This is a genomic window from Pseudomonas sp. UBA6323 (assembly GCF_002439135.1).
GTDB lineage: Bacteria > Pseudomonadota > Gammaproteobacteria > Pseudomonadales > Pseudomonadaceae > Aquipseudomonas.
In genome coordinates this window covers 55,074-96,108 of the sequence record NZ_DJSX01000041.1, presented here as the reverse complement: position 1 = coordinate 96,108, position 41,035 = coordinate 55,074, and the positions used below count along the sequence as shown (strand labels likewise).

The window sequence follows — 41,035 nt, the reverse complement described above, 5'->3', positions numbered from 1 at the left end:
GGTGCGCGAGCGCATGGCCGAGCTCAAGCAGAGCTTCCCGCAGGGCATGGACTACGAAGTCGTCTATGACCCGACCATCTTCGTCCGTGGCTCCATCGAAGCGGTGGTGCATACCCTGCTCGAAGCCGTGGTGCTGGTGGTACTGGTGGTCGTGCTGTTCCTGCAAACATGGCGCGCCTCGATCATCCCGCTGGCCGCCGTACCGGTATCGCTGATCGGCACCTTCGCGGTCATGCATATGTTCGGCTTCTCGCTCAACGCCCTGTCGCTGTTCGGCCTGGTGCTGGCCATCGGCATCGTGGTGGACGACGCCATCGTCGTGGTGGAGAACGTCGAGCGCAACATCGCCCTGGGTAAAACACCGGTAGAAGCCACACGCCAGGCCATGAAGGAAGTGACCGGCCCCATCGTCGCCACTGCCCTGGTGCTGTGCGCGGTGTTCGTACCGACGGCCTTCATCTCCGGTCTCTCGGGCCAGTTCTATCAGCAGTTCGCCCTGACCATTGCCATTTCCACGGTGATCTCGGCAATCAACTCGCTGACCCTGTCGCCGGCACTCGCGGCCATCCTGCTCAAGGACCATCACGCGCCGAAGGATGGCTTCTCGCGTGTGCTCGACAAGCTGCTCGGTGGCTGGCTGTTCAGCCCGTTCAACCGCCTGTTCGACCGCGCCAGCAATGGTTACGTCGGTACCGTGCGCCGCGTTCTGCGTGGCAGCAGCATCGCCATGCTGATCTACGGTGGCCTGCTGGTGCTCGGCTATCTGGGTTTTTCCAGCACCCCGACCGGCTTCGTGCCGCAGCAGGACAAGCAGTACCTGGTGGCCTTCGCCCAATTGCCGGACGCCGCGACACTCGATCGTACCGAGTCAGTGATCAAGCGCATGAGCGAGATCGCCGGCAAATATCCGGGCGTGGAAAACACCGTGGCGTTCCCGGGCCTGTCGATCAATGGTTTCACCAACAGCCCCAACAGCGGCATCGTGTTCGTTGCACTGAAGGACTTCGACTTGCGCAAGGACGATCACCTGTCCGCCAACGCCATTGCCGCGGAACTGAACGGCCAGTTCGGAGAGATTCAGGACGCCTACATCGCCATCTTCCCGCCACCACCGGTACAAGGCCTGGGCACCATCGGCGGCTTCCGCCTGCAGATCCAGGACCGTGGCAACCTGGGCTATGAGGAGCTGTATACGCAGACCCAGAACATCCTTAATAAGGCCCGCCAGTTGCCGGAGCTGAACCCGATGTCGGTGTTCACCAGCTACCAGGTCAACGTGCCGCAGGTCGATGCCGCCATCGACCGTGAGAAGGCCAAGACCCATGGTGTGGCCATCAGCGACATCTTCGACACCCTGCAGGTGTACCTGGGCTCGCTGTACGCCAACGACTTCAACCGCTTCGGCCGCACCTACCAGGTCAACGTACAGGCCGACCAGCAGTTCCGCCTGGAGCCGGAGCAGATCGGCCAACTGAAGGTGCGCAACAACCGTGGCGAGATGGTGCCGCTGTCGACCTTCGTCAAGGTCGATGACAGCGCCGGCCCGGATCGGGTGATGCACTACAACGGCTTCCTCACCGCCGAGATCAACGGTGCCGCCGCACCGGGCTACAGCTCGGGCCAGGCTGAAGCAGCCATCGCCAAGCTGCTCAATGAGGAACTGCCGATCGGCATGACCTTCGAGTGGACCGATCTGACCTATCAGCAGATCCTCGCCGGCAATACCGCGATCTTCATCTTCCCGCTCTGCGTGCTGCTGGCCTTCCTGGTGCTAGCTGCCCAGTACGAGAGCTGGAGCCTGCCACTGGCGGTGATTCTGATTGTGCCGATCGTGCTCTTCACCGCCATCACCGGGGTGATCATCGCGGGGCTCGATAACAACATCTTCACCCAGATCGGCCTGATCGTGCTGGTGGGTCTGGCGTGCAAGAACGCCATCCTGATCGTCGAGTTCGCCAAGGAGAAACAGGAAGAGGGTCTCGATCGTGTCGCAGCGGTTCTGGAAGCCTGCCGCCTGCGTCTGCGCCCGATCCTGATGACCTCCATCGCCTTCATCATGGCCGTGGTGCCGCTGGTGCTGTCCAGCGGTGCGGGCGCCGAGATGCGCCATGCCATGGGTGTGGCGGTGTTCTCCGGGATGATCGGCGTGACCTTCTTCGGTCTGCTGTTGACGCCGGTGTTCTATGTCCTGATCCGTGGCTTCGTGGAAAAACGCGAAGCCCGCAAAGCCGCCCGCCTGCAGGAGTCGCATGCATGAAAGCCTTTGCCCCCGCCCTCCTGACCCTGGCGCTGTCGGCCTGCGCCGTCGGCCCGGACTACCGAGCGCCCGTGACCGAGCCAGCGCGCATTGCCGCGCTGGAAGCGGCCGACTACGACCGCAGCCGTTTCGAAGCGGCCTGGTGGCAGCAGTTCGACGACCCGACGCTGAACCAGTTGGTGCAGCGCTCGCTGCAGGACAACCGCGAGCTGCGCGTGGCGTTCAACCGCCTGCGTGCGGCACGTGCCATTCGCGATGACGTGGCCAACGACCGCCTGCCCACCGTCACCAGCCGCGCCAGCGGCGAGTTCGGCAAGGCTCAGCAGCCCCCGACCACGGACGAACGTGTTCGTCAGGAGCGCTACGACCTGGGCCTGGACATGGCCTGGGAGCTGGACCTGTTCGGTCGCATCCAGCGCCAACTGGAAGCCAGCGAGGCGCGCATCGAAGTGGCCGAGGCCGACTACTACCAGCTGCAGGTCAGCCTGATTGCCGAACTGGTCGATGCCTACGGCACCCTGCGCGGCGCGCAACTGCGCGAAAGCATCGCCCGCGAGAACCTGAAGAACCAGCAGGACTCGCGCGCCATCACCGAGCAGCTGCGCGATGCCGGAGTCGGCACCGAACTCGACGTGCTACGCGCCGATGCCCGCCTTGCGGCCACCGAAGCCAGCCTGCCGCAACTGCAGGCGCAGCAGGTGCGCGCGCAGAACCGCATCGCCACCCTGCTCGGCCAGCGCCCGGAACAACTGCAGATCGACCTGTCGCCCAAACCCCTGCCGGTGATCGCCAAGGCGCTGCCGATCGGCAATCCGGGCGAACTGCTGCGCCGTCGCCCGGATATCCAGGCGGCCGAGCGGCAGTTGGCGGCAGCCACTGCGGACGTTGGCGTGGCGACGGCGGATCTGTTCCCGCGAGTCAGCCTCTCCGGTTTTCTCGGCTTCACCGCTGGTCGTGGCTCGCAACTGGGCGCCTCGGCAGCCCGCGCCTGGGGCGTAGCACCGAGCATCAGCTGGGCGGCCTTCGACCTGGGTAGCGTGCGCGCCCGTCTGCGCGGCGCCGAAGCCGAGGCCAACGGCGCCCTGGCACAGTACGAACAGCAAGTGCTGCTGGCGCTGGAAGAGTCGGAAAACGCCTTCAGCGATTACGCCAAGCGCCAGCAGCGCCTGGTTTCCCTGGTACGCCAGGCCGAAGCCAGCCGCGCTGCTGCCGATCAGGCCGCGATTCGCTATCGCGAGGGCACGGTGGACTTTCTCGTCCTGCTCGATGCCGAGCGCGAACGCCTGGCCGCCGAAGATGCGCAAGCGTCCGCCGAGACAGAGCTATACAGCGGCATTGTCGCGATCTACAAGGCGCTCGGCGGTGGTTGGCAACCGCAGGCCTGAAACGTCTCTCCCCGGTCGGCAGCCTTGCCGACCTTTCCTCAGCCCCAGGGTGGATGCTCTGGGGCTTTTTTATGCCTGCCCGTCACACACCACGCGATTGCGGCCTTGGCTCTTGGCCCGATACAGCGCCGCATCGGCCCGTTGCAGCAGCGTCTGCGCCGCACTGCCGGCATCGCCCTGCATCGAAGCAATGCCGACGCTGATGCTGACGTGGCCCAACGGCGAACGCTCGTGCGGCAACGCCAGTGCTTCGACGGCCCTCACCAGTTTCTCCGCCATGCTCTGCGCCCCGGCAAGCCCGGTCGAGGGCGCGAGAAAGACGAACTCCTCACCGCCATAACGCGCCACCAGGTCGGTGGAGCGGCTGATGGTCGCAGCCAGGGTTTGCGCAACGTACTGCAGACAGCTATCGCCAGCGGGATGGCCGTAATGGTCGTTGTAGGCCTTGAACCAGTCGACATCCAGCACGGCCAGGGCCAGCGGCTCGCCGACACGCTGAGCGCGCTTGCACTCCCTGGCCAGCACCTCGTCGAAGTGCCGGCGGTTGGCGATGCCGGTCAGTGCGTCGGTCAGGCTGAGGGTTTCCAGGCGGCTATTGAGCACCTGCAGCGCTTCGGTGCGCTCGGCCACGCGGTGTTCCAGTTCGCGCTCGGAGCGCTGCAGGGTTTCCACCAGGTGTTCCTGGGCCTGCAGCAACGCCGCCTGCGCCTGCAGTTTTTCCTGACGCATGACATTGATACGGTCGGCCAGGGCGAAGGCCAGCAATAGCATCTCCAGCGACGAGCCGAGCTGCAGGCCGTCCACCGTGAAGGCGTTGGTCGGCAACAGGCCCATGGCACGCAGGCTGGTGGTGGCGCCCCCGAAAATCAGCAGGCCGAAGGCCGCGAGAAAGAAGTAGGCGCTGCGCTGACGTTTGAGGGCGCAGGCCACGCCTACGCCGAGCATCACGAAGGCAGTGAGTAGATTGACCACGATCGCCACACGTGAAACCTGCGCCAAGGCAATGGCGTAGATCAATGGCGAAACCAGATATAGCGCCACCAACGCCAGCAACCAGCGGTCCATCCGCGGCAACAGGCGTGCGGTCTGCAACATGCTGCGCATGAACAGCAACATCCCGCTCAGCGCCAGCGATGCGCCCGAGTAGTACGCCACGTTGGAGTTGAGCGGCAGGCCGAACAACGTCCAGTCAGGCGCCATGCCATTCTTGATCGTCAAGGCGCAGACGGCGCACAACACGAAGGTCACGTAGAGCAGATAGATGCGCTCACGTAAGGCAATGAACAGCATCAGGTTGAACAGGATCATCGCAACGGCGATGCCCATATAACCGGCACGCGCCATGTAGTCTTCGCGCTCGTAGGCATGGAACGCCTGCGCCGACCAGAGCTGCAACGGCACCAGTAGACCGATGCTCGACACGACCCGCAGGTACACCACCTGCTGCGAGTGCGCCGACAGGTGCAGCGGGAAGACGAAGTTGCGATTGTCGTAGGCCTTGCCGCTCTGCGGGCGATCAGCCCCGGTGAACCAGGCCCGATAGCCACCCTGCCCGTCCGGTACGTAGGCATCGACCAGGGAGATACGCGGGTTGTCGACCACCAACAGGCGCGTCAGCGACTGGTCGCTGGAGTTGCCGACTTCAAGACGAAACCAGTAGGCCGAACGGGTAAAGCCCAGCGCAAACGAGGCGCTGTCGACCGGCTGATGATGAAAGTGCTCAGCCATATCGACAGAGCTAATGACATCGAAAGTTAGGGTGCGAGTAGAATCTTCCAGCATTGCCACATGAGCGGTCAGTGATACGGGATCCTGCTCCAGCTGCGCAGCGTCGATAGAGCCAGCCGCGGCCCCTGCTTGCAGCGGGAGCAACAACAAGCCCAGCATGAGCCAGAAATAGAACCGGAAGCGGCGATGGCGATTCATGGAAAGGTATCGGCTGGGACGCGGACGAGCCCCAGCTCAGGCGATGACAGGGAGCCAGAGTCTACAAGACAATGGCCGAACAGCGACAACCAAGTCGCGATCCATGGTGCCAATATCATGCACTCACAGATCAACAACGCCCTCGCCCTCCTGCGCCACCACCTGGGCGATACGCTATTGGCCGCGCACCTGTTCGGCTCCGCTGTCGCTGACGGCCTGAGGCCAGGAAGCGATATCGACCTGCTGGTCACCGTCAGCACGTCGCTGAGCGACGAGACGCGCCAGGCCCTGATGACGGACCTGCTGCGGTTGTCGGCCTGGCCGGCCACCGTTCACCTGCGCCCTCTGGAGGTGACGGTACTGGTACACGACGCCGTGCGCCCCTGGCGCTACCGACCGATGCGCGAACTGCAGTTCGGCGAATGGCTGCGCGACGATCTGCAGGCGGGTCGCTTTGAGCCCGTCATGGCCGATCATGACCTGGCCATCCTCCTGAGCCAGGTGCGCCTGCACGGTATCAGCCTGCTCGGCCCACCGGCTGCCGAACTGTTCGAACCGGTGCCCGAGGCGGACATGTTTCGCGCACTGCACGACACCGCCGCGCAATGGAACGGGCAGAGCGACTGGCTGGGCGATGAGTGCAACGTCATACTGGCCCTGGCGCGCATCTGGCTGACGCTGAGCAGCGGCGAGATCGCCGCCAAGGACGTTGCCGCCAACTGGCTGCTCGAGCGCTTACCTCTGGCACACCGGCCGCTGCTGGAAACTGCGCGAGACGTTTATCTGGGGCAGGCCCGGGATGACCTGGCACAGCGACCGCAGGCGCTGGCCGACTTCATCGGTCATGCGCGGCGCCAAATCGAACGGCTGCACGGTCAGTCGCCCGGTCGACGGACTTGCTCATGATGGAGAAGCCAATGACAGCCGACCAGATCGCCGCTTTCTGTCTCGCCCTGCCCGGTGCTCGCGAAGACCTCAAGTGGGGCAGCAACCGGGTGTTCTCGGTGGCGGGCAACAAGATGTTCGCCATCCTCGATTTCCTCGGCGAAGACCTGGCCTTCAAGGTCGATGATGACCTGTTTCTTGGCTATGTAGACCGCCCAGGCATCCGCCCTGCGCCCTATCTGGCCCGCGCGCGCTGGATCAGCATGAGCGCCCGGCAGTTGCCGCTGGGCGACGACGAGCTGCGCCAGTTGCTGACTCGCTCGCATCAACTGGTGGTACGCAGGCTGCCCAAACGCCTGCGACCCGGCCTGCTACTGGACGAATAAGGGGATGTGGCGAGCGATGTAGGCGCCATCGAGCAACAGCAGGTCGATCCAGAATATCTGATGTGCAGCGACGATCAGCCAAAAAACTTTCTGATAGGACGCCTTGCGCGTCTTGTGCCTGAAGGCCTGTTGGGCAATCAGAGCGCCCGGCCAACCACCGGCCAGCTCCACCAGATGCAAGGTGTTTTCCGCTGTGCGGCGGCCACCGTTTTGGGCGCTGCGTTTGTCCAGCCAGTACTGCACGAAGCTCAGCAGACTGGCCACCAGATAAAGCGGCAATATCCACCAGTGGCCCTTGCCTGACAGTTGCAGCGCGCCCAGCAGTGGCAAGACGCACAGCAAAGCGAGCATCACCGCCTTGCCGGAGAAATTCTGGATAGAACCTTTAGCCACTGCCTTGTGCGCGGATCTGGCGGGCGTCTTTCGCGCTACCGAAGCGGCCGAGCTGGGACTTTTCGGCTTGCGCCGGATCGCCTGGCGGTCGAGGCTCAACTCGCCGGCCAGGCGCAGGTGTTCGGCGCGCGGCCGGCCATGCGGGTCGCGCCCTTCGATGAACAGTACGTCATCCCCCGGCTGCGGGCGCCGGTCGCCACGCATCACCGAAATATGGGCGAAAACCTCTGCCCCGCCGTTTTCCGGCTGAATGAAACCGAAGCCCTTGGCGTCGTCCCAGCTTTTCAGGCGCCCCTTGCGCTCGTTGCCGATCACGGCTGCGCCGTGCTCCAGTCGATCAGGTGCAGCTGCCAGGTGGCGAGAATCACCAGGCCGAAAGCGATGCGATACCAGGCGAACACGGCATAGCTGTGGCTGGTGATGAACTTGAGCAGCGCACGCACGGTGATCATCGCCACGATAAAGGTGCTGACGAAGCCGATGGCGAAGATCGGCAGGTCGCTCATCTGCAGAATGTCGCGGTACTTGAACAGCGAATAGACCGTGGCTGCGACCATGGTCGGCATCGCCAGGAAGAACGAAAACTCCGTCGCTGCCTTGCGCGACAGACCGAACACCAGACCGCCGATAATGGTCGCCCCCGAGCGCGATGTCCCCGGAATCAGCGCCAGGCACTGAGCGAAGCCCACCTTCAAAGCCAGTTTCCAGTTCATGTCGTCGACCGTCTCGGCCTGGATCTTGTGATCACGCTTCTCCGCCCAGAGCATGATGATGCCGCCGATGATCAGCGCCATGGCGACGGTGATCGGATTGAACAGCCAGTGCTCGATCAGGTCGGCGAAGGCCAGACCGAAGATCACCGCCGGAATGAACGCCAGAAACAGATTGAAGCTGAAGCGTTGGGCCTTCGGGTCGTTGGGTAAGCCGACCACCACGGCCAGCACCTTCGCCCGGAACTCCCATATGACCGCCAGAATGGCGCCGAGCTGGATGATGATCTTGAACGCTGTCGCGGTTTCGCCGTTGAAGCCAAGCAGATCACCCACCACGATCAGGTGCCCGGTGCTGGAAATCGGCAAGAACTCGGTCAGGCCTTCCACAATGCCCAGAATCAGGGCCTGAAAGGCCGCCCAAATATCCATCAAATCCCCCAAAGCGCGGCGACTCACCTGCGCGTAAAACTAGAACGTGGAACATAGATCCCGCCGTGGGACACAAACCCGCCGCGGAGGTTCCTCGCGTAGGTCTAGCTCGGTGCTTGCTCAGGTTCTGTACCGAACGGCCGAAATGCTATCAGACAACTAGAGTGAATAATGCGGCGATGTGACAGTATTGCCTCGCGCACTCTAGAGTTGCCCTGAAGCCGACAATTACAACAATCAGGTATTCGTCCATGAACAGCTTACGTAGTCTTCCCATCAGCCGCCGCCTATGGCTGATCCTGGCGCTGGCCATCCTGACGCTGATCCTGCAGGGAGCCTATATGCTGCGCCAGATTCACACTGACCTGTACTTCGGCAAGTCGGAAAAGACCGAACACGTGGTGCAGAGCGCCGCCGGCATCCTCAAGCACTTCCATAGCCTGGAAAGCGCCGGCAGCATGAGCCGCGACCAGGCGCAGAAGCAGGCTATGGAAGTGATTCGCGGCTTACGCTACGACGGCCAGGAGTATTTCTGGATCAACGACCAGACGCCGGTCATGCTCATGCACCCGATGAATGCCAAGCTCGAGGGCCAGAACCTTTCCGGCTTCAAGGACCCTGACGGCAAGGCACTGTTCAACGAGATGGTCGCCATCACCCGCAGCCAGGGCGCCGGCCAGGTCGACTACCGCTGGCCGAAACCAGGCGCCAGCGACCCTGTTCCGAAGATTTCCTACGTCGAGCTGTTTCAGCCCTGGGGCTGGATCATCGGCTCCGGCGTATATGTCGACGATGTGCAGGCGGAATTCAGGACCCAGGCGCTGAAGGCCATGAGCATCGGCCTGTTGATCGCCCTCCTCCTCGCCGCTCTGGTGGTACTGATCACCCGCAGCATCGTGCGGCCGCTACAAGCTGCGGTTGAGGCGATGGCCAACATCGCCAGCGGCGAAGGCGATTTGACCCGCAACCTCGACACCCACGGCCGCGACGAGCTCACCTCGCTGGCAACCTATTTCAATGCCTTTACCGACAGGCTGCGTCACGTCATACGGCAGATGCTCGACTCGGCAGGTTCGCTGGACCAGGCCGCACGCACCCTCGACGATATCTCCAGCGAAGCGCAGCGCCACAGCCAGCAGCAGGCGCAGCAGATGGAACTGGTGGCTACCGCTGTCAACCAGGTGACTTACGGCGTGCAGGACGTGGCGAAGAACGCCGAACACGCCTCCGGTGAAATGCACACGGCCGAGGAACAGGCCAGCCAGGGGCAGCGGAACATCGAAGCGAGCCTGCGTCAGATCGATCAACTCTCGGGCACCATCGACAAGGCCGTCGAGGTGATCCAGTCGCTGGCCAGCGAGAGCACGCAGATCGGCAGCGTACTGGAAGTGATCCGATCCATCGCCGAGCAGACCAACCTGCTTGCCCTCAACGCCGCCATCGAGGCGGCACGCGCAGGCGAACAGGGCCGCGGGTTCGCCGTAGTCGCCGATGAGGTGCGGCTGCTGGCGCAACGTACCCAGCAGTCCACAGCCGAAATCCAGGGCATGATCGAACGCCTGCAAGGCAACTCGGAGGCCGCGGTCAAGGTGATCCATGACAGCAGCCGCGCTTCCCAGTTGACCGTGGAACAGGCCAGCCAGGCCGGTGAAAGCCTTGCCCAGATCGCCCAGTCGCTGCGCAACCTGACCGGGCTCAACGCCTCGATCGCCAGTGCCACTCTGGAGCAGTCGCACGTGGTGGAAGACATCAATCAGAACGTCACGCAGACGGCGGCGCTGGCTCACAAAACCGCCGAAGCCGCCGAACAGTCGAGCGCGGCCAGCCAGCACCTCAAGCAACTGGCCGACCAGCTCAACCGCCTGCTCGGGCAGTTCCGCGTATGAGGCAGGCATGAGCAGCATGCAACATCAGGAGGTCGATTTCAGTCGGCCGCAGAACCAGGACCTGATCTGGGACCTGGACAGCATGGCCCGCCGCGAGCTGGCCGAGCGCTTCATCAAGCTGTTCGAGAACCGCCTGTGCGTCTATTCCGAGTCGGTGGGGCAGCTGTACACCAACTACAGCTTGCATTTCCCCAGCGATCTCGGGCGCAAGATGGTGGTGCTGCCTAACCCTTATGCGTTCCACGACACCCTGCACGGCATCGACAGCCAGGCCATTCGCAAGACAGGCCTGTGTGTCTTGCCCGGCCGGGTGATCGGCAAACCCGGGCTGTTGCTCAGCACCCAGATCAGGGACGGCGGCCCGGCACCCAAGACCATGGCGTTCAAACCAGCACTGGCGCAGATCATCAGCAACCAGAAGAAAATCGGTGACTTGTTCCTGCCGGTACTGATGAAAGGCGATCTGCGCGAGTTCGACCAGCAAATGCCCTACATTCACCTGCACCGCCTGCAACTGGCGCGTCTGGAACGATTGTCGAGCTTCGAACGCGACGACATCCAGCAGACCATCACGCGCAAGCTGCTGATGCTCTACCGGCAGGCCGACAGCCTGGTGTGCTGAGCCCTCCACATCAGTACAATCGCCACCCTTTCCCCGCTTGAGGACGCCGCATGTCCTGGCTCGAACTCATTGCTGCCGGGCTCGGCATCGTCGCGGTATGGCTGACCGTCCGACAGAACCCCTGGTGCTGGCCCATCGGCTTGATCATGGTGCTGCTCTACGCCTGGCTGTTCTACGACTGGCGGCTGTATTCCAACCTGCTTCTGCAATTGCTGTTCGCAGCACTGCAACTCTACGGCTGGTGGCAATGGACCCGAGGCGGCGAGCGTCATGATGGGCGCAAGGTCAGCCGCCTGGGACTCCCCGCGGTCGCCGCCGGCCTGCTGATCGGCGTGCTCGGCGCCTGGCTGCTCGGCTATCTGATGGCCACCTACACAGACGCCAGCTCGCCTTGGCTGGATTCGGCACTGACCGCCTTCAGCCTGGTCGCGCAGTTATGGATGGCGCAAAAACTCCTGCAATGCTGGATGCTGTGGGTGGTCGTGGACCTCTGCTACGTGGCGTTCTTCCTGTATAACGAGCTGTATCTCACCGCTGCTCTCTACGCCGCCTTCACCGCCCTGGCCGTCAGCGGCTGGCTGAGCTGGCGCCGCGATCCGGCCCTGCAGTACGCATCATGAAAGTACTGGTGCTGACGGGGCCGGAGTCCAGCGGCAAGAGCTGGCTGGCAGAAGAAATACAGACGCGCTTCGGTGGCGTGGTGGTCGGCGAATACGTGCGCCACTTCATCGACGAGCAGCAGCGCGATACCTGCTATGCCGATATCGCCGAGATCGCCCGCGGGCAATTGGCTTGGGAGGATGCCGCGCGGGCAGCCAGACCCGCGCTGCTGATTCTCGACACGCACCTGTTGAGCAACATGCTGTGGAGCCAGTTTCTGTTCGGCGATTGCCCAGGTTGGCTGGAAACCGAGCTGCTTGCACGTCACTACGATCAGCATCTGCTGCTCGACCCAGCGGGCGTGCCCTGGGTCGAGGATGGCCAGCGCTGCCAGCCGCAACTGGCTGAGCGCCAGGCTTTTCATCAGGCCTGTCGGGACAGGCTGCTGAAACACGAGCTGCCCTTCAGCGAGCTGTCCGGCAGTTGGCGCGAACGGCGCGAGGCAGCGCTTGAGCAGGTCGCAGCGCTGCTCGGTTCAACTGACCAGCACGCTGGCCCAGGCCACTAGCAGGCTCAGGCACACCACCAGCGTCAACGGCGTACGCAGTGCCGGATACCATTGCGGTGCCAGCCCGACGCGTACTGCGTGCATATCGGCCAGGTACAGGCCGATGAAGGCGAACAGGAAGATCAGCAGCGACACTCCCATCGGCAGTCCGCCAGCCAGCGCGGCCCACCCCAGCATAGGCGGAATCACCGAGAGCCCCAGCTGCAGTTTGGCATTCTCGTCGGTCTCTTCCGCGCGCATCGCCAAGCCCCAGTGAATGGCGCCCATGAAAGCCAGGATCACTGCCGAGAAATCCAGCAAGGCATCCAGCACGAAGGGTCGCCAGCCCAAGGGAATCACCCAGATGCCCAGCGCGCCGCCGACGAATGGCAGCAGCCCGGCATAACCCAGCAACACGGCCAGTTTCGGCGGCTTAGCGGCGTCGAACGGGTGCATGGAAATCTCCTTGGCGATAGGTTTGCCAAGCACCTTAGCAGTGTTTCTGGGGCGTTACAGCATGCGCTTCAGCGCAGACGATGCTTGTGCAGCAGGCGATAGAAAGTCGGCCGCGAGATCCCCAGCGTGCGCGCCGCCTGACTCATGTTGTGCGTGTAACGCCCCAACACGTCGCTCAGCGCCTGGCGCTCGGCCCGCAGGATGTAGTCCTCGAGTGTCACCGGGCAGGCGGTGTCGGCCTGTGCCGACTGCAAGCCCAGGTCTTTGGCCTGAATCTGCCGCCCCTGCGCCAGTACCACGGCGCGAATCACGCGATTGCGCAGTTCGCTTACGTTGCCGGGCCAGCCGTGACAGAGCATGGCATCGATCGCATCCTCGCTGAAACGCCGCTTCTGGTGGCCAACCAACTCGCCATGCTTTTTGGCGAAATGCTCGGCCAGCAGCAACAGATCGCCAGGCTGCTCACGCAGATTCGGCGTGTGCAGTCGCTGCGTCGCCAGCAGATGAAACAGGTCACGGCTGAAGCGTCTTTGCTGCACAGCCTGCATCAGCTCTCCACCATCGAGGGTCACCAGCGAGGCCCGAGGATGGACCAGCAGGTAACCCAGCAAGCGCTGCTGCGCGGCATCAGGCAATTGTGCGGCGTGTTCGATCAGGACGGTGGTAGTACTCGATGCAGCCACGACGGCCTCATCGAAGCACTCGGCGCAATTCACCAGGCGCACTGCCTGTGCCCGGCGGGCGCTGCGCTGATGGAGCAAGTGCGCCAGCAGATGTTTGCCGCTGCCCCGCTCGCCGCTGACGAGCAACGGGCCGTCGACACGACTCAGGCACTCCATGTGCTTGCGCAGGCTTCGCGCCGTGCCGCTATTGCCCAGAAACTGCGATGATTGCCGCCCGGCTGTAAGCCTGCGCAAGCGCGTGGCTGCCTGCGCCTGCTGCAAAACCTCAATCAGACGTGGAATTTCCACCGGTAGCGACAACACGGCGAAACACCAGTCCCCGACGAGCACTTCGCTATCGATTGGCTTCAGGCGCTGGGCATTCAGCAGTGCCACGCACGACAGCCCCGTTCGTTGCAGGTGTTGGAGCAATGCGTATTCAGGTTGCTGGTCGAGGTGAAGCAGAAGCGCATCACCTCCATCGGCTGTAAAGGTATCTGCCGGACAAAGCTGCAAGGTCCAGCCAGAGGCCCGCAGAGGCTCAAGCAACGTCTCGCATGCAGCGAAAGGCTCCAGCACCAGTAAACGCCGGGATACTACGGATACAGCCTGCATACTCCATCCTTGGCGCCATTATTTTGTATCCCAATAAAAACAATGCTTTGGCGCACACAAATGTAACGCTAGCAAGAACTTTGACGCTTAATGGATCATTTCTCTATAAGCCTTGTTCCTGTGGGTTATTGCGCAGTTTTCATGATCATCGCGATGGCACCTTGCCAATAGCCTGCAGTATTGGCATAACGAGCCAATTAATAAGAACGCCACAAGGATGTTCCGATGCGTCTGCTCCGCCGTGTTTTCAAACTCGTTATCTTGCTGGCGTTGATCGGCCTGGCGGTGGTGTTGTACTACGTGGCCAACCCCAACCTGCCGACCTACCAGCAGCCAGACAAGTTGCATTATCTGCAGCAGTGGAGCGAGGAGCAGCGCCAGACTTACTACTACACACCGCAAGGCACCACGGTCAAAGGCCTGCACTACGACTGGTTCACTGCGCTGGAAATGCCCTTCAGCACGGAAAAGTTCGCCCGTCTCGATTACCTGGCCCGCTTCGGCTTTCTCACCGATCCCAGGCAGCAGCCAAGCGCACTCAACCCCGGCAACCTGCCCGTCGGCTTCGCCAGGCATCAGGACAGCGAGAGCGGCGAGCACTTTCTCGATATCAGCTGCGCTGCCTGCCATACCGGTGAGCTGCGCTACCAGGGCCATGCCGTGCGCATCGATGGCGGCGCCGCCCTGCATTCGCTGGCATCCACCGTACCCACCCTGCGCGGCGGTGGCTTCGGCCAGGCGCTGGGCATGAGCATGGCCTTCACTTACTACAACCCGCTGAAATTCCGTCGCTTCGCCCAGCAAGTGCTGGGCGACCAGTACGAGCAAGGCCGTGATCAGTTGCGCGAGGAATTCAAACAGGTGCTCGACCGCCTGCTGGCGACTGCATTCAACGACTGGCATCGCGGCCTTTACCCGACCGAGGAAGGATTTGGTCGTACCGATGCATTCGGCCGTATCGCCAACACCGTATTCGGCGACGACCTTGACGACAGCAATTACCGCATCGCCAATGCCCCGGTGAGCTACCCACATCTCTGGGACATCTGGACGTTCGACTGGGTGCAATGGAATGGCTCGGCCATGCAACCGATGGCGCGCAACGTCGGCGAGGCCCTTGGCGTCGGCGCCAGCCTGCATCTGCTCGACGAACACGGCAAAGGCGTCACCGAGGCCGATCGCTACGCCTCCAGCGTGCGCCTGCACGATCTGTACACCCTCGAGGAAACCCTGAAACAGCTGCAGCCACCAAAATGGCCGCAAGCCATATTCGGCGCGGTGGATTTGCCCCTGGCCAGTCGCGGCAAGGCCCTCTACAGCGAAAACTGCGCTTACTGCCACGCTGCCGATCCCAAACCGCGGGACGAGCGTCTGGCGCCATCACGCGATCCCGAGTGGAAAATGCGCGTGGTGCCGGTCAGCATCGTCGGTACCGATCCGACCACTGCCGACAATATCGCCGATCATCGTTTCGACATCAGCCGCCTGGGCTGGACCAAGGCCGAACTGTCGAAGCTGGATGTAAGGTTGTACGGCGCCAGCCTCGATGATGTGGATTTCAAGAGCCTTTCCAGTGCCAAGGCCCTTGCCTACATCACTGCCTATGTGGAAAACCGCGCCTATCAGGACGCCGGCATCGGGCCGCGCCAACGCCAGGAAATGGACGGCTACGGCCTGCCCATCGGTGTTCAGGAGAAGCGCGGCTACAAGGCCCGCCCGCTGGACGGCATCTGGGCCACCCCGCCCTTTCTACATAACGGCTCGGTGCCCAATCTGTTCGAGCTGCTCTCCCCCATTTACGAGCGACAAGCCAAGTTCTGGGTCGGCAACTTCGAATACGACCCGGTACGCGTGGGCTATCGCAGCGAAGAGTTCGAGGGCGGCTTCCTGCTCGACACCCGGGTCACCGGCAATGGCAACGGCGGTCATGAATTCCGCGACGGCTGCCGCCAGGAAGGCGTGATCGGCCGCGCCCTGTCGCCGGACGAGCGTCTGGCGCTGATCGAATACCTCAAGGTGCTCGGCAATGCCGAACTGGAAACCCAGCTCAGCGATGTGCCGGTACGCCCCTGGACGCCCGGCCCGAGCTGCGAAGGCTGATTTCAACCGATACCTAGAACAAGGATTGCAACGATGTTGAAACGCTTCTGGCTCTGGCTCGGTCGCCTGCTCGGCAAACTGCTGCTCACCGTCGCGCTGCTCGGCCTGGTTGGCTGGGGACTGGGCGAGGCCTATTACGCCTGGAAATTCTCCGGCCCGGTTTCCACTGAAGAAGAAATCGCTCCGGATGAAGCCGCACTGAGCCGGTTGATCATCGAAGATGCGGTGCGCATCGTCGAGCAGCACCGTGACAATACCCGCGTGTTGCGCGATGCCCATGCCAAGGCACACGGCTGTGTCCGGGCAGAGATGCAGGTGCTGGATACGCTGGACGAATCATTGCGCCAAGGCGTGTTCAGTGAGCCAGGGCATACCTGGCAAGCATGGATGCGCCTGTCCAACGGCAACGCCTATCCGCAATTCGACCGCGCCCGCGATGCCCGCGGCATGGCCATCAAGCTGCTCGACGTACCGGGTGAGAAACTCATGAAGAGCCCGGCACATGCTGGCGAGCAGGATTTCGTGATGTTCAATCACCCGGCCTTCTTCGTGCGAGACGTGGCTGAATACCGCAGCAACTTCGCCGCCCAGGCCGACGGCAAGAAGGCCCTGGCGTTCTTTCCCAGCTGGGATCCGCGCACCTGGGAAGTACGCCACCTGATCATCGCCCTGAAAACCCTGGCGCCTGCACCGGAAAGCCCGGTGGCTACCACCTACAATTCCATTGCACCGTTCAAGCTCGGTGAGCTGAACATCAAGTACCGAGTCATACCGGCTGCGCAGAACTGCCCACCCTATGAACTGCCGGAACAGAACACCGACTTGCCCAACTTCCTGCGCAATGCGCTTTACCAGCAACTGTCACTGGATCGCGCACCGGCGTGCTTCGAACTTCAGGTGCAAAAACAGAACGCGCAGCACTACATGCCCATCGAAGATCCGACAGTGGAATGGAACGAAAAGATATCGCCCTTTGAAAGCGTCGCGCGTATTACCGTGCAGCCGCAGGACTTCGACAGCCGCGAACAAAATCTCTTCTGCGACAATTTGTCCTTCAACCCCTGGCATGCGTTACCCGAACACCGTCCTATCGGCGGCATAAACCGTTTGCGCAAGTCGGTATATGAAGCAGTAAGCGCCTACCGCCATCAGCGCAACGCCCCAGCCCCCGCTGCGCCTGAGCCGCAGCCGATCGCAGAGGAAGCGCAGAAGGAACTTTCACAGTAGAAAGTTGTAATCGCCGAGACGCCAGAAGTTTTTACCGAGGCACTTCGCACAGCAATAAAACTTTTTTCAGCGATGTGTGACTTATGGGTTCGCTCAGTTCATCAACAGCAATGTAAGGCCAACAAGCTGGCCGCAATTAATTGTTGGGATCAACTCGGAGAAACCGAACCCATGAACACACCGCTGCGTTTCAACGAAGCCTTGCTGATTGCCGATCGTGCCTTTCGCCCGTTCCAGTGCGTGGCTTGGGCTCCGCAGGACGGCACCGGCATCGTCAACATCAGCGTCGTCGACCGCACCAGCACCCGCCTGCTAGGTCGCCAGCTGTCCTGCGCCACCTACAGCGACCCGCAACAGCTGGAAGATGCGCTGCAGCACTCCCGTGATGAGCTGCGCAGCCAGGGTTTCGACTTGGCACCGTGGAGCATGCCGGAGTAAGTCTTTTCGGGGCGCCTTGTGCGCCCCGTGCTCTTTACGGAAAGCACGCTTTACCCCGTTGCGCTTGGCCCTGGAGGGACTGCAGACTGCTGCAATCACCCACTGTGCCGAGCCTAGCGCCATGCTTGAACTACGCCCCAACTGCGAGAACTGCGACTGCGATCTGCCGGCAGCCAGTTCCGACGCATTGATCTGCTCCTTCGAGTGCACGTTCTGTCGTTCCTGCGCCGAGACGGCCCTTGGGCTGCGCTGCCCGAACTGCGGCGGCGAACTGGTGAAGCGGCCGATCCGCCCTGCGGAAAAACTCGAGCGCTTTCCTGCTTCCAGCAAACGCGTACGCAAGGCCTGAAATGAAAAAGGGGCGACCTCTCGGTCGCCCCTTTTCATGTGCAAAGCGCCTATCAGTAGTAGGCGTTTTCGCGATTGCTGTGGTCGGTCACGTCACGCACACCCTTGAGTTCGGGAATACGCTCGAGAAGGGTTTTCTCGATGCCTTCCTTGAGGGTGTAGTCGGCCTGACCACAACCCTGGCAACCACCACCGAACTGCAGCACGGCGATACCTTCGTCGACCACGTCGATCAACGTCACCTGACCACCGTGACTGGCCAGACCAGGATTGATCTCGGTCTGCAGGTAGTAGTTGATACGTTCGTTCAGTGGGCTGTCCTCATTGACCATCGGCACCTTGGCGTTCGGCGCCTTGATGGTCAGTTGGCCGCCCATGCGATCGGTGGCGTAGTCGACGACAGCGTCTTCCAGGAAAGGCTCGCTGATACCATCGATCCAGGCAGTGAAACTGGCCAGACCCACGGCGGTGTCTTCAGGCTTCTGCTCACCCGGCTTGCAGTAAGCGATGCAGGTTTCCGCATAAGGCGTACCTGGCTGGGTGATGAAAACGCGGATGCCGATACCCGGGGTGTCCTGCTTGCTCAGCAGCTCGGCCAGGTAGTCTTCGGCAGCTTGGGTAATGGTGATGGCACTCATGGCAACTCCTCACGGTCATGCAGCGGATTGTACGCCAAGTGGCGACCCGAATAAAGTCCTACTAATTTACTCAGGATAAGACTGCAGCCTTCCCCGCTCTGCTCGCTGCCCGCCCCAGACTTTGGCGTGAACGACGAAACGCTTTTCGATCAGCTCATAACTGGCCCAGGCCGCCAGGGCGATCACCGGTACGCAGGCCGCGATGACGACCGCAGGCGAGAGATCGAGGCGGGCCTGCAGGTACCAGCCCAGCGACAGTACGATCACGTGCAGCAGGTAGACCGAGTAGGAATAGTCGCCTAGTTGGCTCAACAGCCGATTGCCCTTTAACCAGGGCTCCATGGCGATACAGGCAGCGACGATCAACGCGCTCGGCAGCCCCCAATGCAGCAGGCGCACGGAGCTGTCGAAGTGATAGATGGTCAGCAGCGAAGCCGCGATTACCAGCAGCGGCAGCCAAAATCCCTGGCGAATCCAGCCGCGCTTGTAAAGTACACCCAGGAGCATGCCGAAGATGAACTCGTAGACGATGCTGTTGCGGTAGAAATCGCTCATCCACGGCTGGGTCGCCAGCAGACTGAAAGCGGCCAGGGCCAGGACGATGAACAGTAGGCGCAGACGCTCAGTGACGATGAAGGCCAGTGCGAACAGCAGGTAGAAGAACATCTCGTAATTCAGCGTCCAACCGACGTTGAGCGTCGGATAGAGGCCAAAGCCGCCAGGATTCTCCGCTGGGATGAAGAGCAGCGAGAGCAATAGATGATGCAGATCGAACTCCTGCACCGGCATCACCGGATTGGCGAAGGCGATGATCAGCGCCGCTATCAACGAGTAGAGCCAGTAGGCCGGGACGATGCGCAGCACACGATTGAGCATGAAGCGCCAGGGCGTGATCGTCTTGCCCCGGGTGGACAGATAGATCACCAACCCGCTGATGACGAAGAAGATGTCGACACCAACCGCGCCCCTTTCGGCGAACAGCCGACCGACGAAACTGTCCGCCTTGAAATTGAAGAACACCTGCATGACGTGATGAAACACCACAACCCAGGCCGCCAACGCCCGTAAAGCCTGCACTGAAACCAGCATGAAACCGCCATCGCCCCCTTTCGCTGTTCGAGCCGGGCTGCCTGAATCTGGCAACCAAAGGGTCCGACCGCAGCGGCAGAGGAAAGGTCGGCGGAAGCAACAGTGAGCGACAGGCTGCAGGCGGCGCGCAGGCATCGGTCAGCCGCGCGCTGCTTCCAGCGCTTCGTTAGAGGTTCTGGTAGCGGTTCATATCCAGCACCCCGGCCTCCTGCGGCTGGGTTTCACGGATATGCTCGGCCAGATCGTGGAAATAGCGCCAGAACTCGGGATGGCTGCGGCGCACGCCCCAGCGCTCGACGACGCGCTCGAAGGATTTTGCGTCGCGCACGCCCTCCATCTGTTTGACGAAGTCATCCACCTCACCGGCTTTCACGTTGAACATGAAGTTCGGATAGCTGCTCAGCACTTCCGGATAGATGGTCAGGGTGTCGAGGCGAGGCTGATAACGCAGCTCCTCACCCAGCATGAAGGCCACGTTGCTGTGCGCGCGGTTGCGCAGCAGGCTGTAGATCTCGCGCGAACCATCGCTCAGCTCCACCCGCAGCATGGTCGCTTCCGGCAACTGGTCGATCACTCGCAAGCCCCCTGCCGGACGACTGGCCAGGCGCGACAGTGACTGCTCGGCATGCTGCAGTTCCTTGGGCAGACCATCGCGATAACAGTGCGCGCCCAAGCAGCGGTTGATCGGATCGGGCCGCGCATTGAGCTTGGCATGGCGCTGCAGCAGTTGCTCGGCGAACTGCTTCTTCGGGTCCTTGCCGGTCAGGCCGAGGGCGCTCGGCGAGCGGTGATCGACCGAGGTGTAGTCCAGCAGCATCTTCAGCTTGCCGCTGTTCTGGTACCAGTCGTCCAAGTAGGCCTCACGCGAGCCTGCCGGCAACAGGCGCAGAAAGTTCACCTCGGCACCGTTGCGGATCAGGTCGAAGTACAAGCGCGTCTGCGCCTGATGCGAGACGTTGCCGAACACATCGAAGTTGACCACCAGTTGGTAGTAGGTGCGCTCCAGCAGCGGATAGTCCAGCCACCAGAGGGTTTGCGGCACCTCGCCGAGCAAGCCTTTGCGCACCGAGGCACTGTCGTGCTGGCGGAAGATCGACAGCAACGCATTGTCGTTGCCGCTCCAGATATGCGCCCAGTCAGCCGGCGGCGCATCGGCGTAGGCGTCCTTGCGCAGATTCTCGTAATCGTTGCGCTTGTCTCGGTAGTTACGCCACAGACCCAGCAGATCGCCGATCTCATCGACCTGGCCGGGCATGGCCAAAAGCGGCGTGGCTTCACGCTGATATTCGGCATCGGTGATGTAGAGATCGTGCTCCGGCGCCTGGAACAACGCCCAGAAGTTGTCACGAATCACGTCGGTGGCAATCTGCCCGCGGCACACCGGGCCTCGGATAAAGGTGCGCACGAAGTATTCGGCGTTATCCAGCATGAACTGATAACGCGCCTGCGCCGGAATCGCAGCGAAGGTTTCGAACGGATTGGCGCGGCGCTGCGCGCCATAGCCCGGCACCGCGTCGAGCGTCCAGTCTTCGCCGAAGAACAGGGCTTTGACCCGCGCCAGTTTGTCTTCGCTCAGCGGATAGGTGATGTGGGTCTTGTGCACGATCACGCCCTGGATCGGCCACAGACGATAGTAGAACTCGGTACCCGGATCATCGTTCGGGCGACGCGTGGCGATGGGGTCGATGGGTTTGCCGCTCGGGGTGCGCGAGCGAACCATCTGGAAAAAGTGCCCGGGCTCGCCATCCTCGAAGTGCAGATGCGCCAGAAACAGGTGTTCATACAGCCAGCGTGAGACCAGGTCCTGTCGCGCACCGGGAGCGTTGAGGAAATTTTCCCACTGCTGCACCTGGCGCAACTCGACAGCGCTGGGCTTGAGCGCTTGCTCAGCCACTGGCGCGCCCTGCGCCAGCCACTGCTCCAGCGTGGCGTACTCGTCATCGTTCAGGCCGGTTACGGCGAACGGCATGCCGCCATGGGGATTTTTCTGCGCATAGGCGGCGAACTCGCCCGGCAGTGGGCAACTGTTGCTGCGGGTGATGGCGATATCGAGGTCGTCAGGGAGCTTGGCGTTGGGTTCGACTGGCTCGCTACGGCCCAGCTCCAGCATGTGTTTGATCAGCGCGACCTGGCCGTTTTCACCGTCGAGCACCGAATGGAAATCGCGCTGCCGCCAGGCCGCCTCGCCTTGCGCGTCCAGATACAACCGTGTGGTGGCTTGCGCCTTGGTCCGCGTGCCGTCGTAGACCAGCTGTTTGCTGGCGCCACGCAGGACGCCCTCGCCGCTGCCGAGGTTGAGCTGACAAGGTGCGTCGTAGCAGGTATGGCACGCCACGCACTTGTGGGTAAGGATGGGCTGGACGTCATCGATATAGGAAACGGCTTCGGCACGGGCCAGACCGGCTGCGAAGGAAAGAAACAACAGTGCAGCGGGCTTGAACATGACCACGTCCTTTATTGCGAAGCGGCAATTCTAACGAGACGGCGCCCTCCGCAACATGAATGAAATTCATGGGAATGCTCGCGGCGCTCCAGAGCCCTGCAGCTTTGCTATCATCGCGCACCTTTGTTCCCGCTTTGCTCAGGTAGTTCTCATGTCCGATCGCAGCGCCCGCCTCCAAGCCCTCCAGCAAGCCCTGAAGGAGCGCATCCTGATTCTCGACGGCGGCATGGGCACCATGATCCAGAGCTACAAGCTCGAAGAAGCCGACTACCGCGGCGAGCGCTTCGCCGACTGGCCGAGCGACGTCAAGGGCAACAATGACCTGCTACTGCTGACTCAGCCGCAGATTATCGCTGCCATCGAAAAGGCCTACCTGGATGCCGGTGCCGACATCCTGGAAACCAACACCTTCAACGCCACCCAGGTGTCCCAGGCCGACTACGACATGGAGTCGCTGGTCTATGAGCTGAACGTCGCTGGCGCCCGTGTGGCCCGCGAAGTGGCGGACGCCAAGACCCTGGAAACCCCGGATCGTCCGCGTTTCGTCGCCGGCGTACTCGGCCCGACCAGCCGCACCTGCTCGATCTCCCCGGATGTCAACGACCCCGGCTACCGCAACGTCACTTTCGACGAGCTGGTGGAGAACTACACCGAAGCGACCCGCGGCCTGATCGAGGGCGGCGCCGACCTGATCCTGATCGAGACCATCTTCGACACCCTCAACGCCAAGGCGGCGATCTTCGCCGTGCAGCAGGTGTTCGACGAGGACGGCGTTGAACTGCCGATCATGATCTCCGGCACCATTACCGACGCTTCCGGCCGTACCCTGTCCGGTCAGACCACCGAAGCCTTCTGGAACTCGGTGGCCCACGCCAAGCCGATTTCCGTGGGCCTGAACTGCGCCCTCGGTGCCAAGGAACTGCGCCCTTACCTGGCCGAACTGGCGGCCAAGGCCGGCACCCACGTGTCCGCGCACCCCAACGCCGGCCTGCCGAACGCCTTCGGTGAATACGACGAAACCCCGGCGCAGATGGCCGAGGTGGTCGAGGAATTCGCTGCATCGGGGCTGCTGAACATCATCGGCGGCTGCTGCGGCACCACGCCGGGTCACATCCAGGCCATCGCCGAGGCGGTCGCCAAATACCAGCCGCGCCCGATTCCGGAGATTCCCAAGGCCTGCCGCCTGTCGGGCCTGGAGCCCTTCACCATCGATCGCCAGTCGTTGTTCGTCAACGTCGGCGAGCGCACCAACATCACAGGTTCGGCCAAGTTCGCCCGGCTGATCCGCGAGGAGAACTACACCGAGGCCCTGGAAGTCGCCCTGCAGCAGGTGGAAGCCGGCGCCCAGGTGATCGACATCAACATGGACGAGGGGATGCTCGACTCGAAGGCCGCCATGGTCAGGTTCCTCAACCTGATCGCTGGCGAGCCGGACATTTCCCGCGTGCCGATCATGATCGACTCCTCCAAGTGGGAGGTGATCGAGGCCGGCCTGAAGTGCATCCAGGGCAAGGGCATCGTCAACTCGATTTCCATGAAGGAAGGCGTCGAGCAGTTCAAGCACCACGCCAAGCTGTGCAAGCGCTATGGCGCCGCGGTGGTGGTGATGGCCTTCGACGAAGTCGGCCAGGCCGATACCGCCGCGCGCAAGCAGGAAATCTGCCAGCGCAGCTACGATATCCTGGTCAACGAAGTGGGCTTCCCGCCGGAAGACATCATCTTCGACCCGAACATCTTCGCCGTTGCCACCGGCATCGAAGAGCACAACAACTACGCGGTGGACTTCATCGAGGCCTGCGCTTATATCCGCGACCAGCTGCCGTATGCGCTGAGTTCGGGCGGCGTGTCCAACGTGTCCTTCTCCTTCCGTGGCAACAACCCGGTGCGCGAGGCGATCCACTCGGTATTCCTCTACTACGCCATCCAGAACGGCCTCTCCATGGGCATCGTCAACGCCGGCCAGCTGGAGATCTACGACGAGATTCCCAAGGAGCTGCGCGACGCGGTCGAGGACGTGGTGCTCAACCGTAACGACGGCGCTACCGAGGCGCTGCTGGCCATCGCCGACAAGTACAAGGGCGATGGCGCCGCCAAGGAAGTCGAGAACGAGGAGTGGCGCTCGCTGCCGGTCGACAAGCGCCTGGAGCACGCGCTGGTCAAGGGCATCACCGCCTTTATCGTCGAGGACACCGAGGAATGCCGCCAGCAATGCGCGCGGCCCATCGAGGTCATCGAAGGCCCGTTGATGAGCGGCATGAACGTGGTCGGCGACCTGTTCGGCTCGGGCAAGATGTTCCTGCCCCAGGTGGTCAAGTCCGCCCGGGTGATGAAGCAGGCCGTGGCGCACCTGATTCCCTTCATCGAGGCCGAGAAAGGCGATAAGCCGGAAGCCAAGGGCAAGATCCTCATGGCCACCGTGAAAGGCGACGTGCACGACATCGGCAAGAACATCGTTGGTGTGGTGCTGGGCTGTAACGGCTACGACATCGTCGACCTGGGCGTGATGGTGCCGGCGGAGAAGATCCTGCAGACCGCCATCGCCGAGAAGTGCGACATCATCGGCCTGTCCGGGCTGATCACCCCGTCGCTGGACGAGATGGTCCACGTCGCCAAGGAAATGCAGCGCCAGGGCTTTACCCTGCCGCTGATGATCGGCGGCGCGACCACGTCCAAGGCGCACACCGCGGTGAAGATCGACCCGCAGTACAAGAATGATGCGGTGATCTACGTCACCGACGCCTCCCGCGCGGTGGGCGTGGCGACCCAACTGCTGTCCAAGGAGCTCAAACCCGACTTCGTGCGCAAGACCCGTGACGAATACGTGGTAGTGCGTGAGCGCACCGCCGCCCGGGCGACCCGCACCGAGCGCTTGAGCTACGAAAACGCCATCGCCAACAAGCCGAAGTTCGACTGGGCCGGCTATAGCGCACCGCAACCGAGCTTCACCGGCGCCAAAGTGCTCGACGATATCGACCTCAACGTACTGGCCGAGTACATCGACTGGACGCCGTTCTTCATCTCCTGGGACCTGGCCGGCAAATACCCGCGCATCCTTACCGACGAAGTGGTCGGTGAGGCGGCCACCAGCCTGTTCAACGATGCCCAGGCGATGCTGCGCAAACTGATCGACGAGAAACTGATCAAGGCCCGCGCCGTGTTCGGTTTCTGGCCGGCCAATCAGGTGCGTGACGACGATATCGAAGTCTACGGCGACAGCGGCGAGCAACTCGCCACCCTGCACCACCTGCGTCAGCAGACCATCAAGCCGGACGGCAAGCCGAACCTGTCCCTGGCCGACTTCGTCGCGCCGAAGGAAAGCGGCATTACGGATTACGTCGGTGGCTTTATCACCACCGCCGGCATCGGCGCCGAAGAAGTGGCCAAGGCTTACCAGGACAAGGGCGACGACTACAACGCGATCATGGTCAAGGCCCTCGCCGACCGTCTCGCCGAAGCCTGCGCCGAGTGGCTGCACGAGCGCGTGCGCAAGGAGCACTGGGGTTACGCGGCGGACGAGCAACTAGACAACGAGGCGCTGATCCGCGAGCAGTACAAGGGCATCCGCCCTGCTCCCGGCTACCCGGCCTGCCCGGACCACACCGAGAAAGGCACGCTGTTCAAGCTGCTCGATCCCGAGGCCGACTACAACAAGGCCGGCATGAGCGGCGTGTTCCTTACCGAGCACTACGCCATGTTCCCGGCCGCCGCCGTGTCCGGCTGGTACTTCGCCCACCCCGAGGCGCAGTACTTTGCCGTCGGCAAGGTCGACAAGGATCAGATCGAGCGTTACACCGAGCGCAAGGGCCAGGACCTCGCCGTCAGCGAGCGCTGGCTGGCGCCGAACCTGGGTTATGACGACTGATACGAAAGAGCCCGCTATCGCGGTAATGCTGTTCACTTAAGGTTGTACGCGCTTGGCTCCCCTCTCCCATTTATGGGAGAGGGGCTGAGGGGGAGAGGGCTGGAACGATGCAAAACCGCCAGTTCCCCCTCTCCCTAACCCTCTCCCAGGAGGGGCGAGGGGACTGATCGCATTACACCGTTTCTTATGTGAACAGCATTGCGCTATCGCGGGCTCTTTTCATTCGTGGGCAGGTTGCAATCCACGGCGGTTCCGAAGGGGATGCAAGCGTAGGGCGGCGGCAACCCGCCGCTTGATCAGGCCTCAGGGTTCTGGCCCTTCGGGCAAGCCTATGCCGCTGCAGGACGCGAGGCTTCGCGGACGAGTCCGCTCCCACAAGGTGACTGTGCCAACGCTGCCCCTCTCTGTGGGAGCGGACTTGTCCGCGATAACTTTCTCGAATTGCACCGCAAAAACCTGGCCGTTCAGGAAAGCCCGCTGCGCGCCGATCATCGAAAAAACACGAACTCCGATACATCAACAGCGCTCCAACTCATGTCGAGCCATTTCGGCTCATTCGACGGAGCGATGACATGTACAAGCACAGCCTTGCAGTACTGGCCGTAGCGGCCGCCATGACCGGTTGCTCGACCATCGAGAACCCGGCCGACTACGTGACGTTTCGCAACGAGCCACTGGTCAAGCAGGTCGACCACGGCATGACCATGGAGCAGGTACGCACCCTCGGCGGCCCGCCCTCTTCCGAAGAGCGCAACAGCGTCACCGGCGGCACCTGCAACAACTACGTGCTGAATGTCGATGGCCTGGAACAACCCTACTACGTGGACTTCGACGTCAACGGCCGGGTCGACAGCAAGGGCTTCATGACCTGCGAGCAGCACCAGGGCAACCAGCGCAAAAGACTCTGATGCAATCAGCCCCGCTGCACGCAGCGGGGCTGATGGGATCGCCTGATGGCCTAGAAGATGAGTTTGAACAACCCGATCACCACGATCAGGCCGATGATGAAAATGATACCGACGGTGCCGCCTAGAAACTTGAGCATGCTGACTCTCCTTTTTCTGGATTCAGGAGTTGTGACCACGAAGCGGCCGTCAGCGTTTAGCTTTTTTCTCGATCCGCAGCTGCAGCAGCAACCATCAGGCGCCAGGGCGACGGACGATCTTGATGCTGTATTCCATCTGCGGCTTGCGCGTCATGCTCACGGCACGCCGGCTGACGGTATCCAGGGTGATGTTCCAGAAGCCGCTGGAGGGTACGCGGATCTTCGCAGGAAATTTGATGAAGGCGCCGCCGTGGTAACTGTGTCGGCCACGGTTCCTGAAGGCGCGAAAGTTGGCATCGTTCATCAGGCGGATGTTGCACGGTTGCGAGCACTGGATGACCACCAGATCGCCCTCTTCCAGATGCTCACGTTGATGGATGAATTTCATCGTATTCGGACTCGGTGGTGAAACGGGGGCGCAATAGTGCCGCAAGCGGCGCGGCATCGCCAGCGCAGCTGACGACGCGCTTGCAACCAACCCGTGCGCTGCCTAGGATGCGCGCCCATCATTGCACCACCCTGCCCACATGAAAGCCCTGCTCGACCGCATTCCCATTGTGATTGCTCTGCTCAAGCGCTATCCCGGCCTGGTTGCGCTGTTCGGCTTCTGCTCGGGACTGGCCAGCTTTCTTTTGGTCGACCGCCAGGCGAATCTGGCCAAGGTACTGGGCGTGGTGCTGGTGGTCAGCTGGGTCTGGCTCATCCTGGAGAACCTGCTGCGCGAGCGCATAGCCCAGCGCTTCGGCTTCGAGTTGCCGCTGCCATTGCTGCGCTACGGCACGCAGATGATCCATCAGGAGAGCCTGTTCTTCGTCCTGCCGTTCTTCTTCATCACCACCACCTGGAACAGCGGGCAATTGCTGTTCAGTGGCCTGCTGGCGGTCGCTGCGCTGGCCTCGATCACCGATCCGATCTACTACCGCTGGCTGGCACCACGACGCTGGCTGCTGCTGGCCTTTCACAGCCTTGCGCTGTTCGCGGTGATGCTCACCGCGTTGCCGATCATCTTCCACCTCAGCACGCCGCAGAGCTATCGCATCGCCCTGGCGGTCGCCACGCTGCTGGCACTACCGAGCCTGCCGGGACTGATCGGTGTCGCCGGCTGGCGCCGCACCTTGCTGCTGGCCGCCCTGCCCCTGGCCATGGCCAGCGCCGGCTGGATGGCACGCGTATGGGTGCCACCGGCAACGCTGTGGCTGACAGAAGTGGCGATCAGCAACCGCTTCGATGGTGAACAGCGCACGCCTGGCGCCAGCCTGAAGCGGATCACGCCGCAGCAATTGAGTAATGACGGGCTCTACGCTTACACCTCGATCAACGCCCCGCGCGGCCTCAACGAGCGCATCTATCACGTCTGGCAGCACAACGGCCGGGAAGTCGATCGCATCGCCCTGGAGATCAGCGGCGGACGCAAGGAGGGCTATCGCGCCTGGACGCACAAGCTCAATTTTCCCGCCTCGCCCGAGGGTCGCTGGCAGGTGCGAGTCGTCACCGAAGCCGGACAGATGATTGGCGTACTGCGCTTCGAAGTGGTGTCTGCAGCGCCGCACAAGTCCACCACGCCAGCGCTCTAGCAATCGCCCCTTCAGCGATGCGCCTTGCGCCAGCTCGACGGCGACTGGCCGAAGTGATTGCGAAAGGCCGTGCTGAAGGCCGCCTGGTCGGCATAGCCGAGCACATCGGCCAGTAGCGTCAGCGGCATGTTTGATGCCCGCACCTGCCAACCTGCAGTATCCATCTTCACCTGATGCACCAGTTGCTTGAAGCACAGCCCCTCACTGAGCAGGCGCCGCTGCAGGGTTCGTGGGTGCAGGCCGAGCAGCTCGGCGATATGCCCGAGCGAATGCTGGCGCATGCCGAGGGTCTGCACGATCAGGCTGCGCACCTGCAACTCCAGATCGTCCTGCAGACTGTCCAGGCGTTCGCGCAGCGACGCTTCGAGGCGCTGCGCATCATCTGAGGCCATGGCCAGCACCGGGCGCTGCAGAATGCTGGCGTCGTACACCAGACAGTCGTATTCCTGATCGAAGCGCACCTCGCAACCCAGATGCTGGCGATAGCGCATGCGCGGCGCCATGGGGCTGTGGCTGAATTCCACACGCAGCGGGCGCAGGTCGGCGCCGCCCACCGCACGTACCAGGCGCGCGTAGGCGGCGATGGCCATCTCCCGGTACTGCTGGGCGCCGTCGACCGCGAAGAAATGCTCGATACGCCGCACCTGGATGCGCCCTTCCAGCATCAACAATTGCCAGTGCTCGGCCTTGTTGTGCAGGGCCAGATAGCGCTGCGCCGCCGTGAAGGCCGCCTGCAGGTCAGGCTCGCGCACCAGCAGGTGCCCCAACAGACCGAGCATCTCCAACCCCTGATGGCTGGCCACGCGCAAGCCCAGATCGGGACACTGCAGCTGCGCGGCCGCTTCGTTCAGCAGGAGGATCAGCTGCTCAATGCGAATCAGGCTATCGCCATCGTCCAGCGCATCGGTGCTCATGCCCGCGCGCGCAAGAAGCACGCGCAGATCGCCGCCCAGGCTGGTCACCTCGGCTTCCAGCCCGGTCAGGGCAGCACTGCGTACCTCATAGCGAACGGACATGGTGCCCCTCCTGGCAGATCGCTCGAAGATGCCAACACTGTCGTGTCATGACAAGTTTTGCGCTACGCAGACGCCTAGTCTGGCCTCACAAAAACAAGAGCCGAGGCCTCCGTCATGCCCCAATACGATCTGATCATCCAGAGCGGCCGCTACTTCGACGGCAGCCCTGCCCCCTCCGCCACCCGCAGCCTGGCGATCAAGGGTGGCCGCATCGCCCTGGTCAGTGCCGAGCCGCTCGACGCCAGCCTGGCCGAGCGGGTCATCGACGCCCAGGGCAAATGGATCACACCCGGCTTCCTTGACACCCACTACGATGCCGAGCTGATGGTCGCGCCCAGCCTCAGCGAATCGGTGCGTCACGGCGTGACCACGGTGCTGGTGGGCAGTTGCTCCTTGAGCATGGTGTGCAGCGACGCCGAAGATGCGTCAGACATCTTCACCCGCGTGGAAACCGTACCGCGCGAAAAGGTGTTGCCGATTCTGCGTGAGCGCAAGCGCTGGAACGGCCCGCGGCAATGGCGCGAGTTCATCGACCAGCATCCGCTGGGGCCGAACCTGGTGAGTTTTCTCGGCCACAGCGACCTGCGCGTGGCTGTGATGGGCCTGCATCGTGCCACCGACCGCCAGGTGGTGCCGGAGGAAGCCGAGCTGCAGCGTATGGAAGCCATTCTCAGCGAAGCGCTGGATTGCGGCTTCCTTGGCCTGTCCACCATGTGCCTGAAGTGGGACAAGATCGACGGCGATCGCGAATGGTCGAAGAGCCTGCCCAGCACCTACGCCCGTTGGCGTGAAGTGCGCCGCCTCAATCGTCTGCTGCGCCAGCGCGGGCGGGTACACCAAGGCGCACCCAATGCTGCCAACCCGCTGCAGATCACCCAGTACATCAGCGAAGCCATCGGCCTGCTGCGCAAGCCGTTGAAGACCACGCTGATTTCCCTGCTCGACCTCAAGGGCAACCGCAGCCTGGCACTGCTCGCCCGCTTCTCCGCCTGGCTGACCAACCGCCTCGGCGGCGATTTTCGCTGGCAACTCTTGCCGACACCCTTCGCCATCTACGCCGACGGCATGGATATCGTGCTGTTCGAAGAGTTCGGCGCCGGCGAGATGGCGTTGGACGTCAAGGATCAGATCGAGCGCAACCTGCTGCTGCAGAACGAGGAGTACCGCCGCACCTTCCGCAAGTACTACGCCGACAAACTGTCGCCGCGGGTCTGGCAGCGCGATTTCGGCGATGCAGTGATTCTCGACTGTCCGGACACCTCGCTAGTCGGCAGGAACTTCGCCGAGGTCGCCCGCGAGCGCGGCCTGCACGTGGTCGACCTGTTCCTCGACATGGTGGTGCAATACGGCCGCCAGCTGCGCTGGTTCACCGTGATCGGCAATCATCGCCAGGACAAGCTGCGGCAGATGGTGCGCAGCCCGCATACGCTGATCACCTTCTCCGACGCCGGCGCGCATATTCGCAACATGGCCTTCTACAACCTGCCGCTGCGTTTCCTCAAGCTGGTCAAGGACAGTCACGACGACGGCCAGCCGGTGATGAGCCTGGAGCGGGCCGTGCACCGCCTGACCGGCGAACAGGCCGACTGGCTCGGCATCGAGGCCGGTTACATCCGCCAGGGTGACCGCGCCGACCTGGTGCTGATCGATCCCGCCGGGCTGCAACAGAACCTGGAGCGGGAAAACTGGGACGAAATGCAAGGCTTCGGCATCCAGCGCATGGTCTGTCGCAATCCCGGCTGCGTCAGCCATGTGCTGATCAATGGCAAACTGGCCGTGGACGACGAGCGCATCGTCCCTGAACTGGGCCGCAAGCGCGGTTTTGGCCAGTTCCTCGCGGCGCGCTGAAACGGCCTACGCATGGGCGCGTCGCGGTGGTAGCATGCGCGCCCCATGCAGCTCTCCGAACTCAACCAACGCCTCGCCGACCTCGGCGCCAAACCCCAGCATATCGGGCGCATCACCCGTGCCTGGCTGCAGGGCAAGGCGCTGGATACCGGCACCAAGCACCAGAAGACCGAGAACTTCCTGCCGCTGACGGTGCGTGAGGGGCTGCCCGCCATCGCCGCCAGCCTCGAAGCACTGGCCCGGGTCAGCACCGAACACCCGGGCGCTGACGGCTCATCGCGCCTGCTGGTAGAGCTGGCCGACCGGCAGATGGTCGAAAGCGTTCTGCTGCCGCGCGACGGCCTGTGCATCTCCAGCCAGGTCGGTTGCGCCGTCGGCTGCACCTTCTGCATGACCGGCAAGAGCGGCCTGCTGCGCCAGCTCAGCAGCGCCGAGATGGTCGCTCAGGTGGTGTTGGGCCGTCGCCGACGCGCAGTGAAGAAAGTGGTGTTCATGGGCATGGGCGAGCCCGCCCACAACCTCGACAACGTGCTCGAGGCCATCGACCTGCTCGGCACCGAGGGCGGCATCGGTCACCGCAATCTGGTGTTTTCCACGGTTGGCGATCCCCGTGTCTTCGAGCGCCTGTCTAAGCAGCGCGTGCGCCCTGCCCTGGCTCTGTCGCTGCACACCACCGACGCCGAACTGCGTCAACGCCTGCTGCCCAGAGCGCCGCGCATCGATCCCGAGCAGCTGATGGAGCTGGGCGAAGCCTACGCGCGCAGCATCGACTACCCGATTCAGTATCAGTGGACGCTGCTCAAGGGCATCAACGACAGCCAGCAGGAAATGGACAACATCCTGCGCCTGTTCAAGGGCAAGTTCGCCGTGCTCAACCTGATCCCCTACAACAGCCTGGAAGCCGACGAATACCAGCGCCCAGACGGCGAGCGCATCGTCGAAATGGTGCGCTACCTGCACAGCCGCGGCGTGCTGACCAAGGTGCGCAACTCGGCCGGCCAGGATGTCGACGGTGGTTGCGGGCAACTGCGCGCCCGTGCGGTGGACGTGATCAATACCAGCCGATTGCATCGAAATCGCGGCTGAGGCTCAAGAATGGCGGCTGCCAACCGATAAGAAACGTACAGAGAGACCGCACGTCCAGCAGGCAAAAAGCCAGCACTGTACTAGGTTTGTAAAGAACCGCTTTGCATGGATGCAGACCCGCCGTTATCGCATCCAGGAGCCACCCATGAAAATCGCCCACAAGGTCGGTATCGCAGCCGCGACCGTGCTTTTCCTTACCACCAGCTTGTTATCGCTTTCCCAGGTCAGCCAGGTACGAGACACCCTGCGTAGCCAGGCTGAGGAAAGCATTGCCGAGTCGAGCAGTGCCCTGGCCGGGCAGATCGAGAACTGGCTCAACGCCAAGCTGCGCCTGATCGATCTGATGGCACAAAGCATCGACAGCGACTACAGCCCGGAGCAAACCCAGCGCGTGATCGACGCGCCGCTGCTCAAGGACGAATTCATCCTGGTTTTCGGCGCACTTGAAGCGGATGGCAAACCAATCAAGAACAGCGACGACTGGAAGCCGAACGCCGACTGGGACGGGCGCCAACGGCCCTGGTACGGCACGGCCAAGAGCGGCAGCCAGGCCGTGCTGACCGAACCCTACGTCGATTCCACCACCAATGAAATCCTCATCTCCGCCGTGGCGCGCATCAGCGACGCCGGCCAATTCCTAGGTGCCTTCGGTGGCGATATCCGCCTGCAGTCGGTGGCCGATGCAGTCAACACCCTGGATTTCAATGACGCCGGTTACGCCTTCCTGCTCAGCCGTTCGGGCAACATCATTTCCCACCCCAATGCCGAGTACAACGGCAAGTCCTACAGCGAACTCTTCGATGGCCAGAGCCCGGCGCTGGGCAAGGAGCTGCGTGAGGTCGAAGCCGGCGACAAGAGCCTGCTGGTTTCCTTCACGCCGCTACCCAATCTGCGCGGCATGGACTGGTACATCGGCGTCGTGCTGGATGAGAACATTGTCATGGCCGAGGCCGATCGCCTGACCTGGCTGGCGGTGATCGGCACTGTCGTTGGCGTGGCCATCAGCCTGTTGGTGCTGGGCCTGCTGATGAACAGCCTGCTCAAACCACTGGGCCTGCTCAGCACCTCGCTGCGCGAGATCAACAGCGGCGAAGGCGACCTGACGCGCCGCCTGGCGATCACCAGCAACGATGAAGTGGGCGAGTTATCACAGGAGTTCAACCGCTTCCTGCAAACGCTGCAGAGCCTGATTGGCGACGTGATGAGCAGCTCGCATCAGGTCCGCGAAAGCACCGCTTTGACCTCCAACGAGTCGGAGCAGGCCGCGCGCCGCCTGCAGGAACAGCTGCAGGAACTGGATCAACTGGCCACTGCGATGCAGGAGATGGCCTCCACCGCCGAGGAAGTGGCGCGCAACGCCCAGGCAGCGGCGCAGGCCGCCGTAGCCGCCAACGAGGAAACCGAGAACGGCGTGCGCGTGGTGTCACAATCGAGCACGGCGATTCGTCACCTGGCCGACGAGATGGACCAGACCAGCCATGCGATCAACGAACTGGCCAAGCTCAGCCACAACATCGAATCGATCCTGCAGGTGATCACCAGCATCGCCGAGCAAACCAACCTGCTGGCGCTCAACGCCGCCATCGAGGCCGCGCGCGCTGGCGAATCCGGCCGAGGCTTCGCCGTGGTCGCAGACGAGGTCCGCTCGCTGGCCTCGCGCACGCAGCAGGCCACGCAGGAAATCCGCCAGATGATCGACCAGTTGCAAGGCGGCGTGCGTCAGGCCGAGAACCGCATGCAACAGAGCCGCGACACGGCCAGCAAGACCGCCGAAGAGGCCGGCGCGGCCAACGACATGCTCGGCCGTATTCGTGAGGCCATCACCCGCATCAACGACATGAATCTGCAGATCGCCACCGCCGCCGAAGAACAGAGCGCCACCACCGAGGAAATCAACCGCAACACCACCAACATCCGCGACATCAGCCACGAACTGGCCGGTGGCGCCGAACAGCAGGTGCACCAGTGCAGCTCGATGGTGGAACAGGTCGGCCAGCAGGATCGCCTGCTCGGGCGTTTCAAGGTTTGATGCCAAGCGCCGTAGATCCACGCACAAGAAAAAGCCCCGGCATGCCGGGGCTCTTTAATCGTATCGATCAGACGCCGCTCTTGACCTTGCTCCAGATACGCGTGCGCACCCGGTCGATCTTCAGCGGCATGGCCTCCAGCGTGTACAGCTTGTCCATCACCGCGTCAGGTGGATAGACGGTCGGGTCAGCCTTGAGGGCGGGATCGACCAGGCTGTCGGCCTTGAGGTTGCCGTTGGCGTAGTTCACATGGTTGCTGATGCCCGCCATCACCTCTGGCTGCAACAGGTAGTTCATAAAGGCGTAGGCCCCCTCCTCGTGACCGGCATCGGCCGGCATGGCTACCATGTCGAACCAGATCGGCGCGCCCTCTTTCGGGATCTCGTACTGAATCTTCACACTATTGCCTGCCTCGGTAGCACGCGCGCCAGCCTGCATGATGTCGCCGGAGAAGCCGACCGCCATGCAGATCTCGCCATTGGCCAGGTCGCCAACGTATTTGGAAGAGTGGAAGTAGCGTACGTTCTTGCGCATTTCCATCAGCAGCGCTTCGGCACGCTTGTAGTCCTCAGGGTTCTTGCTGTGATGCGGCAGCCCCAGATGATGCAGGGCAATCGGCAACATTTCCGGGCCGTTGTCGAGGATCGCCACGCCGCACTGGTTGAGCTTGGCCAGCGTGACCGGGTCGAACAGTACGTCCCAGCTGTCCATCTTTACGTCATCGCCCAACACCGCACGCACCTTGTCGACGTTATAACCGATACCAGTGCTGCCCCACAGGTAAGGAAAGCCGTGCTCGTTGCCCGGATCGTTCACCTCCAGCGCTTTCATCAGCACCGGGTTGAGGTTGTTCCAGTTCGGCAGCTTGCTGCGGTCGAGCTTCTTCAGCGCACCGCCCTGGATCTGCCGGGCCATGAAGTGGTTGGAGGGGAAGACCACGTCGTAGCCGGAACGCCCGGCCATGAGTTTGGCGTCCAACGTCTCGTTGCTGTCATAGACGTCGTAATGAGTGCCAAGGCCGCTGTTCCTTTCGAACTGCTTGAGGGTGTCCGGGGCGATGTAGTCGGTCCAGTTGTAGATGCGCACGCTGTCGGCGGCTTGGGCGGTGCCGGCCAGGATCAGGCACGGCAGGAGTTTCTTCAGCATGGAATACCTCGTCGATGGTCTTGTTGTTCTAGGCAGTCACTGAAAAGGTGCTGATCAGAAAATCAGCACATAGGTCTTACGCACCGTTTCTTGTATGTCCCAGATGCCGACGGTGTTGGCCGGCATCATCAGCGCGTCGCCGGCGCGGATCTCGATAGGCTCGCCACCGTCAGGCGTGAAGGTGCAGCGCCCAGCCACGAAGTGACAGAACTCCTGCTGCACGATCTGCCGGCGCCAACGCCCTGGGGTGCATTCCCAGACACCGGTCTCAACACCGTCACTGCGCTCGACACTGGTGGTCGAGGCGACCGCCACCGGCTCGCCCAGCGGGACGGCGACAGGATTGGACGTATCCAGGACGACGTTGGGGGTGTCACGAAAATGGGTAATGTTCATGGGGACTCCAGATAAAGGAACGGCTGGCATTCGCTCAGCCCATCAGGCTTTCCATACGCGCAGCCACCGCCTGCGCTAGACGGCGTCGCCAGGCTGGGCTGCGCGGGTTGGCGAGTACTTCGTCCTCGTGAACGAAACTGCGGATGATTGCGTTGTAACCGAGCCAGCGGCAGGGTTCGGGCTCCCAGCGAGGCAAACGGGAAACCGGACTGTCACTCAGCACCCAGGGCTGGCGTAGCAGTTCGCTGTCGCGCCCCAGAATCAAATCGGCCAGGGTGCGTCCGCCAAGGTTGCTGGCGCCTACACCCTCGCCGCCGTAGCCGCCAGACAACGCGATGCGGTTGCGTGAGTCACGCAGCATATGCGGCTGAAAGCGCCGCGCCATGCCCAGATTGCCGCCCCAGGAGTGGCTGAAGCGTGCGCTGCGCAGTTGCGGGAAGATTTCCCCCATCAAATAGCGGCGCAGGCCCAGTTCTTCTTCAGTGAGGTTGAAATCGCTGCGCAGACGTCCACCAAAGCGATAACCGCCGCGTGCGCCGAAGATCAGACGATCATCGAAGCTGCGCTGGCCATAGGTCACTTGGCGGCTGAATTCGCTGAACGCCTGCCCGCGCTCCAGGCCAATACCAGCCCAGACATCCGCCGGTAGCGGCTCGGTGGCCACGATCAGGCTCTGCACCGGCAACTGGTGATTGCCCAGCGGCGACAAGGTGGCCGCATAACCCTCGATGGCCGGCACTACCCAATCAGCCGTGACGCGAGCCTGTGCCGTGCGCACCTGGCCTGGCTGCCAGTCGATCACCGGGCTGCGCTCGTAGAGCTCGACGCCCATGTCTTCAACGCTACGTGCCAGACCCCGGACCAGTTTGGCAGGCTGAACGGTCGCGCAATGCGGGCTGTACAGCGCACCAAAGGCATTGGCGACACGCAGTTGCGCGGCCAGCTCGCTGGGCGACAGCCAGCGGTAATCGTCTTCACCGAGGCCTAGCTCGCGCAAGTGCTCGAGGTAATCGCGCAGGCGTACCTCCTGCTCCGGATAGCGCGCGGCGCAATACAGCACGCCGCCCTTACGCAGGTCACAGTCGATGCCTTCGCGGGCCACCACCTCGGCTACTTCGTCGGGAATACCGTGCAGCAGATCGAAGGATGCCTTGCGCGCGGCAGACGGCCGAGCGGCCAGCAAACGATCCTCACCGAGCAGGTTCCCCATCAGCCAGCCGCCGTTACGCCCGGAAGCGCCGAAACCGGCCGTCTCCGCCTCTAAAATCACGACGCGCAGTTGCGGGGCATACCGTTTGAGGTAATAGGCCGTCCACAACCCGGTATAGCCGGCGCCGATGATAGCTATGTCCGCCTGAATATCTTCCTGCAGGCTGGGCCGCGCCTGCAGCGGATCATCGAGCTGATCCATCCACAGACTGATGTTGCGCCAGTTCATCCACGCCTCCGTCATCGGTTGATAACGCAAGGCTAGTAGTGGCAATCAGGCGCTGTCTTGCGTGCGTGCCCGCGAGGAAATTTCCTTGAGATAGGCTTTCGGCGACAGCCCGGTGTGGCGCTTGAAACAGCTATAGAACGCCGACAAGGAATTGAAACCTGCGGCAAAGGCCAGCTCGTCGATGCGCTTCAGATCACTGCCGACCTGCAGCCCCTCGAGCAGGTACTACAGACGAGCGCAATTGACGTAGCGATAGAAGCTTTCGCCAAGCACCTGGTTGAGCAGATGGGAAATCTGGTTGCGGCTGTAACCGGTCGCCGCTGCCACCTGCTGCAGGTCCAGCTCCGGGTCGAGAAAAGGCTGACTGCGCTGGAAATAATCCTGAAGATCCTGCGCCAGTTGCCCGAGCTGACGCGTCGACAGCCCCAGGCGGCTGATCGCCGGACGCGAGGTGGCGGTTTCGCCAGCGCCACGAATCTCGTGCACCAGGGTGGCGTATTCGTTGATGCGCCAGATCAGCCCGTCACGCACGGTGATGGCCTCGCCGGTGCGAAACGACACCAGCCCTTCCCCGCCCTGCAGGCTGGTGCGGTACTGGATGAAGGCGGTATGACCATCGGTGCGAATACGATCAACGTGCTCCAGCAACTCGCCTGGACGGCGCGGCAGGTTGGCCTCGACGTACTCGCGCAACTCGGCCAGACGCATGCAACGCTGCTGATAGAAATCGTTGTATTCGATATCGGGGTGATACAGCGCCATCACCGCTTCGAGGTCACGATGCTTCCAGCTCAGGTGGTAACGCAAGATGGTTTCACGGGTGCGCTCGGTCTGCGCGGCATCGTCGGCAAAAAGGTCGTCAGGCATGGTAGGCGTCGTTGGTCAGGCACGGGCAGATTGCCTGATTCGCCGAAGCCAGCCTAGCCCCTCGTGCCGCCTGGCCGGTTGCGGACTATGCTTGCAGGATCGAAGGAGAGACCGATTATGACTGATCAGGACAAAGACCCCCAGGCCCCTCTGACGCTACGCGAGATGCTACAGAGCGTGCTGGCGGCAGCGCTCGGCGTACAGAGCGGCAAGAACCGCAGCCGCGACTTCAGCCGCGGCAAGCCCACCCACTTCATTCTGCTCGGGGTACTTTTCACTGCCCTGTTCGTGGTCGTGCTGCTGGGCGCGGTAAAACTGATCCTGCACCTGGCGACCGGCTGATCCGTCTAGCCCTCGGGCGTCATCAATGGATATCGGCACAGCGCAGCGGCGGATGAAAAAAGGCCGACTGCCAATGCGCGCCGGCCTTCGTGCTCACTGCCCGCTAACCCAGAAAACCGCCGTGCCTACAGCAAGCAGAATCAGGCAGAAGATCGCCCAGGCGTCGATGACGCTGTCGGAATTGTCCCAATCGGTGTGTTCGCTCATGGCTCCCCCTCTTCTTTGTATTGTGGGTGACGCACACTGCATTTAAGACCAGCCTCGGCCTTCGCTCAAACCATCTGGTTATGCTCTGAGACAGTCTTATTCCTTAAAGCTAGGTTTATATATTCAAACATCACTTTTACGCATAAACCTGAGCTGGTATCGTGCCCCGGCTCCTAGGGGAGTGCGCGGCCGTGCGCGCTGATTTGCAGTAAGTAGCCTGAAAACAGGACCCTTCATGTACGTATATGACCAGTACGATCAAAAGATCGTCGAGGATCGCGTCAAGCAGTTCCGCGATCAAACCCGTCGCTACCTCTCCGGAGAGCTGAGCGGCGAGGAATTCCGCCCGCTGCGCCTGCAAAACGGCCTGTATATCCAGCGTTACGCGCCCATGCTGCGCGTCGCCGTACCCTACGGCCTGCTGTCGTCCGCGCAGGTTCGCGTGCTGGCGCGCATCGCCCGCGACTATGACAAGGGCTACGCCCACATCAGCACCCGCCAGAACGTCCAATACAACTGGCCGGAGCTGGAAGACGTGCCGGAGATTCTCGCCGAGCTGGCCACCGTGCAGATGCACGCCATCCAGACCAGCGGCAACTGCATCCGCAACACCACTACCGACCAGTTCGCCGGTGTGGCCAAGGACGAGATCGTCGATCCGCGCCCCTGGTGCGAAATCATCCGCCAGTGGTCGACCTTCCACCCCGAGTTCAGCCACCTGCCGCGCAAGTTCAAGATCGCCGTCAACGGCGCCGTCAGCGACCGCGCCGCGATCGAAGTGCATGACATCGGCCTGGAAGCGGTGCAGAACGAAGCCGGCGAGCTGGGCTTCCGTGTTTCCGTCGGCGGCGGCCTGGGCCGTACCCCGATCGTCGGCAGCTTCATCAATGAATTCCTGCCGTGGCAACACCTGATTTCCTACCTCGACGCCATCCTGCGTGTATACAACCGCTATGGCCGTCGCGACAACAAGTACAAGGCGCGCATCAAGATCCTGGTCAAGGCGCTGACCCCCGAGGTGTTCGCCGAGCGCGTGAACGCCGAATGGGCGCACCTGAAGGATGGCCCCAGCACCCTGACCGAGGCCGAAGTCGCCCGCGTTGCCGCGCATTTCATCGATCCGGCCTACCAGGCCCTGAACGACGAAGACGCCCTGCTCGCCCAGCAGGACGCCGAGCACCCGGGCTTCGCCCGTTGGCGCCAGCGCAACACCTTCGCCCACAAGAAGCCTGGTTACGTTGCCGTGACCCTGTCGCTCAAGCCCACCGGCGTGGCGCCGGGCGACGTCACCGACAAGCAGCTCGACGCCATCGCCGATCTGGCCGACCGCTATTGCTTCGGTGAAGTGCGCAACAGCCACAACCAGAACATCATCCTCGCCGACGTCGAGCAGCGTCAGTTGTTGACCCTGTGGAACGAGCTGCGCGAACAAGGCTTCGCCACGCCGAACGTGGGCCTTTTGACCGACATCATTTGCTGCCCGGGCGGCGACTTCTGCTCGCTGGCCAATGCCAAGTCGATTCCGGTGGCCGAAGCCATCCAGCGTCGCTTCGACGATCTCGACTACCTGTTCGACATCGGCGACATCGACCTGAACATCTCCGGCTGCATGAACGCCTGCGGTCACCACCACGTCGGCCACATCGGCATCCTCGGTGTCGACAAGAAGGGCCAGGAGTTCTATCAGGTCTCGCTCGGCGGCAGCGCCGGTCGCGAAGCCAGCCTGGCGCAAATTCTCGGCCCGTCCTTCGCTCAGGACGACATGCCGGACGTGATCGACAAGATCATCAACGTCTACGTCGAACAACGCACCGAAGAAGAAAGCTTCCTCGATACCTACCGCCGTATCGGTATCGACCCGTTCAAGGAGCGCGTCTATGCAGCGAATCATTAAGAACGGCCAGGTGGTCGATGAAACCTGGCACCTGCTGGCCAAGGACGTGACCCTGGACGTCATCCCCAATTGCGACGACATCATCGTCCCGCTGGCCCTGTGGCGCGAGCATGCCCACGCCCTCAAGGCCCGCGATGGCGGCCTTGGCGTGTGGCTGGAAGCCGGTGACGAAGTCGAGGAAATCGCCGATGACCTCGCGCACTTCCAGGTGATCGCCCTGGAGTTCCCGGCCTTCACCGATG

Annotated in this window: 33 protein-coding genes and 4 pseudogenes (1 of these 37 running past the window's edge); 23 read left to right on the top strand and 14 right to left on the bottom strand. The window is 62.5% G+C overall.

The window, feature by feature from the left end; genetic code table 11:
• The coding region (locus B3P22_RS09490) for an efflux RND transporter permease subunit (RefSeq protein ID WP_296270779.1) at positions 1 to 2,257 on the top strand (2,257 nt) is incomplete at its 5' end.
• Positions 2,254 to 3,642 carry an efflux transporter outer membrane subunit gene (locus B3P22_RS09485; RefSeq protein ID WP_296270778.1) on the top strand — a complete coding sequence of 463 codons (1,389 nt, stop codon included), beginning with the start codon at positions 2,254 to 2,256 and terminating at the stop codon, positions 3,640 to 3,642. The genes B3P22_RS09490 and B3P22_RS09485, both read left to right, overlap by 4 nt.
• A gap of 69 nt (positions 3,643 to 3,711) precedes the next feature.
• On the opposite strand, the gene B3P22_RS09480 is transcribed toward B3P22_RS09485, so the two are convergent.
• Positions 3,712 to 5,529 carry a diguanylate cyclase gene (locus B3P22_RS09480; protein WP_296270782.1) on the bottom strand — a complete coding sequence of 606 codons (1,818 nt, stop codon included), beginning with the start codon at positions 5,527 to 5,529 and terminating at the stop codon, positions 3,712 to 3,714.
• Between the two features lie 156 nt (positions 5,530 to 5,685).
• Here B3P22_RS09480 and B3P22_RS09475 point away from each other — a divergent pair, with 156 nt between their 5' ends.
• Positions 5,686 to 6,474 (top strand): aminoglycoside adenylyltransferase family protein, encoded by a 789-nt coding sequence (locus B3P22_RS09475; protein WP_296270777.1) that lies wholly within the window; start codon positions 5,686 to 5,688, stop codon positions 6,472 to 6,474.
• 11 nt (positions 6,475 to 6,485) lie between these two features.
• Positions 6,486 to 6,839: an MmcQ/YjbR family DNA-binding protein gene (locus B3P22_RS09470; RefSeq protein ID WP_296270776.1), complete on the top strand. Its 354-nt coding sequence runs from the start codon at positions 6,486 to 6,488 to the stop codon at positions 6,837 to 6,839.
• Here the strand turns inward: B3P22_RS09470 and B3P22_RS09465 are convergent.
• Together B3P22_RS09465 and B3P22_RS09460 are read right to left on the bottom strand one after the other, a co-directional pair.
• Positions 6,825 to 7,547 carry a DUF1294 domain-containing protein gene (locus B3P22_RS09465; RefSeq protein ID WP_296270775.1) on the bottom strand — a complete coding sequence of 241 codons (723 nt, stop codon included), beginning with the start codon at positions 7,545 to 7,547 and terminating at the stop codon, positions 6,825 to 6,827. The genes B3P22_RS09470 and B3P22_RS09465 overlap by 15 nt on opposite strands.
• A complete protein-coding gene (locus tag B3P22_RS09460; protein WP_296270774.1) occupies positions 7,544 to 8,374 on the bottom strand; it encodes an undecaprenyl-diphosphate phosphatase in 831 nt (276 codons plus the stop codon). Before B3P22_RS09460 ends, B3P22_RS09465 begins: the two co-directional genes overlap by 4 nt.
• Positions 8,375 to 8,625: 251 nt before the next feature.
• Here B3P22_RS09460 and B3P22_RS23870 point away from each other — a divergent pair.
• The 5 genes and pseudogenes from B3P22_RS23870 to B3P22_RS09440 form a co-directional block, all read left to right on the top strand.
• Positions 8,626 to 9,354, top strand: a pseudogene (locus B3P22_RS23870) (cache domain-containing protein); the annotation flags it as partial.
• Between the two features lie 138 nt (positions 9,355 to 9,492).
• Positions 9,493 to 10,260: pseudogene (locus B3P22_RS23865) on the top strand (methyl-accepting chemotaxis protein); the annotation flags it as partial.
• A gap of 7 nt (positions 10,261 to 10,267) precedes the next feature.
• On the top strand, positions 10,268 to 10,882 hold the full coding sequence (locus tag B3P22_RS09450) for a hypothetical protein (RefSeq protein ID WP_296270772.1): 615 nt from the start codon (positions 10,268 to 10,270) through the stop codon (positions 10,880 to 10,882).
• A gap of 50 nt (positions 10,883 to 10,932) precedes the next feature.
• Entirely contained in the window at positions 10,933 to 11,502 is a 570-nt protein-coding gene (gene pnuC / locus B3P22_RS09445; RefSeq protein WP_296270771.1) for a nicotinamide riboside transporter PnuC, read from the top strand.
• Complete coding sequence (locus tag B3P22_RS09440; RefSeq protein WP_296270770.1) at positions 11,499 to 12,050, top strand: AAA family ATPase; 552 nt, start codon at positions 11,499 to 11,501, stop codon at positions 12,048 to 12,050. Before pnuC ends, B3P22_RS09440 begins: the two co-directional genes overlap by 4 nt.
• On the opposite strand, the gene B3P22_RS09435 is transcribed toward B3P22_RS09440, so the two are convergent.
• Both B3P22_RS09435 and B3P22_RS09430 read right to left on the bottom strand, forming a co-directional pair.
• Complete coding sequence (locus tag B3P22_RS09435) at positions 12,018 to 12,485, bottom strand: DUF3429 domain-containing protein (RefSeq protein WP_296270769.1); 468 nt, start codon at positions 12,483 to 12,485, stop codon at positions 12,018 to 12,020. The genes B3P22_RS09440 and B3P22_RS09435 overlap by 33 nt on opposite strands.
• A gap of 68 nt (positions 12,486 to 12,553) precedes the next feature.
• Complete coding sequence (locus tag B3P22_RS09430) at positions 12,554 to 13,543, bottom strand: sigma-54-dependent transcriptional regulator (protein ID WP_296270768.1); 990 nt, start codon at positions 13,541 to 13,543, stop codon at positions 12,554 to 12,556.
• Between the two features lie 444 nt (positions 13,544 to 13,987).
• Between B3P22_RS09430 and B3P22_RS09425 the strand changes: the two genes are divergently transcribed.
• The 4 genes from B3P22_RS09425 to B3P22_RS09410 all read left to right on the top strand — a co-directional run bounded on the left by B3P22_RS09425 (position 13,988) and on the right by B3P22_RS09410 (position 17,876).
• On the top strand, positions 13,988 to 15,862 hold the full coding sequence (locus B3P22_RS09425) for a di-heme-cytochrome C peroxidase (protein ID WP_296270767.1): 1,875 nt from the start codon (positions 13,988 to 13,990) through the stop codon (positions 15,860 to 15,862).
• 33 nt (positions 15,863 to 15,895) lie between these two features.
• A complete protein-coding gene (locus B3P22_RS09420) occupies positions 15,896 to 17,089 on the top strand; it encodes a catalase family protein (protein WP_296270766.1) in 1,194 nt (397 codons plus the stop codon).
• A gap of 171 nt (positions 17,090 to 17,260) precedes the next feature.
• Positions 17,261 to 17,527 (top strand): hypothetical protein, encoded by a 267-nt coding sequence (locus B3P22_RS09415; protein WP_197855742.1) that lies wholly within the window; start codon positions 17,261 to 17,263, stop codon positions 17,525 to 17,527.
• A gap of 121 nt (positions 17,528 to 17,648) precedes the next feature.
• Entirely contained in the window at positions 17,649 to 17,876 is a 228-nt protein-coding gene (locus tag B3P22_RS09410) for a DUF1272 domain-containing protein (RefSeq protein ID WP_296270765.1), read from the top strand.
• Between the two features lie 52 nt (positions 17,877 to 17,928).
• Here B3P22_RS09410 and nfuA read toward each other — a convergent pair whose 3' ends face one another.
• The 3 genes from nfuA to B3P22_RS09395 form a co-directional block, all read right to left on the bottom strand.
• Positions 17,929 to 18,513 (bottom strand): Fe-S biogenesis protein NfuA, encoded by a 585-nt coding sequence (gene nfuA / locus B3P22_RS09405; protein ID WP_197855744.1) that lies wholly within the window; start codon positions 18,511 to 18,513, stop codon positions 17,929 to 17,931.
• A gap of 66 nt (positions 18,514 to 18,579) precedes the next feature.
• Positions 18,580 to 19,602, bottom strand: coding sequence for an acyltransferase family protein (locus B3P22_RS09400; RefSeq protein WP_296270764.1), 1,023 nt, complete (start codon positions 19,600 to 19,602; stop codon positions 18,580 to 18,582).
• 166 nt (positions 19,603 to 19,768) lie between these two features.
• The gene (locus tag B3P22_RS09395) at positions 19,769 to 22,045 is read right to left on the bottom strand and encodes a fatty acid cis/trans isomerase (RefSeq protein WP_296270763.1); all 2,277 of its coding nucleotides are present in this window, start codon (positions 22,043 to 22,045) and stop codon (positions 19,769 to 19,771) included.
• A gap of 151 nt (positions 22,046 to 22,196) precedes the next feature.
• Between B3P22_RS09395 and metH the strand changes: the two genes are divergently transcribed.
• Together metH and osmE are read left to right on the top strand one after the other, a co-directional pair.
• Positions 22,197 to 25,907, top strand: coding sequence for a methionine synthase (gene metH, locus B3P22_RS09390; RefSeq protein ID WP_296270762.1), 3,711 nt, complete (start codon positions 22,197 to 22,199; stop codon positions 25,905 to 25,907).
• 572 nt (positions 25,908 to 26,479) lie between these two features.
• Positions 26,480 to 26,815, top strand: a complete 336-nt coding sequence (gene osmE, locus B3P22_RS09385; protein ID WP_197855748.1) for an osmotically-inducible lipoprotein OsmE — start codon at positions 26,480 to 26,482, stop codon at positions 26,813 to 26,815.
• 231 nt (positions 26,816 to 27,046) lie between these two features.
• Here the strand turns inward: osmE and B3P22_RS09380 are convergent, their stop codons facing one another.
• Complete coding sequence (locus tag B3P22_RS09380; RefSeq protein WP_013715667.1) at positions 27,047 to 27,340, bottom strand: DUF1883 domain-containing protein; 294 nt, start codon at positions 27,338 to 27,340, stop codon at positions 27,047 to 27,049.
• A gap of 139 nt (positions 27,341 to 27,479) precedes the next feature.
• On the opposite strand from B3P22_RS09380, the gene B3P22_RS09375 reads away from it, so the two are divergent.
• Positions 27,480 to 28,526, top strand: a complete 1,047-nt coding sequence (locus tag B3P22_RS09375) for a DUF5924 family protein (RefSeq protein ID WP_296270761.1) — start codon at positions 27,480 to 27,482, stop codon at positions 28,524 to 28,526.
• A gap of 11 nt (positions 28,527 to 28,537) precedes the next feature.
• Here B3P22_RS09375 and B3P22_RS09370 read toward each other — a convergent pair whose 3' ends face one another.
• Positions 28,538 to 29,542: an AraC family transcriptional regulator gene (locus B3P22_RS09370; protein WP_296270760.1), complete on the bottom strand. Its 1,005-nt coding sequence runs from the start codon at positions 29,540 to 29,542 to the stop codon at positions 28,538 to 28,540.
• Between the two features lie 114 nt (positions 29,543 to 29,656).
• Between B3P22_RS09370 and B3P22_RS09365 the strand changes: the two genes are divergently transcribed.
• The 4 genes and pseudogenes from B3P22_RS09365 to B3P22_RS23855 all read left to right on the top strand — a co-directional run bounded on the left by B3P22_RS09365 (position 29,657) and on the right by B3P22_RS23855 (position 34,505).
• A complete protein-coding gene (locus B3P22_RS09365; protein ID WP_296270759.1) occupies positions 29,657 to 31,390 on the top strand; it encodes an N-acyl-D-amino-acid deacylase family protein in 1,734 nt (577 codons plus the stop codon).
• A 45-nt stretch (positions 31,391 to 31,435) separates the two neighbouring features.
• Positions 31,436 to 32,476, top strand: coding sequence for an RNA methyltransferase (locus B3P22_RS09360; RefSeq protein WP_296270758.1), 1,041 nt, complete (start codon positions 31,436 to 31,438; stop codon positions 32,474 to 32,476).
• 109 nt (positions 32,477 to 32,585) lie between these two features.
• Positions 32,586 to 33,647, top strand: a pseudogene (locus B3P22_RS23860) (HAMP domain-containing protein); the annotation flags it as partial.
• Between the two features lie 30 nt (positions 33,648 to 33,677).
• A complete protein-coding gene (locus B3P22_RS23855) occupies positions 33,678 to 34,505 on the top strand; it encodes a methyl-accepting chemotaxis protein (protein WP_419096311.1) in 828 nt (275 codons plus the stop codon).
• A gap of 67 nt (positions 34,506 to 34,572) precedes the next feature.
• On the opposite strand, the gene B3P22_RS09350 is transcribed toward B3P22_RS23855, so the two are convergent.
• The 4 genes and pseudogenes from B3P22_RS09350 to B3P22_RS09335 form a co-directional block, all read right to left on the bottom strand.
• On the bottom strand, positions 34,573 to 35,649 hold the full coding sequence (locus B3P22_RS09350; protein WP_296270757.1) for a polyamine ABC transporter substrate-binding protein: 1,077 nt from the start codon (positions 35,647 to 35,649) through the stop codon (positions 34,573 to 34,575).
• Positions 35,650 to 35,703: 54 nt separating this feature from the next.
• Positions 35,704 to 36,045, bottom strand: a complete 342-nt coding sequence (locus B3P22_RS09345) for a cupin domain-containing protein (RefSeq protein WP_275545157.1) — start codon at positions 36,043 to 36,045, stop codon at positions 35,704 to 35,706.
• A 34-nt stretch (positions 36,046 to 36,079) separates the two neighbouring features.
• Positions 36,080 to 37,483 (bottom strand): NAD(P)/FAD-dependent oxidoreductase, encoded by a 1,404-nt coding sequence (locus B3P22_RS09340; protein ID WP_296270756.1) that lies wholly within the window; start codon positions 37,481 to 37,483, stop codon positions 36,080 to 36,082.
• A 45-nt stretch (positions 37,484 to 37,528) separates the two neighbouring features.
• Positions 37,529 to 38,350: pseudogene (locus B3P22_RS09335) on the bottom strand (helix-turn-helix domain-containing protein).
• A 117-nt stretch (positions 38,351 to 38,467) separates the two neighbouring features.
• On the opposite strand from B3P22_RS09335, the gene B3P22_RS09330 reads away from it, so the two are divergent.
• The 3 genes from B3P22_RS09330 to B3P22_RS09320 form a co-directional block, all read left to right on the top strand.
• The gene (locus B3P22_RS09330; RefSeq protein ID WP_013715677.1) at positions 38,468 to 38,692 is read left to right on the top strand and encodes a DUF2970 domain-containing protein; all 225 of its coding nucleotides are present in this window, start codon (positions 38,468 to 38,470) and stop codon (positions 38,690 to 38,692) included.
• A 442-nt stretch (positions 38,693 to 39,134) separates the two neighbouring features.
• Complete coding sequence (locus tag B3P22_RS09325) at positions 39,135 to 40,793, top strand: nitrite/sulfite reductase (protein WP_296270755.1); 1,659 nt, start codon at positions 39,135 to 39,137, stop codon at positions 40,791 to 40,793.
• A protein-coding gene (locus tag B3P22_RS09320) for a DUF934 domain-containing protein (protein WP_296270754.1) crosses the window boundary here: on the top strand, positions 40,777 to 41,035 show its 5' portion. The gene runs 239 nt beyond the window's last position; the window shows 259 of its 498 coding nt (coding positions 1-259); the start codon lies at positions 40,777 to 40,779; its stop codon lies beyond the right edge, outside the window. The genes B3P22_RS09325 and B3P22_RS09320 overlap by 17 nt, the downstream gene beginning before the upstream one ends.

Excerpts from the sequence above, each read along its gene's own strand:
- B3P22_RS09410 (WP_296270765.1), top strand. The coding sequence starts at position 17,649 with ATGCTTGAACTACGCCCCAACTGCGAGAACTGCGACTGCGATCTGCCG.
- B3P22_RS09415 (WP_197855742.1), top strand. The coding sequence starts at position 17,261 with ATGAACACACCGCTGCGTTTCAACGAAGCCTTGCTGATTGCCGATCGT.
- B3P22_RS09325 (WP_296270755.1), top strand. The coding sequence starts at position 39,135 with ATGTACGTATATGACCAGTACGATCAAAAGATCGTCGAGGATCGCGTC.
- B3P22_RS09460 (WP_296270774.1), bottom strand. The coding sequence starts at position 8,374 with ATGGATATTTGGGCGGCCTTTCAGGCCCTGATTCTGGGCATTGTGGAA.
- B3P22_RS09425 (WP_296270767.1), top strand. The coding sequence starts at position 13,988 with ATGCGTCTGCTCCGCCGTGTTTTCAAACTCGTTATCTTGCTGGCGTTG.
- B3P22_RS09435 (WP_296270769.1), bottom strand. The coding sequence starts at position 12,485 with ATGCACCCGTTCGACGCCGCTAAGCCGCCGAAACTGGCCGTGTTGCTG.
- B3P22_RS09485 (WP_296270778.1), top strand. The coding sequence starts at position 2,254 with ATGAAAGCCTTTGCCCCCGCCCTCCTGACCCTGGCGCTGTCGGCCTGC.
- B3P22_RS09360 (WP_296270758.1), top strand. The coding sequence starts at position 31,436 with ATGCAGCTCTCCGAACTCAACCAACGCCTCGCCGACCTCGGCGCCAAA.
- B3P22_RS09365 (WP_296270759.1), top strand. The coding sequence starts at position 29,657 with ATGCCCCAATACGATCTGATCATCCAGAGCGGCCGCTACTTCGACGGC.
- B3P22_RS09420 (WP_296270766.1), top strand. The coding sequence starts at position 15,896 with ATGTTGAAACGCTTCTGGCTCTGGCTCGGTCGCCTGCTCGGCAAACTG.
- B3P22_RS09440 (WP_296270770.1), top strand. The coding sequence starts at position 11,499 with ATGAAAGTACTGGTGCTGACGGGGCCGGAGTCCAGCGGCAAGAGCTGG.
- B3P22_RS09345 (WP_275545157.1), bottom strand. The coding sequence starts at position 36,045 with ATGAACATTACCCATTTTCGTGACACCCCCAACGTCGTCCTGGATACG.
- B3P22_RS09330 (WP_013715677.1), top strand. The coding sequence starts at position 38,468 with ATGACTGATCAGGACAAAGACCCCCAGGCCCCTCTGACGCTACGCGAG.
- metH (WP_296270762.1), top strand. The coding sequence starts at position 22,197 with ATGTCCGATCGCAGCGCCCGCCTCCAAGCCCTCCAGCAAGCCCTGAAG.
- osmE (WP_197855748.1), top strand. The coding sequence starts at position 26,480 with ATGTACAAGCACAGCCTTGCAGTACTGGCCGTAGCGGCCGCCATGACC.
- B3P22_RS09470 (WP_296270776.1), top strand. The coding sequence starts at position 6,486 with ATGACAGCCGACCAGATCGCCGCTTTCTGTCTCGCCCTGCCCGGTGCT.
- B3P22_RS09400 (WP_296270764.1), bottom strand. The coding sequence starts at position 19,602 with ATGCTGGTTTCAGTGCAGGCTTTACGGGCGTTGGCGGCCTGGGTTGTG.
- B3P22_RS09380 (WP_013715667.1), bottom strand. The coding sequence starts at position 27,340 with ATGAAATTCATCCATCAACGTGAGCATCTGGAAGAGGGCGATCTGGTG.
- pnuC (WP_296270771.1), top strand. The coding sequence starts at position 10,933 with ATGTCCTGGCTCGAACTCATTGCTGCCGGGCTCGGCATCGTCGCGGTA.
- B3P22_RS09450 (WP_296270772.1), top strand. The coding sequence starts at position 10,268 with ATGAGCAGCATGCAACATCAGGAGGTCGATTTCAGTCGGCCGCAGAAC.
- B3P22_RS23855 (WP_419096311.1), top strand. The coding sequence starts at position 33,678 with ATGAGCAGCTCGCATCAGGTCCGCGAAAGCACCGCTTTGACCTCCAAC.
- B3P22_RS09475 (WP_296270777.1), top strand. The coding sequence starts at position 5,686 with ATGCACTCACAGATCAACAACGCCCTCGCCCTCCTGCGCCACCACCTG.
- B3P22_RS09375 (WP_296270761.1), top strand. The coding sequence starts at position 27,480 with ATGAAAGCCCTGCTCGACCGCATTCCCATTGTGATTGCTCTGCTCAAG.
- B3P22_RS09395 (WP_296270763.1), bottom strand. The coding sequence starts at position 22,045 with ATGTTCAAGCCCGCTGCACTGTTGTTTCTTTCCTTCGCAGCCGGTCTG.
- B3P22_RS09350 (WP_296270757.1), bottom strand. The coding sequence starts at position 35,649 with ATGCTGAAGAAACTCCTGCCGTGCCTGATCCTGGCCGGCACCGCCCAA.
- B3P22_RS09480 (WP_296270782.1), bottom strand. The coding sequence starts at position 5,529 with ATGCTGGGCTTGTTGTTGCTCCCGCTGCAAGCAGGGGCCGCGGCTGGC.
- B3P22_RS09370 (WP_296270760.1), bottom strand. The coding sequence starts at position 29,542 with ATGTCCGTTCGCTATGAGGTACGCAGTGCTGCCCTGACCGGGCTGGAA.
- B3P22_RS09340 (WP_296270756.1), bottom strand. The coding sequence starts at position 37,483 with ATGAACTGGCGCAACATCAGTCTGTGGATGGATCAGCTCGATGATCCG.
- nfuA (WP_197855744.1), bottom strand. The coding sequence starts at position 18,513 with ATGAGTGCCATCACCATTACCCAAGCTGCCGAAGACTACCTGGCCGAG.